A 57,671-nucleotide genomic window follows, 5' to 3' on the forward strand; every position below is an offset into this window, starting at 1 on the left:
CTTCGCTTCTTCCCAAAATGGTAGAACTATTTGAAAATCATAGATTTTCCAATTCCTTATTTTGGCAAACGCTTCGCTTCTTCCCAAAATGGTAGAACTATTTGAAAATCATAGATTTTCCAATTCCTTATTTTGGCAAACGCTTCGCTTCTTCCCAAAATACATCCATTTCAGTTAAAGTCATATCTGCTAATGATTTTCCTAATTCACCGGCTTTATTTTCTAAATATTGAAATCGCTTTATAAATTTTTTATTGGTTCGCTCCAATGCGTCTTCTGGATTTACTTTTAAAAAACGTGCATAATTAATCATAGAAAATAAAACATCGCCAAATTCTGCTTCAATTTTATCTTGATTACCCAATTGAATTTCATCTTGTAGCTCTTGTAATTCTTCCTGAACTTTATCCCAAACTTGATGTGGTTCTTCCCAATCAAAACCCACTCCTTTTACTTTATCTTGAATGCGACTTGCTTTTACCAATGCTGGCAAACTTTTCGGAACACCTTCTAAAACCGACTTTTTTCCTTCTTTTAATTTCAGTTTTTCCCAATTGCGTTTCACTTCTTCTTCATCTTCCACAACCACATCACCATATATATGAGGATGACGGTCTATTAATTTATCGCAAATACTATTGGCAACATCAGCAATATCAAAATCTTGGGTTTCACTACCAATCTTGGCATAAAAAACAATGTGCAAAAGTAAATCTCCCAACTCTTTTTTGATTTCTTGCAAATCATTATTTAAAATAGCATCACCTAATTCATACGTTTCTTCAATCGTTAAATGTCTTAAACTTGCTAATGTTTGTTTTTTATCCCACGGACATTTTTCTCGTAGTTCATCCATGATATCTAATAATCGATTAAAGGCTTGTAGTTGAGTTTCTCTCTTGTTCATTGTTTTTTTGTTTAGAATACTAAAAATGAATCTAGTAAAATTAGGGATATTTTTAGTAAATAAAGTTTAATATATTAAATAATACAAATTTTATTGTTATCACATAAATTTCAATAGCAATTTAATTTCTCTGAAAAATTTATTCATTACTCTTTTTTTAAAGTATATTTATAATACATTTTTAAAACAAAATTATGAATCACCAAGCCAAATCCATACGTCCTTTTATTGGATCCAAAAATTATGAGATTTCAAGACAGTTTTACTTAGATCTAGGTTTTAAAGAAGGTATTATAGAACCAAATATGAGTTACTTCTATTCTGGTGATTTTGGTTTTTATCTTCAAAATTACTATACAAAAGATTGGGTAGACAATACTATGGTTTTTATGGAAGTTGAAGATGTTTATATTTTTTGGAATGAATTACAAGAACTTCGATTACATGAAAAATATGAAGGGGTAAAAATTGTCCCTGTAAGAGAACTTCCTTGGGGAAGAGAATGTTTTGTGCATGATCCTTCAGGAATATTATGGCATTTTGGAAATTTTAATACATAAAAAAGTCCTCATCAGAGGACTTTTTTATGTATTTTTTATTCCGCATTTTCTTCTTTAACTTCTTTAGTCAAAGCTTCAACAGAAACAAAACCTTTTGGTTGTAATAAATTATACCAATTTAAAATCTTTTTGATATCAGAAGTATACACTCTCTCTTCATCAAATTCTGGTAATACTTCACGAAAATAAGCTTTCAAAGTAGCATCTTCTTCTTTATGAGATATTGCTAATCCATCATTTTCTTTTGTAGCAATCGCTTTAAAAACCTCAGACAAACGAATTTCTTCTGTATAGGTATAAACTGCTATTTCAGATAATAAACTTACATTACTTCTCATACCTACAGTAATTCGTTTTCCGTCTAATAAAGATTCTGCAACAAATCCTGTTCTTGTTTGTATTTTTAATTCGTATAAACCTGGTTTACCAGAAATAGCTAATATTTTTTGAATACTCATGTTGTTTTAAATTTTAAAGATGGCAAATATATAATTTTAGTTTAAAGTTTAAAAGTTAAAAAGTCGAAAGTTAAAACGATAATAAATACAAATTTAATAATCGTTATCTACCTTTAACTTTTGCAAATTTCATTTTATAATCTGGTCTAGCTTTACCTTCTAAAATATTGTTTAATTTTTTACCAATTAATTTCTTCTTTAACACAGATAAATGATCTGTAAACAAAATTCCTTCAATATGATCATATTCATGTTGAATAACACGTGCAATCAAACCAGAATAAACTTCTGTTTTTTTATTAAAATCTTCATCAAAATATTCAATAGTGATAGTATCATGTCTAAAAACATCTTCTCTAACATCTGGAATACTTAAACAACCTTCATTAAATCCCCAAATATCACCTTCTTCTTTAATAATTTTAGCATTAATAAAAGTTTTTTTAAAAACCTTTAACTGTTCAGCTTCTTCTTTTGAAACATCATCACTATCTGCAAAAGGATTAGTATCTACAATAAATAATCGTATCGGCAAACCTACTTGTGGTGCAGCCAAACCTACTCCTGATGCATGATACATAGTTTCATACATATTACTTATCGTTTCTTTTAAATTAGGATAATCTGGTGTAATTTCTTCACCTACTTTTCTTAAAACGGGTTCACCGTATCCATATATTGATAAAATCATTAGACATTAAATTTTAATAAAATGCAAAATTAAACAATTAAATTATATGTTTTGATAGTTTTTTAATTCTTTAAAAAGATAAAATATTTTTAAAAAGCAAAAAAAAAGATAAAAAATCTAATTAATAAAATATTAAATATTATTTATCTTTTTTTAACACTTAATATAAATAATAAATCTATATTTGCACCTTATTATTAATTTTAACTATGCAATTTACTATTGAACAAGCTTCTGAAAAACATTTACACTATGCAGAAGCGATTTGCAACGAAATGGAAGCCTCGGCAAAAGTTAGAGGCACTGGTATTGCTAAGCGTTCACCTGAGTATCTTCAAAAGAAAATGATGCAAGGAAATGCTATTATTGCTATAACAGAAACTGGCAATTGGGCTGGTTTCTGCTATATAGAAGTTTGGAGTCACGAAAAATTTGTTGCTAATTCAGGTTTAATTGTATCACCCGAGTTTAGAGAATTTGGTTTAGCCAAAAGAATAAAACAAGCCATTTTTAAATTATCAAGAAGTAAATATCCAAATTCTAAAATTTTTGGATTAACTACAGGTTTAGCTGTTATGAAAATCAATAGCGATTTAGGCTATGAGCCTGTAACTTATTCTGAACTAACGCAAGATGAAGACTTTTGGAAAGGTTGTACATCATGTATTAACTACGAAATTTTAATAAGCAAAGACCGAAAAAATTGCATGTGTACTGCTATGATTTGGGATCCTATTGAAAAAGAAAAAGATAAAAAATTAAAAATAGAACAAAAAGTACTCGCTAAAGAACGTCTAAGCAGGATGAAAAAAAAACATTCTTTACTTAGACTCTTATCAATGAAATTTAAAAAAAAAGGAAAACTTTTTTTTAATGTTATTTAATCAATTATTATAAATGAAAAAGAAAATAGTTTTAGCTTATAGTGGAGGTTTAGATACTTCCTTTTGTGCAGTCTATCTATCAAAAAAATTAAATTATGAAGTCCATGCAGTAACCGTTAATACAGGTGGATTTTCTGAGCAAGAAATAAATGATATTGAAAAGCGAGCTTATGAACTAGGAGTATATTCCTATACTTGTGTAGATGCTACAAAATCTTATTATGACACTTGTGTAAAATATTTGATATATGGAAATGTATTAAAGAATAATACCTATCCTTTATCCGTTAGTGCAGAAAGAACAATACAAGCAAAAACAATTGCAGAATACGCTCTTCAAATTCAAGCCGAAGCGGTAGCTCATGGAAGTACTGGTGCAGGTAATGATCAGGTTCGATTTGATGTTATCTTTAATATTCTTTGCCCTCATGTTACAATTATAACACCTATACGCGATTTAAAACTTTCACGCGAATCTGAAATACAATTTTTGCAAGAAAATGGTTTTGAAATCAATTTTGAAAAAGCTTTATATTCTATTAATAAAGGACTTTGGGGAACTTCTGTAGGTGGAAAAGAAACACTTACATCTTGTACTTATTTACCTGAAAAAGCTTTCCCTTCACAATTAAATCAGGCAGTAGCTTCTTCTTCTGAAATCATACTTCATTTTGAAAAAGGAGAAATAGTGGGTATTAATAACAAAGCATTTTCTAATCCTGTAGAGGCCATTCAATATCTTGAAAAAATTGCAACTCCTTATGCAATAGGTAGAGATATTCATGTGGGTGACACCATAGTAGGCATAAAAGGAAGAGTTGGTTTTGAAGCAGCTGCTGCCATTTTAATTTTGAAAGCACATCATCTTTTAGAAAAACATACCTTATCAAAATTCCAACTGAATTTGAAATCACAGTTAGCAGATTGGTATGGTAGCTGGTTACATGAAGGTTTGTTTTTAGATCCAGCCATGAGAGATATTGAAGCCTTTTTTGAAAGTACTCAAGATAAAGTCAACGGAAAAGTTTTTATTACACTATTGCCATATCGCTATATTCTAAATGGTATTGAATCAGAAAATGATTTAATGAATGCAAAATTTGGCAGTTATGGTGAAATGAATTTAGGTTGGTCTGGAGAAGATGTAAAAGGATATTCAAAAATTATAAGTAATTCACTTTCCATTTATCATAAGGTGAATGCCCCTCAAAAAGAAGTCGATGCAAACTAAAATACAAGTAGGAATTATAGGTGCTGCTGGTTATACAGGTGGCGAACTCATTCGATTATTACTCCATCATCCAAATGTACAAATCAACGCTGCTATCAGTAGAAGTAATACTGGTAAACCAGTTTATGCTGTACATACGGATTTATTTGGAGAAACTGAATTAGTATTTACGAATGAATATGTTAACTCAGACGTTTTATTTTTGTGCTTACCACACAAAGAAAGTAAAACTTGGTTAGAAGAACATATGGTTTCTGATACAACTAAAATCATTGATTTAGGAAACGATTTTAGATTAGATGGTAATTTCTCAAAAGGTGAATTTATCTACGGTTTATCAGAAACCAATTGGGAAAGCATAATAAAAACTAACTATGTAGCTAATCCTGGCTGTTTTGCAACTGCCATACAATTAGCATTATTACCATTGGCTCAAGAAAAATTATTAAATAAAGTGTACACAACAGGTATAACAGGTGCAACAGGTGCAGGACAACAATTACAACCTACCTCACATTTTAGTTGGAGAACCAATAATATTTCGGCTTATAAAACATTATCGCATCAGCATGTTCCTGAAATTTGTCAAACCTTAGAACATTTTAACAAACAAAAAGTACATTTAGAATTTGTACCCTGGAGAGGCGATTTTACGAGAGGTATTTTCACCAGTTCTACAGTAGAAACCTATTTGTCTTTGGAATCGGTTTATGCGATTTATGAAACCTACTATAAAAACAATCCATTTGTATTTGTTTCTCGTAATACCATCGATTTAAAACAGGTCGTCAATACAAACAAATGTTTGATTCACATTGAAAAACAAGGAGAACAAGTGGTTATCCACTCTATTATAGACAATTTAATTAAAGGAGCTTCTGGTCAAGCCATTCAAAACATGAACCTCATGATGGGTTGGGAACCCACTTTAGGCTTAAAACTAAAAGCATCCGCATTTTAAAAATATTCCCATTATGAAACTATTTGATGTATATCCGTTATTTGATTTAAATTTCATTGAAGCTGAAGGCAGTTATTTATGGAATGATAGAAATGAAAAACATTTGGACTTATATGGTGGTCATGCTGTAATATCCATTGGCCATAGTCATCCAACCTATGTGAAAATGTTAACCCGACAATTGCATAATATTGGTTTTTATTCTAATTCTGTACGCATACCTATTCAAGAAGAAGTAGCCAAACAATTAGGAAGATTAAGTGGGTATGAGGATTATGAATTTTTTATGTGCAATTCAGGAGCTGAAGCCAATGAAAATGCTTTAAAATTAGCTTCTTTCCATACCAATAAGAAAAAAGTAATTTGCTTTACAAAAGCGTTTCACGGAAGAACTGCAGCAGCTGTTGCCGCAACCGATAATAAAAAAATTATTGCACCCATAAATGAAACGGATAATTTTATCTTTTTACCTTTTAATGAAATTGAAGTATTAGAAGATGCTTTTAAAAATAATGAGATTGCTGCGGTAATTATTGAAGGAATTCAAGGTGTAGGCGGTGTTCAAATACCTACTACCCCATTTTTACAAAAGATACGATCATTATGTGATCGTTATCAAGCACTACTCATTTTAGACGAAATACAATCGGGTTATGGAAGAACGGGTAAATTCTTTGCACATCAGCATGCTAATATTAAAGCCGACATCGTTACGGTTGCAAAAGGAATGGGAAATGGTTTCCCTGTTGGTGGCGTGATTATTTCTCCTGAAATTGAAGCCAAACATGGTTTGTTAGGAACTACTTTTGGAGGCAATTATTTAGCCTGTGCAGCTTCAAAAGCCGTTTTAGAAGTGATGGAATCTGAAAAATTAATGACAAATGCCAAAGAAATGGGCGATTATCTGTACCAACAATTAAAAGAGGATGAAATTATCAAAGAAATTCGTTATCAAGGACTTATGTTTGGTATAGAATTAAAAATGCCTTGTACACCTTTTAGAAATCAATTGTTACAAGACTTTAGAATTTTAACAGGAAACGCCTCTTGTCCTAACACACTTCGGATTTTACCCGCTTTGAACATTTCCAAAAAGGAATTGGATGTTTTTATCAGTGCTTTTAAAACCGTTTCAAAATTAAACATTAAAAAAAATGAACAAATTCTTTTCTGTTAACGACATAACAGATTTAAATACATTAGTAAAAGAAGCTATTGCATTAAAAAAAGCGCCTTTACAAAACCAACATTTAGGAAAAGGAAAAACCATTGGTCTGGTTTTTTTAAATTCTAGTTTGCGTACGAGGTTAAGTACTCAAAAAGCAGCTCAAAATTTAGGGTTACATACCATTATATTAAACGCGAATCAAGAAGCATGGACTTGGGAATTTGAAGATGGTGCTATCATGAATGGAAATACGGTAGAACATGTTAAAGATGCAGCCAATGTATTAAGTCAGTATTGCGATATTATAGGTATTCGTTGTTTTGCTGGTTTGACGAATAAAGAAGAAGACGTTTCAGAAAAAGTGTATTCCCTTTTCGAAAAATATGCCAAAGTTCCTGTAGTTTCTTTAGAATCTGCTACTTTACATCCTTTTCAAAGTCTCGCGGATTGCATTACCATTGCGGAACATTTACCCGTAAATAAAAAACCAAAAGTAGTATTAAGTTGGGCTCCACATATTAAACCCATTCCTCATGCAGTAGCCAACTCTTTTGCGCAATGGATGCAAAAAACAGACTATGATTTTGTAATTACACATCCTGAAGGTTATGAATTAGATCCTCAATTTACGGATGGAGTAACCATTGAACACAATCAGGAAAAAGCACTTGAAAATGCCGATTTTGTATATGTGAAAAATTGGTCTTCTTTTAAAAACTATGGCAAACTAATTCCTGTTGAGGAAGATTGGTTACTAACTAATGAAAAACTAAAAGCAAGTAATAATGCAAAAATCATGCATTGCTTACCCGTAAGAAGAAATGTGGAGATTAGTGATGAAGTATTAGATAGTGAAAATGCATTGGTATACGAACAAGCCAATAACAGAACCTATGCAGCTCAGATTGTATTAAAAAAAATATTAGAAAATCATGAATAAAAAAAAGGTTTTAGTAATAAAAATTGGTGGTAATAGTATTGATAACCCTCATGAGTTAGTTCCTTTTTTGGAGACTATTGCCACCATTAAAACACCTTTTATTTTGGTTCATGGTGGTGGAAAACTGGCTACAGATTTAGCCGAAAAACTAAATATTCCACAGCAATTAATAGATGGTAGAAGAATTACAGATGTAGAAACCATCAAAATTGCAACTATGGTATATGCGGGCTACATTAATAAAAATATAGTAGCATTATTACAAAAAAACAATAAAAATAGTATTGGATTATCAGGTGCAGATGCCAATCTTATCCAAACGACAAAAAGAGTACATCCAACTATTGATTATGGCTTTGTAGGTGATTTACATACTACAAGTGTGAATATCGATTTTTTAGAAAATCTAATTCTTTCTGGCTTAACACCTGTAATAAATGCCATTACACATGATGGAAACGGTGTATTACTCAATACTAATGCTGATGCTATTGCCAATGCTTTAGCCGTAAGTTTAGCTTCCAAATATGAGGTTTCATTATTGTATTGTTTTGAGAAAAAAGGTGTCTTATATGAACCCAGTAATGATGATTCCGTTATACATGAATTGAATCATCAACAATTTGAAGAATTAAAAGAGCAAGGAATCATTTCGAAAGGCATGTTACCCAAATTAGACAATTGCTTCCATGCTTTACAAAATGGAGTACAAACAATAGCCATCTTAAAAGCAACTACTATCTTAGGCTTTTTAAATCAAACCACTCATGAATACACAAGCATTATTAAATAATTCGGTAACCAATTTATATCAAACAGGACTTTTATTATTAAAAAAATTAATAGCGACTCCTTCTTTTAGCAAAAGTGAAGATGTAACGGCAACAATAATTGAAGATTTTTTTAAATCAAATGGAGTACCAACACAAAGAAGCATGAACAATGTTTGGGCTTATAACAAGCATTATAACACTTCAAAGCCTACTATTTTATTAAATTCGCATCACGATACGGTAAAACCGAATTCGGGTTATACTTTAAATCCTTTTGAACCTATAGAAAAAGATGGTAAACTTTATGGTTTAGGCAGTAATGATGCAGGAGGACCTTTAATAAGTTTAATTTGTACTTTTTTATATTTCTATGAAAAAGAAGATTTAAAGTACAATTTAATTATTACTGCTACTGCAGAAGAGGAAATTTCCGGTGTAAATGGTGTTGAGTCTATTTACAAGAAATTAGGACCAATTGATTTTGCCATTGTGGGCGAACCTACAGAAATGAATTTGGCTATTGCTGAAAAAGGATTGTTAGTTTTAGATTGCGAAGCTTCTGGAACCTCTTCTCATGCTGCCCATCCAAATACCGATAATGCTATTTTAAATGCCATTCAAGATATTCATTGGTTTACCCAATATAAATTTGATAAAATCTCACCTATTCTAGGAGAAGTTAAAATGACACCTACTATCATTAATAGTGGTTCCCAACATAATGTGGTTCCTAATACGTGTCATTTTACAGTAGATATAAGAACCAATGAATGCTATTCGAATGAAGAAGTATATCAATTAATACAGGAAAAAGTAAAATCAAAAGTTACGGCTCGGTCATTACGATTGAACTCCTCTTCTATCCCATTGGAACATCCTTATGTTAAAGCAGGACTAAGCTTAGGAAGAACCTATTACGGTTCGCCAACATCTTCCGATCAGGCAGTTATTCCTTGTCCGTCTTTAAAAATAGGTCCAGGTTTATCGACTCGTTCTCACAGTAGTGACGAATTCATTTATTTGGATGAAATAAAAGAGGCCATTCAAATTCATATTTCTATTTTAACTCAAATACTATAAGATGGCTACAAAAATTTGGCAAAAAAAAGAAACATCAAATGAACAACATGCTGCAATAGTTGAAAAATTTACGGTGGGTAATGATGTAGTTTTTGATTATTTATTAGCGAAATATGATGTACAAGGATCTTTAGCACATTGTGAAATGCTACATAGTATTCACTTATTAACAGATACTGAATGGACTATTATTAAAAATGAATTAAATACTATTTTAGCTGAAATTAATAACAATCACTTTAAAATTGAATCTGGAATTGAAGATGTGCATTCGCAAGTAGAACATTTATTAATTCAACGCATTGGAGACATCGGTAAAAAAATTCACAGTGGTCGTTCCAGAAACGATCAAGTTTTAACCGATTTAAAGCTCTATTATAAAGCAGAAATACAAGAAATAACTAAATATACTGAAACACTTTTCAATACCTTAATTGAATTAAGTAACCAACATAAAGATATCTTATTACCAGGATATACCCATTTACAAATTGCAATGCCTTCTTCTTTCGGACTTTGGTTTGGTGCATATGCAGAAAGTTTAATTGACGATTTAGAATTGTTTTTAGCCGCCCATAACATCGTCAACAAAAACCCATTAGGCTCTGGAGCTGGATATGGTACTTCCTTTCCATTAAACAGAACCTTAACAACACAACTATTAGGCTTTAAAACCCTAAATGTTAATGCTGTATATGCGCAAATGACTAGAGGAAAATCGGAGAAGGTTTTTGCAATGGCTCTCGCTGGAATGGCAGGTACTATCAGTAAATTTGCTTATGATGCTTGTTTGTATTTGAATCAGAATTTTAATTTTATTTCTTTTCCAGATTCGTTAACCACAGGAAGTAGTATTATGCCACATAAAAAAAATCCGGATGTTTTTGAAATTATGAGAGCCAAATGCAATCGTATTCAAGCGGTACCCAACGAATTAATTTTGGTTACCAATAATTTACCATCTGGTTACCATAGAGATGTTCAGGTTACTAAAGAAATTTTATTTCCGGCTATCTCTTCCATGAAAGAATGTTTGGAAATGTTAGACTTTATGTTGGCTCATATTCAAATAAAACCAAATATTGTGGAAGATGGGAAATACAAATACATGTTTAGTGTGGAAAACGTGAACCAACAAGTGTTAGATGGTATTGCGTTTCGAGACGCCTATAAAAATATTGGTTTAGCTATTGAAAACCATACGTATGAACCCAGTTATAACGTGAAGCATTCACATGAAGGCAGTATTGGTAATCTTTGTAACGATTTAATTATAGAAAATTTTAGAGCAATATTGCATAAATTTCAATAAAACAAAAAGAATGTCCAAAAAATAATGATTTTTTTCAATATGAACTTGTTTTAGATTCTAAATTAAACTAATAATCAATATTTTAAGATTCTAAAATTCACAATGACACCTTTGCAGATTTTTTTGGACATCCTTGTTTTTACTATTCTTTAATTCCAAAAGGATAAGCTGTTTCCTTTTTGCATTCATTCATTACAATACTACTATGATATTGGCCGATATTAGGAATATTAGAAATAATATTCACTACAAAGTCATTATAGCTTCTAATATCATTGGCAACAATCTTTAACATATAATCGTAATTGCCTGACAAGCTGATAACATCTAAAACTTGAGGTATAGGAGTAATAATTCTTTCAAATTCATCTAAAGCTTCTTTAGATTGCTCTTTTAAGGTTACATTACAATACACGACTATTTCAACACCAATTTTAAATCGGTCCACTAAAGCTACATATTTTTTAATCACGCCATTACGTTCCAAATTTTTAATACGCTCGTAAGTAGGTGTAAAAGAAAGACCTATTTTTTCACCAATATCTTTTACCGAAATCGTAGAATCATTTTGTAAAATTTCTAAAATTAATTGGTCTTTAGCGTCTAATTGATCTCTCATTTTCAGTTATCTTTTATATTGTAAATAATCTTGCAACAGGATTGTAGCTGCAATTTCATCTATTAAGGCTTTATTTTTTCTTTGATTCTTTTTTAAACCACTGTCAATCATTGTTTGAAAAGCTATTTTTGAAGTAAATCTTTCATCTACTCTATCTAAAGGCATTTTCGGAAATTCTTTTTGAAACAAAAGAATAAACTTTTCAATAATTACAGTACTTTCAGAAGGCGTTCCATCCATTTGTTTGGGTTCTCCAATAATAACTTTTTCAACTTTTTCTTTGGAAAAATAATCCTTTAAAAAAGCAAGTACAGTTTCTGAAGGAATGGTTGTTAATCCAGAAGCTATCAATTGCATTTCGTCAGTAATAGCAATTCCTGTTCGTTTTAATCCGTAATCTACAGCTAGTATTCTGGCCATTGTTTTATTTTAGTATGCAAAGATAATGAAAGTAAAAATAGTTTTTTTTCTATCACTATTAAAAACTGAAAATTCGCAAATTAAAAAAACAATATCTTTAATTAATTTGCGAATTTGATTCTATTTTTTAATCCAAAATTTAATTGACTAAATGTAATGTTTTACTTGTCATGGCTCTAATCTGAGTGCAAAGTTCATCATTGTCATTTAACGATTCTCCAAAAGCGGGTATCATTTCTTTAAATTTAGTTTGCCATTCTTCAGAGTTATATTTTTTAGCAAAACATCTACTAATTACTTCAATCATAATGGAAACGGAAGTTGAAGCTCCAGGAGAAGCTCCTAATAAAACAGCTAAAGAACCATCATCATCGTTTACCACTTCAGTACCAAACTCTAAAACACCTTTTCCTTCTTTATCTTTTTTAATTACTTGCACTCTTTTACCAGCTGTTTCCAACACCCAATCTTCTTTTTTAGCATTTGGAAAATAATGTTTCAAAGCTTCCATTCGATCTTCTTGCGATTGCATCACTTGTTCAATAAGATATTTCGTTAGAGGAATATTATTAATTCCAGCTGAAAGCATGGGTCGAATATTATCTGTTTGAATAGACTTTATCAAATCGAAATAAGAACCATTTTTTAAAAACTTGGTAGTAAAACCGGCATAAGGTCCAAACAAAAGCTCTTGTTTTCCATCTATAATCCTCGTATCGATGTGTGGGACAGACATAGGTGGAGAACCAACTGAAGCTTTACCATACACTTTAGCTTTATGCTGTTTGATAATTTCCGGATTAGTACAACGTAACCATTGACCGCTAATCGGAAATCCGCCATATCCTTCTCCTTCTTCAATATTGGCTTTTTCTAATAATCTTAATGAACCACCTCCAGCACCTATAAAAACAAAAGGAGTGTTTATTTTTCTCGACTTTTTATTTTCAAGATTTCTCACTTTAATTTTCCAACTTCCGTTTTCTTGTTTCTTTAGTTTTTCAACTTCCGAATCAAAATATAGTTCTATTCCTTTTTGATGTTTTAAATACTCAAATAATAATCTAGTTAGTGAACCAAAGTTGACATCCGTTCCTATAGGCATATAAGTAGCTGCATGGACTTCATCTTTTGGTCTATCATGCATTACCAATGGCATCCATTCTTCTAAAACCGTTTCATCACTACTGAATAACATTCTTTTAAAAAGACTTTTTTGGACTAAAGCCTCATGTCTTCTTTTCAAAAAATCCACATTTTCTTTTCCCCATACAAAACTTATATGAGGAATTGAAGTAATGAAATCTTCTGGTTTATCTAAAATCTTTTTTTGAACCAAATAACTCCAAAATTGTCTTGAAACTTCATAAGCTTCAGAAATTTTTAAGGCTTTGCTTATATCAATAGTACCATCTTCCTTTTCAGGTGTATAGTTTAATTCACAAAATGCCGCATGTCCAGTTCCTGCATTGTTCCATGCATCACTACTTTCGGAAGCAGCTTCAGACAAACGCTCATGAATTTCTATTTTACAATTTGGATCTAATTCTTTTAATAGAATGCCAAGAGTAGCACTCATTATACCAGCTCCAATCAAGACTACATCTGGATTTTCCATTTTTATTTCTTCTTCTTTATACTTACTTATTTTTATACCATAAAAGCAATACAAAGATAAATAAACAGAAAAAAGAAAGACATAATTATATCGTAAAAATAGTGCCTAATTCTTAAGAAATACTTAATTTTTAACGTCCAAAAAAGCGACTAAAAAAACCTTTCTCTTCCTCAGCTTTTTCTGCTTTTACATTTTCTTTTTCATGATTGTAGATAAGTTCCATAATATATTGAACATAGGTCTTATTTCTTTCTTCTAAAAATCCATTTAAATACTTTTCACTATATTGAATGCCACTTGCTGCTTCAATTTGTAATAGTTTTTTATACAAGGGTTCAATATGATTAGTAATAACCTCTTGTGGAACTGATTTTCTTCTTGCAAAATAATTTTCAATTACACCTTCTTCATTTCTTGAAATTTCAAAATCAGTAATTACCCAATAATACCTTCCCGATTTAGCCAAATTCTTAACAATGGCATGGAAATTTTCTCCGCTTTGTAATTTTTCCCATAAGACTTTAAATATAACTTTAGGCATATCTGGATGTCTAATAATATTGTGAGGTTGTCCCATTAATTCATAATCTTCATAACCACATACATCGACAAAGACTTCATTTGCATATTCAATTATTCCACGAGCATCTGTTTTACTCATGATAACTTTAGTTTTATCCCATGCCACTTCTTTATCTACTAGAACAGGTTTGTTTGAGGGGTGTTGTTGTAAATCCATAAAATTCATTTTAAAAATTTATCACTAATTAAATTTGGTTTTTATTGGGCGCAAAACTAGATAAACATTGTCTTTTAAAAACTGATAAAAATCAGTTGGCAATACATATTTTAATTTATGTTCGAATTGCTTTTAACTTTTTAAAACTAACATATCGTTACATAAAAGATGAATATGTAACTAAAACAATTTATGATTTAAAAAAAAACAAATTATCTTTGCCCAAAATAGAAAGTTATCATGACACAATTACAAACCACAATAGAACAAGCTTGGGAAAATAGAGCTTTACTACAAGAAGAAAAAACTCAAAATGCAATTAGAGAAGTAATCGAATTAATTGATTCCGGTGCTCTAAGAGTTGCTCAACCTATTGATAATGAAACTACAATCACTTGGCAAGTAAATGAATGGGTAAAAAAAGCTGTAGTAATGTATTTTCCTATTCAAAAAATGGAAACTCTTGAAGCTGGAATTTTTGAATATCATGATAAAATGCCTTTGAAAAGAGGATATGCTGAAAAAGGTATTCGTGTTGTACCTAATGCTGTAGCTCGTCATGGTGCTTACATATCTAAAGGAGTAATTTTGATGCCAAGTTATGTTAATATAGGCGCTTATGTAGATGAAGGAACCATGGTTGACACATGGGCGACAGTAGGAAGTTGTGCTCAAATTGGCAAAAATGTCCATTTAAGCGGTGGTGTAGGTATTGGTGGTGTGTTAGAACCTTTACAAGCTGCACCTGTAATTATAGAAGACGGTGCTTTCATCGGTTCAAGATGTATTGTTGTAGAAGGTGTACGTGTAGGAAAAGAAGCCGTTTTAGGCGCTAATGTAGTTTTAACTGGTTCCACAAAAATTATCGATGTAACAGGTTCTGAACCAAAAGAATACAAAGGTATTGTACCACCAAGATCAGTGGTAATTCCAGGAAGTTATACTAAAAAATTTGCAGCTGGTGATTATCAAGTACCTTGTGCTCTAATCATAGGTCAAAGAAAACCTTCAACTGATCTTAAGACTTCTTTAAATGATGCTTTAAGAGAATATAATGTAGCCGTTTAATGAGAATACTTGTTATACAAAAGAAAAAAATTGGTGATGTTTTAACTAGTACGGTTATTTTAGAAGCTATTAAAAAGCAATATCCAGAATATAAAATAGATTATTTAATCTACGAAAATGCTCAACCTGTAGTCATTAATAATCCTTATATTGATGAACTTATTGTTTTAGATGAAAAAACGAGAAAAAACACATCATTATTCTTTAATTTCTTAAAAAGTATTAGACAAAAAAAATATGATGTCGTTATCGATGCATATGCTAAAACCAATAGTATTTTGATTGCTTGGTTTTCTGGTGCAAAAAAAACGATTTCATATGAAAAATGGTACACCAAACTTTTTTTAACCACAACTACTCATCGTAATGAAATTGAAGGGAGGACAACAGCTTTATCTGATCGTTTAAATTTAGTTGAACCTCTTGGTATTTTTAATCAAGATGTAACACCCAAAATTTTTATGACAGATGTGGAAATCGAAAAAGCTAAAAAAAAATTAATTGAAAATAATATCAATTTAACGCAACCCATAATTATGGTAAGTGCTATAGGAAGCGAACCAGAAAAAACGCTTCCTTTAAAATATATGGCAAAAACCCTAGATATTATTGCCCATTATAATTCTGAAATTCAAATTCTTCTCAACTATATTCCTTTTCAAAAATCTCAGGTTAAAGAAATGTATGAGTTATGTGAAGCTTCAACTAAAAAACAAATTTTCATTGACTTTTTTGAAAATGATTTACGCGATTTTTTAGCTGTTACCAAATTATGCAAAGCACTTATTGGTAATGAAGGAGGAGCTACAAATATGTCGAAAGCATTAGGAATACCAACATTTAGTATTTTTTCACCCGATATATTAAAGAAGAAATGGTTTATTTCAGAAGATGGTTTAAAAAATGTGTCAATTGAAATTTATGATTATCTACCCAATGTAGATCAAAACCTAACTGTTTTCGAAAAATACGAACAATTCATGCCTGAACTATACAAACCAACTCTTATTAATTTTTTAAATAATAATATCTAAACCATGAATATAGGTTTTGAAGCAAAAAGAGTATTTCATAATAAAACAGGATTAGGAAATTACAGCAGAGATTTAGTTCGCATGATTGCAACAAAATTTCCAGAAACTTCGCTTTTTCTGTATAATCCAAAAAAAGCTAAGAAATCTATATTTACTTATTATAACAAAAACATTGTTGAGAGAAACCCTAAAACCAAATTCAAAAATTATTGGAGACAAAAAGGTGTTGTAAAAGACTTGTTAAAGGATAAAATTGAAATTTTTCATGGGTTATCTGGAGAAATACCTTCAGGTTTGAAGAAGAACAACATCAAAAGTGTAGTAACTATTCATGATTTAATTTTCATGCGTTATCCTAACTTGTATTCCTTTTTTGATAGAAAAATTCACTTTTACAAATTTAAAAAAGCTGCCCAAAATGCAGATATGGTTATTGCTATAAGTGAGCAAACCAAAAAAGATATCATTCAATATTTAAAAATTGATGCAAATAAAATACAAGTGGTTTATCAAGGTTGCCAACCTGTTTTTAAAACAAAAATACCTGAAGACCAACTTGAAACTGTAAAAAAAAAATACCTTTTACCTGACCAATTTGTACTAAATGTAGGTACTATTGAAGCGAGAAAAAATGCCTTGACAATTGTTAAAGCCATCCAAAATATTGATACTACTCTTGTCTTAATTGGTAAAGAAACTGAATATGCAAAAGAAATTCATGAGCATATTACTTCACATAGTTTACAACATAAAGTACGTTTTCTTAAAGGAATCGATTCATTTGAATTAGCTACCATCTATCAATTAGCTACCGTTTTCATTTATCCATCTTTATTTGAAGGTTTTGGAATACCAATAATTGAAGCATTATATTCTAAAATTCCAGTAATAACAACAAATTCAGGTGTTTTCCCTGAAGCTGCTGGACCAAATTCAATATATATAAATCCAACCAACGCAAATGAATTGGCTACCAAAATCCAATTTTTATTAGAAAATCCTGAAAAAAGAAAAGAAATTGCTGAAAAAGGTTGGCATTTTGTACAACAATTTAATGACGATGTTATCGCAAATCGATTAATGGAAATCTACACCTCGTTATTAGCCTAAATACTGGTTCAAACCATTTTTTGTTTGTATCACATGGTGTTTTTGATTATAGGCTCTAATTTTTAGATTTTTATTCCACTCCTCTTGATTAAAATAACCTCTCTCATGTTCCAAATGCAAACAAATGGCTGAATAACGGACTTGTTTTGCTAAAACCCCATAATTAAAAAGTCTTTCCCCTACTTCCCTATCTAAACCACCATACTTCATATCTTCATTAAATCCATTTACAGCAATTAAATCGGACTTAAAACAAGAGGTATTATGACCATTGAAAGTTTTCTTTGTAGTAGTTATCCAATTCATGAAAATAGTAAATAGCTTAAAACGAACTAACTTAGACAGCTTAAAATTTTTCTTTACATTGTTTTTGGCCAACCAAAAAGGATTGAAGCATTTCTTTGAAATAATATCTAATTTTGAGATAATATGAGAAGTAACCAATGGCAATTTAAAATAACCACCAGATAGAAAATAACCTTTCTCTTTATATTTTAAGTGAGTAGAAACAAAATCTTCTCTAGGTATACAATCACCATCTGTAAATAACAAATATTCCGAATGCGTTCGTACAATTGCTTTATTTAATATTTTACATTTTTGAAAACCATTATCTTCTTGCCAAACATGAATTATCGGGTACAAGAAAGAATGTTCGAAGGTTGTTAACAATGCTTTTGTTTTGGGAGTAGAACCATCATCTGCAATTACTATTTCAAAATCCTTCTCTGTTTGGTTTGCATAACCAACAAGAACTTTTTCGAGCCATTCTTCCGAATTGTAAGTAGTAATAATTACAGATAATTTCATTCAGATATTACAAAATGCACATTAAATTGTTTTTATAAATGTTTTAAAAGTTCCAAATGTATATTTTTTTTCTTTCATCCAACTAATTAATTGATCAAATCGTTCAATCATTTGTTCTCCACTATTTTTAGAAACATATTTGGGGAAATTAAATTTCTCCGGTTGATTTAAATTGGTAAATTCCCATGGATGAAAATAAATATTCAAATACTTATCTTTCTTTAAGGTCCATTGCACTAAAAAAAGATATATTCGCAAGGGTAAATTATGAAAACTTAGCCAAAATAAAGGAAATCGAATTAACGGACTTACAGAAGCTGGTATTTGTAATACCTTTTGTTGATAAAAATAACGTCTAGGCTTATTAAAATTATTATAGCGCCCAGGCAAATAGGTTGGATTAATGGATGAATTATAGGTGTAGCCAGCATTATAAATTTCTTTTTCATCAACAGGAAACATTCTTGGCATTCTAAAGCCAATAACTTCTGTTCCAGTTAATGCTTCTAATTTTTCTTTAGATTCTTTTAAATGAGCTATTTCAAATTGACTATGATGATAATTATGAGACGCTATTTCGTGTCCTTCATTAATAATTCGATCAATTACATCCTTAGCGTGTATAGCAAAAATAGCGGTTGAAAAAAAGGTCGCTTTCACATTATGTTTAGCTAATAAATCTAAAATAGCCACTGTACCTGTAATAGATATTTGAATTTGATCTTCAAAAGATATTTCTTTTCCATACTCAAAAGGCATATCAAATTCTTCTATGTCAAAGCTCAATAAAACCATTAGTTAAAATTTGTTTTTTTAATTAAATAATTGGGTCTTTTTTTCGATTGTATAAATAGTTTACCAATATAAATTCCAATAATTCCTAAGATAGTTAAATTTAAACCTCCAAAAAATACAATAGTACTTATCACAGAAGCCCATCCGGAAATTACATGACCAAAATAGAGACTGTAAATGACATACCCCAAATAAAATACAAAAGCAAATAAAGACAAACCTACACCTAAAAAAATAGCCATATGTAAAGGTCTAGTACTAAAAGCTGTGATGCCTTGCAAAGCAAAACGTATCATTTTACTTAAAGTATATTTACTCTTTCCAGAAAAACGAGGATTTGATTTGTAGTGTAAGGCATATTGATCAAATCCTATCCAATTGATAATACCGCGTATAAAGAGTTCATTTTCCGAAAAATCGGAAAAAACAGCCACCACCTTTTTATCCATTAATCGAAAATCAGCTGTTCCTGGTTCAAATTTAACATCAGAAAGCTTATTCATTAAACTGTAAAAGGCTTTAGAAGTTTTCTTCTTAAAATAGGATAAGGTAACATCATCCTCTCGAATAGTATACACCACATCATGACCTTCCTCCCATTTTTCTAAAAGTTGAGGTAATAATTCAGGAGGATGTTGCAAATCTCCATCCATAGTAATTACAGCATCTGAAATATCTTTAACTGTGTCTACACCTGCTTTTAATGCATTTTGATGTCCAAAGTTACGAGACAGCGAAATAAAAAATAATTTCTCATCTTCTTTTGCAAGTTGCTCCAAACAATTCAAACTATTATCCGAACTACCATCATCTACAAAAACAATACGATAATAATAAGGCAATGGATTCATAACGCTATGAATCGTTTTGGCTATCATTTCAATATTAGATTCTTCATTAAAAGAAGGAATAACTATAGATACTGTTTTCTTCATTTTATTTACTTTCCGTTACTTTTATAGATTCTTCTTTTTTTAAAACCATCATCTCATATATAATTTTAAACCAAATTAGTACACATGGTAATGCTTTTAAAGCATATGGTTTAACCAATGACTTATATAGTATTTTAGGAAATAAATCTGTAGCAGACAAACTGGTTACAATTAACGCAAATATAAGTAAAAACCAACTGAATTTAGAGATTGGTTTATTTTGTATAATAAACCAAATGGCTATTCCTGTAAAGGCAATAATATAGGTTGGTGATTCGGATCCAGAACTAAAGATGACTGTAAAAAGCAATACAGAACACAATAATAACAACCTGAATTTTAAGTCTTTATACATTTTAATTCTAAGATACGGTAATCCAAAAACAAGTAGTCCAAAAAGTAAGAAAGGTAAATTAGACAACATCGGATTACCTACTACTCTTCTAATAATGCCCATAAACGAAATATCTTGCATTGAATCTAAAGAAGTATTTTCTCCATTTTTCACCACTAATCTTTCAAACCATTCGATATAACTACTGTTAATAAATTCTGGTGTTGCTAAAATCATTGGTAAAACATAAAAAACTAAGGACCAAGTTATTAAATACAATATAAATTTAAGTTTATGTTTTGAAAAGAAGAAAAAGGCCAAACCTACAATACCATATAATTTTATAAAAGTACCTAACATGATAAAAAAAGCAGCTCTTCCTTCCTTCTCTTCTTGAATTGATACAAACGACATAATAATAATAGCCGTCATAATAGGATTAATCTGAAAACTAAGTGTAGTAGTAATAAATTCGTTTAATATAATCCATAAAATAATACTATAATTTATTGATTTTATAGGCAACTTATGAATTGCCCAAATTAGAACAAAAGCATTAAAAACGCTCCATAAAACCATACCTATTGCATCGGGTAACAAGGCAAAAGGTGCTATTAGTAAACTAAAAACAGGTCCATAATGATTATGATCAAAATATTCATTAGGATATTCAGCATACAAAGAAGTTTGGTGAATCGTATGATAAAAAACATTTTTATAAATCAAATAGTTGTTACACTTTTGAATCAAGAATTGTTTTCCAGCAGATAAAGCGGCTATTATAAGTAATATCGCAGAAATATAGTTAGAATTCTGAAAAAAAGGTTTTTGAGAAATTTTTTTGAATTGTAAAATTAGATTCATTTATTGCAACTTAATACGTTTCTTTAATCTTTTCTTACGGTGAAATCTTTTTTGAAAATCGGCAGTTAATTGCCACATGGTTTCAAAAACAACAGTTTCATCCTCTCCAGATAGTTTCGCATATTCATTGCTCATAATGATTATCATTTCCTTTTTCGGTGTTAATCTGGAAAGGTTTTTCATTCTAGTTTTAAAGTCCATTTGAGTATGAAAATTCATTCTATTTAAATCTACCAAATAGAATTTATAGCTTCCATCATGATTGTTCTTTATGAGTGTATTACCTGGCGAATGATCTTTAAATTCAATACCATTTTGATGCAATTTATAGGTAAAATGGATAAACTGTCTTAAAATATTTTCTCCATCTGGATAATCGGTTTCTACTAATTCTTTATATGTTAAATCACATAAAATATGCTCACAAACATAATAACTATCCTGCAAACCTATAAAATTAGTATTCGTCTTGAAAGCAATGGGTTGAGGTGTACCAATTCCTTTTTCTAATAGTAGATTGGCATACTCAAAGGAACGCTGGGCTTTTGATTTACGAAAATAATTATAGATAATTTGATTCAATAAAATTGGCTTTTTAAATGACTTAATATTTAAAGTTAGCTTTTCGTCAACCTGAAACAATTTTATCGTATTTCTTTTTCCAGCAGCCAATAATTTTCCAGAAGTATGAAAATTATCTATACTAGACAAAATAATTTCTTTTAGGTTTTTATATGTAGGAAAAATACGAAACATCTTTTTTTTTCAAAAATAAGGATATCCAATTAATTATTTAGAAACATATCTTATTTTTACTAAAATTTATTTCATGAACGTTTTTTTAGAATCTCATAATATTAATAATAAAGCTGGTGGACTTGGAACCTTTAATTATCAATTAATTAATGCTTTTTCAAAATTAGATATTTCAGATTTAGATATCACTCTAAATGCAAAACATCCTGAAAAATTAAGAAAAGAATTTGGAAAAACTTTTCATTATGCAAAATATAGTAGCTTAGAACGCTATCCTTTGTTCCGAAAAAAAACAAAATATGATGTTTGGCATAGCTTAAATCAAAATACCAAAGTGGAGCCATTTTTTAAACCAAAAAAATACATTCTAACCATTCATGATGTTAATTTTGTAGAAGAAATAGCTTCCGACATGCATCATGAAGTAAATAAACGATTCATTGAAAAAATTAATCGAGCAGATGTTATTACTTACATTTCTGAATTTGCAAAGCAACAAACGCATCAGTATTTTTCTGTAAAAGGCAAGCCTGAACATATCATTTATAATGGTAATCCATCAGAAATACTAATTAAAGATATTGCCTTTACTCCTTCCAATCATCCTGTAAACAAACCTTTTTTCTTTTCTATTGGTGATTTTATTCCTAGAAAAAACTTTTTATCATTGGTACAAATGATGGAAAAGATTGAAGATTATAATTTAATTTTAGCGGGAAATAATGATAAAGAATATGGCTATGAAATCCTAAACTATATTAAAAAGGCAAATTTAGGAAACAAAATATTCTTAGTAGGAAAAATTAGTGATGCAGCCAAACAATATTATTTACAGCATTGTACTGCTTTTTTATTCCCATCCATCCGAGAAGGTTTTGGGCTACCACCTATTGAAGCAATGAAATTTAGCAAACCTGTTTTTTTATCAACATTAACTTCTCTTCCAGAAATAGGTGGAGATGCTGCATTTTATTGGGAAAATTTTGACTCAGAATACATGAGAGACTTTTTGTTTTCGAAACTAGAAATTTTTGAAAAAAATAAAGATTTTTTCATTGAGAAAATCAAAGCAAGAGCTGACTTTTTTACTTGGGAAAAAGCGGCAAAAGCCTATTTAAATTTATATAAGGAATAAAATTATTTAAATAGAAACTTAAACCATTGTCCAATATTTTTCTTCATAAGAAACCAATTACTTATTTTCATTGATGAGTCGTTCTTAAAATTATTTAAAACTTCATCTAATGAATTACCATTCATAAATTTTAACGTTTTCCAATCCATTGGATCTAAATAAAAGAATCCTTCAAAATCCTGATAATTGGTTTCATTAACGGCATCCCATTTTTGCATGAAACTCTCTTTGTCGATTTCTTCATTATGTCCCCAATTATCTAATTTCTTAATTAAATCCTCTCTTTCTCTCGACAAACAATCGTGCAATGCTATAGCATCTACATAAATAGAACGGCATTTACCATGACGACCTATCTTATAGTTTGGTATATTGGTAGCCACCATAAACTTGTCAAATAAATCTACATACAAAACACCTGAATTGACATTTTTATATAAATTAATTTTAAAACAACAAATTTGAACATGTTTTTTACTTGTAAGAAAATGATTGTAGGATTGTAATTGAGTAGTAAACTTTTTAAAATCAAAAAAATATTCATCAGCATCTAATTGTATAAGCCAATTTCCAATACCCATTTGATCCGCTAAAAGTTTCCTTTCTCTAATTTCACATTCCATAGTTGAAAGTCCTTCTACAAAGAAATTATCTTCATAAATTTGAATTTTATTTTTAATATCAAACTCTTTCACCCATTCAAAAAATGATGCATCAATATGAATATCCGAACCATTCCATGTTTTTCGGCTTTTATCTATGGCTAAAAAAATAGTATCTGATGCATCATATACAGGAGGAATAGCATTTTTAAGTAATTCATAATCGTATGAAACCAGAAATCCAACTTGTATTTTTTGCATTAATTTAAAGTATTTTGTTCGTTTGTTTTTGTATTTATATTTACTTGAATTGCTCTTATAAATCTTAAAATTTTCTTAATTTTTTTGCAAATATATAGTTTTAATCCTCTAAATTAAAACCTATATTTGCTGTAAATTAAAAAAAAATATTCTAAAATGAAGAGATTAACTGTAATTATGCCTGTTTACAATGGAGAATTATACATTGAAGAGGCTGTAAATAGCCTTTTAAATCAAACTTTTACAGATTTTAATCTATTAATTTTAAATGATAATTCTACAGATTCAACAGTTGAGATAATTGAAAGACTTCAAAAAAAAGACGATAGAATCCAACTTATTTCAAAAACAAAAAATGAAGGTCCTGCAAATTTAAGAAATGAGGGCATTGATAGAGCAGATACTGAATATATTGCATTATTAGATGCAGATGATATTGCTTTACCTACTCGTTTTGAAAAACAAATTACTATTTTGGATAACAATCCCAATTTAGGTCTTTGTGGTACTTGGTTTACTATTTTTGGAGACAAAAAAGAGAAAGTATTACGACATGAGGTGGAACATGATGCATTAAAAGTTCAATTTTTATACAGTTGTGGATTAGGAAATTCAACAGTAATGTTTCGAAAGACTGCATTAGGTAATTTACGATTTGAACATCAATATGTTCCTGCTGAAGATTATGGTTTATGGAGTGAATTTATTGCAAAATCAGAATTTTACAATATTCCTGAATCGTTAGTAAGATATCGTTGGCATCCTGGAAATATTAGTCAAACAAAAGAAGAAAATCTACGAATTGCAGAAGTTGCCATTAAAAAAAGACAATTAGAACGATTAGAAATTCCTTCAAATGATCCAAAAAGTATTTATTATGTAAACGCTGTGTGCTTAAAAAGAAAACAAACTCCTGAAGACATAAAGGAAACCATTTGCGCGGCTAAAATTATATTAGAAAAAAATAAAAATTTAGGTATATACAATCAAGATATGTTATCAAAACATATAGATAAAGTAATCATTAGAACCATTAGAAATACATCTATTTATAACTCCAATTTTTATAAATTTATAAAAAATGAATCGGGTTATTTTAGTAAAATTCCACTAATTGATAAAATAGTTTTTTTTATAAAATCGACTATTTGAATTTTTGAAAAAATCTTTTTAGTTTTCTTACTATTATATTAGCTTTAATAATTTTTCCATTGTATTTTCCTTTACCAATATTGATGGGTTCATATATTTGATAACGAATTCCGAAATTCTCATTCCAATAACCATATTTTAGAGGAGCTTCTGTATTTATTTTAGAAAATTCGAAATTAGGGTTTACAATAGCTTGTATTACTTCCTCATGATTTTTAGGTATATAAAAACAATTTAAATTTTCATATGCAGCTTTCCCTAAAAGAATAACATTTTTTCCAGCATAAGCTGCTTCTGCTCCTACTGTGGAACCAAAAACTATTATTATATCACTTTGATTGATTAAGGCATAAGTATCAACGCTATCTTCTGCACCAATTATTTCGATTGTTGATAATGTTTTTATTTCTTCTTCAATAAATTTATTCTGAGCATTTTTTAATCCTTTTAGATTAGGATGAATCCTTAAATACAATTTAATATCATCTCTATTAGAAAGAGATTCGGCTATTTGTTTAATTCCTATGTTATCATTTTCGTAAAAATAAGGTCCAAATCCCTCTAATCCTTCATATTCGTCTAATGAAGAATTGAAAATAGTAATTACTTTTTTACCATCATTGTTCTTAAAACTCTCTGGTAAACTTCCCTCTTTTTGTTCTTTTGTAAAAGAATACCATGCTTCCTCTACACGCTTTATTCTATTTTTATAGAATTGTTCACCAATTATATTTTTTTCGTCAGTAGCTTGTTCCCAAAGGTATTCCATTTCTTTACTAACGGTTTCAATCGAATGCGGAATAGAATTTTCTCTAAATAAAAACGTATTTAATTTTCCCCCTCTTTCATGGGTTACATAGTTCATATTATTTTGTTGACAAACCCTAAGTAAAGGCCTATTCTCAATAAATCGACCATTAAAAAAAATAACTAAATTGGGATTAATATCTTTTATGATTTTATCAAATGTTTCAAATAAATAAGCACCTGTTTGTATTCCTTTTTTTATAAAATCGGTGTAACTTTCTAATTTAGGTTCATGATCTCTCGTATAAGAAACTAAAGACGATGCTGTAGCCATTCCTAAATCATAACCTTGATAGGTATATTTTTTTAAATCTTGTATTGTAGCAAAATTGTATTGCAACGTTTGTTTAGCTATATAGTCCTCAAAATCAATATAATCTTTATATTCCTTTAGGATTAGCTTTTCTTTATTTTTTATATTTTTAAAAACTTCTTTAACTCCATTTTGAACTCTAGAAATACAAACATTACATATCCATTTATCGCTTGTTGGATTATTAAAACAAACTTTAAAATCTTTTTTACAAATCAACCAATAGATTGTATTATTATTTTCTAATAATCTTTCTATAATTTCCATTTCAGTTTCTAAATGGGGCGTTGGATGATATGAACTTTGAACCAATATGGTTTGATTATGTATGCTATCTAGTGGATTCATTTTTTTAAGAAATAAAGTCGAAAGACATAGGCGTTCCTTTTTCTAATTTTTGATTGGCTCTTTTACCAATAATTTCTGCATAATATTTTGGATGCAATCCAAATCCTGGACGAACAGATCTAAGATTTTCTTTGGTAAATAATTCGCCTTCAGATATATCTTCAGCTATATATAAAGAACGGCTAAAATCTTTACCCTTTGCTTGTTTTTCAGTTAGAGTATAATCAACTATTCCTATCGCTTTTTCAGCTTCGCGAACGGCTTTAACCATTGCAGTAAATTCTTCTTCATTCATTGAAAAAGAAGCATCTGGTCCTCCAATAGCTCGATCTAAAATAAAATGTTTTTCAATAATTTTCGCACCAAAAGTGGTAGCAACTATGGGAACAGTAGCTCCCATGGTATGATCAGATAAACCAGGTATTATTTGAAAACGTTCAGCAAAATCTTTAATCATAATCATATTGGCCTCCTCAATAGGTGCTGGATAGCTTGAAGTACATTTTAATAAAGCAATATCGTTATTTCCTACTCTTTTACAAGCTTCAATTGCTAATTCAATGTCTTTCAATTCTGCAATTCCAGTTGAAATTATAATTGGTTTTTTCTTAGAAGCTACATATTCAATTAATGGAATATCAGTAATTTCAAAAGAAGCAATTTTATATGCTGGTACATTTAATTTTTCTAGAAAATCAACTGCAGAAAAATCAAAAGGAGAAGAAAAACAGATTAGTCCTTCTTCCTGGGCTACTTCCATAATTCTTTGATGCCATTCCCAAGGAGTATAGGCTTCTTTATACAAATCGTGTAATTTTCTTCCATCCCAAATGGTACCTTGAATTACAAAATCAGGTTTGTTAGAATCTAACGTAATAGTATCTGCAGTATATGTTTGTAATTTAATACAATCTGCTCCTGCTCTTTTTGCTGCTCTAACTGTTTCCAAAGCAGTTTCCAAACTTCCATTATGATTAGCTGATAATTCAGCTATTATAAATACAGGGGAGGTATGATGTATGTCGAAATTTCCTATTTTCATTTTTTATAAATATAATGATAACTTCTATAATTTTGATAATCTAATTCATCAACAAGTTGATAACCTGCTTTACTAAAAGATTTTTCAGAGGCTTTATTGGCTATTTTTATATATGCATTTATGTGGTAATCTGGATTTTCTTCAATAAATTTTTCAGAAGCTAAAGTTAACATTTTAGTTGCATATCCTTTACCACGATGTTGATTATCATTAGAAATTCCTATAATCGCTTCATTATTTTCTTGTTTTTGAACTCTTACTTGACCAATAGGCTGATTGATATGATTTTCAAATAAATACATATTACAGTTAGGGTCTTTTATTTTATTTAGGAACCAATTGGTATGGTTTTCCAAAGAAATTAATTCCGATTGATATGAGTTTTCCCTAACAGCAAGATCATTAGCCCAATTGAAATATAAAATTAAATCTTCTTCTGAAGCTTTTCTAAAGGTAATATTTCTATTGATTTTAGAATGATAAACAACATCAATAAATTGGTTATCAAAAAAACAATGCTCTTTTAATCTGGCTTCATTTTTGAAACCACAATTTTCTAAAACTTCATACAAATGTGGCCGTAAATCGAAAGCATAAGTAAAAATTTTATGAAAACCTAAATCGTTAAAAGCGAGTTTTTCTATTAAATCTAAATAAGCGCTCCAATATTGAGAAAAATAATCTTTTTCTAAAGCGGTTTTCATTACAAAAGAAATTTCTGCATTTCCATCTGTCCAATTGATATGTACAAGACCTCCATAACCTATAAAGACATTTCTATAGAAAAAAGAAAATAATAATTGATTGGGTCTATCTTGTTCAAACAAATTAGCAACAATTGTAGCAAAATAAATTTCTTGCTTTGCTACTGTAAGAGGTTCACTTTGTCTTAAATGATATAATTGTTCATTACGAATGTTTAAAATTTCAAATTTATCTTCATCGCGTATAGGTTCGATGTGATATCCATTCGATTCAAAAACATTATTTTTTAAACACTTATAATTTCTCATTTTATAATAACTTTCTAAAAACTGCTTTTGCTGGTGAACCTACAAGAAATTTTTCATAACCAACTTCCAAAGCTTTTTTATAAACATCTAAACTTTCTTTAAAGGCTTTTGCAAAGTAATAAATATCATCTTCAGTATGTGAAAAACAAGGTACAAAAGCTCCTTGAAACAAGATTCCTCTATGAATCATCTCTTGCATAAATAAGGTTCTAAATCCTTGACAAGGCTCTTTTTCAATATTTTTAAATACAAAAACTGGCATCCAAACCGAAGGCATTAGAGTTACATAATCTTGTAATTCACTTTCATGAATTAATTGATTACATAACTCTATCATCTTTTTACCTAGTGCATGATTATGTTCAATTACATTATTATTTTTATAGACATCAATAGTTGCCAAAGCAGCTGTAAGACCATGAGTTTCTCCACCATGTGTTGTAGAAATTAAGAATACTTTTTCTTGACCTTCATTAAGAATACCTCCTAATTCCATAATTTCTTTTTTACCCGTTAAAGCGCAAAAAGAAAAACCATTGGCAATACCTTTTCCCCATGTAGCCATATCAGGTACAATATTATATTTTGTGATGGTTCCTGGAAAGTCAGTCTTAAAACCTGTTACCATTTCATCTGCTATAAATAAAGCTCCGTTTTTATGACATAATTCAATCGCTTGATTTAAAAACTCTTCTACAGATTTATGTTCACAAATTCCTGTTGCGCATTGATTTTTCTCAGGTTCGGTTATTACACAAGCTATTTGATTAGGATATTTTTCAAATAACTCTTTTAATGATTGAATACTGCATCCTTTAAAAGTAACAGAAAGTTCTGTTATTTCATTTGGAACACCTTTATTACAAGCCGTTTTTCCAATAAACCAATCATCATAACTATAAAAAGGATGATCTCCTGGAAAAGCAACTAGTTTTCTTCCAGTAAAAGCTCTAGCCAATTTAACAGCAGCTGTAGTAACAATTGAGCCATTTTTAGAAAACTTAATCATATCGTGTCCAGGAACCAATTCTAAAAATTTTTCTGCTGTTTCTTTTTCCAGATAAGAAGGTCTTTGAAAGTTTACGCCATTTTCAAGTTCTTCTTTAACAGCATCAATTACAGGTTGATATGCATGTCCTAAACTAACACTAGTTAATCCCATTGAACAATCTAAAAATTGATTTCCATCAATATCCCATATATAAGCTCCTTTACCTCTCTTAATGGCTGCTGGAGACAAAATAGGAAACTGGTCATCACCTTTTGAATAGGTATGACAACCACCAGGAATTAATTTATGAATAGTATTTCTATATTCGTCAGAAGCAACAAAATTTGTTATGTTGCGTAATTTAATTTCTTCAAATTTACTTTTCATATAACCTTGATTTCTAATTATAGAACTGTTTATTTCTTTTATTTTAATATTATTTAAGAGGTAATCTGCATAAACCTTCCAAGATTGATTCGCACCTAAATTATCGATTAAATGACTAATAACTTTAAAATCAGACATCTCATCTACTGTCATTCTAAGAGAAGCATATTTAGAATCAATGTAGTTATTAGAATATTTAGACAAATCAATACTTCTGCGAATATAAGGTGTTACATGCTCTCGATCTGCTTTTAATGTTGCATTTTCCCATGCCTTTTTTAATTGGTAAAATGAAAAGACTTCAATATCAAGTCCATCTGGATATTTATCTTCAAAAACATTTGAAAAATAGTCTAAATTTTCTTTTAAGCAAAAATCAACTGTTTCATCAATTAAAGCCGGATCAATTAATGGACAATCTGATGTTACTCTTACTACATAATCTGCATTTTTGTTTTTTACTGATTGATAAAAACGATCTAATACATCATACAAATCACCTTTATAATAAGCTAATCCTAAGTTTGAAGCAATTTCACAAATTGTATTAGAATGCTCCTCATTTGTAGTTGCAACTAACCATTCATTTACCAATTTAGATTGTTTTATGCGTTCTAAGTGATATTCTAATAAAGTTTTACCTTGAATGGGTAATAAAACTTTTCTTGGCAATCTTGATGAACCAATTCTAGCTTGCGTTATACCAATTATTTTTACCAATTTACCGGATTTAATAGTTCTTTATGCATTACTTGTATAGCATTAATTTCCTCAAAAATAAAATCATTTGATTTCCAATTTTGTATTGAAAGTATATTTTCTTCTAATTGAATTGCATTTTCGACACCAATTACTACTTTGTCAATATACGAATTAGTATAGGCAAAATTTAGAGCCAAATCGTTCATATTAATTTCATATTTTTTAGCAATTTGTCTTAATTGAAATAGTTCATTTTTTAAAGGTACTATTTTTTCTGGTAAGGCATTTAAATCTAAGAAATATAATCCTTGTAAAAATACAGATCGACAATGAATCTCTACTCCTTTGGATTTCAAATCCTTAAAATAAGGTCCAAATTTTTGATCCAAAAGACTAAAAGGAATCTGAATAATATCTGGAATTAATTTTAACGTCAATAAGTGTTCTAATTGCTCCGTTGTGTACAACGAATAGCCAATTTTTTGGATTTTATTTTCTTGTTTTAATTTTACTAATACTTCCCATAATTGTGGATTTTCGATTAAAAAATCGCCATTATGAGCCATAAATCCATATAAATTATCTCTTTTTAATCGAGAAATAGAATTTAAAATAATAGTTTCTAATTCCGATTTAGAATCTGTTTTTGGAAATTTTGAAATGATATCAGCATGAAATGGTAGAAAATTTGAAATTCTTTCTTCTGCATTTCCATAGGCAATAGCTGTATCGAAAGTACATATATTATTTGCTATTGATGTATGAAAAATAGCTTTCAAATCTGAATCTGTTGGAACTCCTTTATTATTAGAAATTCCATATTTTAATCCAAACTGTACGGTTCCTAAAGCAAGTTTCAATTAGCTATAAAATTTAAAAATAGTATCAATTACAAAATTTTGCTCCTCGTCTGACAATGTTGGATACATAGGTAAGCTTATACAATTTCTATAATAGTTTTCTGCTTCAGGGTGATCTCCTTCCTTATTACCTAATTGTCTATAATATGGCATTAAATGACATGGTATATAATGTATTTGAGCAAAAATCTTGTTTTCTCTTAAGTAATTGTATAATCCTAATCGATTTTCCACTTCTAATACATATAAATGATAAGCATGGCCTTCTACATCTCCAGATTGTCCTTTTAAAAATGAAGCATTTTTAAACGATTCAAAATATTTTTTTGCTATAGCTCTTCTACGACCAATGCCATCATTTGCTTTATCTAACTGACTAATTCCTAATGCAGCTTGAAAATCAGTAAAACGATAATTATATCCTAGTGTTTGCATCTCCATGTACCATCCTGGATAATTTTGATTATGCGCATTTGTACCGTTTGCAAATTCAAGTGAATTTTGAAAAGCATCTACATCACGAGTAATTCCGTGAGTTCTTAGCATTAACAATTTCTTATAAAGGTTTTCATCATTTGTTGTTATCATTCCTCCTTCTCCAGTTGCAATGTGTTTCACTGGATGAAAAGAAAATATGGCTAAATCTGCAAAGTTTCCATTACCACAATTTTGTATTTTTCCTTCACTATCTACAAAATAACCTCCAGGTGCATGACAAGCATCTTCTATTATCCAGAGATTATATTCCTCTGCTATTATTTTAAGTTCTTCAAGATTTACAGCTCTTCCTGCAAAATCTACTGGAATTATTCCTTTGAAAGTTCCTTTAGGATATTGCTCTAAAAGTTTTTTTATCTTAGGAATATCAATTAAATAAGTATTTGAATCAATATCAGAAAAGACAACTTCTCCACCACAATATTGTATACAATTAGCCGAAGCTGCAAAAGTAATGGGTGTAGTTATAACTTTCGAGTTATTATCTACATCTAGAGCTAAAGCGCATAAATGCAAAGCAGCCGTGCCATTAGCAACAGCTACACTATATTTACATCCTATATAAGAAGAGAATTTTTTTTCAAATTCTAAAATAGTCGGACCTTGTGTAAGAAAATCACCTTTTAAAGCTTGAGTAACAGCTAAAATATCTTCTTCAGTTATATTTTGTTTTCCGTATGGTATCATAGTTTAAGCTTCAAAATCTGGATATAAATGCTCTTTTATTAGGCTTCTTAAAGTTTGTACTGTTTCCCATTCTTCATTTTCGCCTGAATTATAGCTAAAGCCTACAGGAACTTTTTCTGCTTTAAATTCTTTTACATAATCTTCTAAATTCCAATTGGTTACTTGAGGTAAAATAACATAATATTTTCCTAAATCATAAGTAGTAAATGAATCTGAAGCAGTAATCATTTCTTCATGAATCTTTTCTCCAGGTCTAATCCCTACAATTTCTTGCTTACAATTAGGACCAATAGCTTCAGCAACATCAGTAATTTTGTATGATGGAATTTTGGGTACATATAATTCACCACCCCATGCTTCGTCTAAAGCATGCAATACCATTTCTACACCTCCTTTTAAAGAAATATTAAAACGAGTCATATTGGGATCAGTAATAGGTAAAACTCCTTCAGATTTTTTATTCATAAAGAAAGGAATAACAGAGCCATTCGACCCCATAACATTTCCATATCTAACCACAGAAAATTTAATATCCTGCTTACCTCTTATATTATTTGCAGCTATAAATAACTTGTCCGAAGTAAGTTTAGTTGCTCCATATAGGTTAATGGGTGCACACGCTTTATCTGTAGAAAGAGCAACAACTCTTGAAACATTAGAACTTAAGCATGCTTTAATAACATTTTCTGCACCACCAATATTCGTTTTTACACATTCGTCTGGGTTATATTCTGCTATATGAACGTGTTTCATTGCTGCAGCATGAATAACATAATCAATATCTGTAAAGGCTCTTTTTAATCTTTCTAAATCTCTCACATCTCCAATAAAATATCGAATAGCTGGATATTTATGCTCTGGAAACTCTTGAGCCATTTGAAATTGTTTTTGTTCATCTCTAGAATAAATTACCAGTCTTCTTACATTAGGCCAATTTTCTAAAATAGTTTTTGTTAATTCTTTTCCTAAAGAACCAGTTCCACCAGTAATTAAAATTGATTTATTATTTAACATGTTATTTTTTTTCTAACTGCAAATATATGAACTCTAATTTATTTTCTTTTTATTATTATAATATCTTTGCGCTATAATTTAATGCAATGGACGTTAATACAGAAATACACAATGCCTTCGAAGTAATAAAAAATGGAGGAATTATACTTTATCCCACTGATACAGTATGGGGAATTGGTTGTGATGCCACTAATGAAGAAGCCATAAAAAAAATATATGCTTTAAAAAAGAGAGAAGAAAGTAAAAGTATGATTGTCTTAGTCAATGGAGAACGCATGATGCATCAGGTTTTTAATGAAATTCCTGAAGTAGCTTGGCAGATTCTAGATTTCTCTGATAAACCAACTACTTTAATACTCGATAGACCTAAAAATGTAGCAAAAAATATAATTGCAGAGGATAATTCCTTAGCCGTAAGAATGGTAACTGAACCTTTTTGTTATAAATTAATGGAGCGTATGAAAAAACCATTAGTATCCACTTCTGCCAATATTTCTGGTATGCCTACACCACAATCCTTCAAAGAAATTGCTTCTGAAATTTTAAAAGGTGTGGACTATGTTGTAAATTTACATCGTGAAAAAAATAATAGTAAACCTTCTACAATAATTAAGCTAGGATTAGACAGTCAGGTTAAAATTATTAGAAAATAAATTAATATGCCAATCTACAATTAGTCAATTTGTCACTGTAAATTGACTAATTTAAATATTGACTAATTTAAAAAAATGAATTACAAACAACATCTCGATAATAAAATATTTGAAATTGTCTCAAAAGCCGCTTCCCAACTAAATTTAGAATGTTATGTTATTGGAGGTTTTGTAAGAGACATTTTATTAGAACGAAATCACAAAAAAGATATTGATATTGTTGCAGTAGGTAGTGGTATAGCACTAGCTCTAAAAGTATCTGAACTTATCCCAAGCAATCCTAAAGTACAAGTTTTTAAAAACTATGGTACAGCCATGTTGCGTTTTCAGGACATGGACATTGAATTTGTGGGAGCTCGAAAAGAATCATATAATAGAGATAGTCGTAAACCAATTGTAGAAAATGGCACATTAAAAGATGACCAAGAAAGACGTGATTTTACAATAAATGCTTTAGCTTTTTCATTAAACAAAGTGAATTTTGGTGAATTATTGGATCCTTTTAATGGTGTTGAAGACTTAAAAAATAAAATTATTCGTACTCCTTTAGATCCTGACATTACCTATTCTGATGATCCTTTACGAATGTTAAGAGCGATTCGTTTTGCTAGTCAATTGCATTTTGAAATTGAAACAGAATCTTTAGATGCTATTTCTCGAAACAAGGAAAGAATTAATATCATATCTGGGGAAAGAATTGTAGAAGAATTCAATAAAATTTTATCCTCTCAAAAACCTTCTATTGGTTTTCTTTTATTACATCAAACAGGTTTATTAGATATTATTTTACCTGAATTGACAGCTCTTAATAATGTTGAAGAAGTTGAAGGTCATACACATAAAAACAACTTTTATCATAGTTTAGAAGTGGTAGATAATATTTGTCCAAATACTGATGATGTTTGGTTGAGATGGGCTGCTTTATTACATGATATTGGTAAAGCACCTACGAAAAGATTCAATAAAAAACAAGGTTGGACTTTTCACGGACATGAATTTTTAGGAGGCAAAATGGTAAAGCGCATTTTTGAACGCTTGCATATGCCTTTGAATCAAAAATTAAAATTTGTACAGAAAATGGTCACTATGAGTTCGAGACCCATTGTACTGGCTCAAGATATCGTTACTGATTCAGCAGTGCGTAGATTGGTCTTTGATGCAGGTGAAGATGTTGAAAGTTTAATGACCTTGTGTGAAGCCGATATTACTACCAAAAACCCAAAAAAGTTTAGCAAATATCATAACAATTTCAAAATTGTACGTCAGAAAATTGTAGAAGTTGAAGAAAGAGATCATGTTCGTAATTTTCAACCACCCATTACTGGTGAAGAGATTATGGAATTATTTGGTTTAAAACCAGGTAGAGAAATTGGCGTTTTAAAAGAAGCAGTTAAAGAAGCTATTTTAGAAGGAGAAATTCCAAATGAATATGAAAAAGCTCTGGCTTTTGTTGTTCAAAAAGCAGAAAAAATGGGTTTAAAGAAAGTTAATTAAGTTGTTAACTTATATTTTTAATTGTATTGAATATAATTATTTATGAAAAAATATTTTTTACCAATAACTAAAATAGCCTTAATACTAGTTTATTTAGTAATTGTAGCAGGTGCTTTAGTTCGCATGACAGGTTCTGGAATGGGTTGCCCAGACTGGCCAAAATGTTTTGGTTATTATATTCCACCAACAGAAGAAAGTGAATTGCTTTTTACCCCAAATAAGTCTTACAAAAAAGGAATGGTTATTATTAAAAACCAAAGTTTATTAGTTGCTAGAGAAGATTTTACAACAACAAATACCTTTTCGGAAGCTAATTGGGAAAAATATACAAAACATGATTATGCCATTTTCAATCCTTCGCATACTTGGGTTGAATATATCAATCGCTTGTTTGGTGCTTTAGCAGGAATTGCTTGTTTTGCAAGTTTTATTGTTTCTTTTTCTTTTTGGAAAACCAATAAAAAATTAGTGTTTTATACTTTTATAATTTGCTTTTTAATGGGATTTCAGGCTTGGCTTGGAAAAACTGTTGTAGATTCAGTTTTAAACCCTGTAAAAATTACAACACATATGCTCGCTGCTTTTCTTATTGTGGGGCTTCAATTGTATTTAATTTTTTATTTTCAGAAAAATCAATCGAAAGTATTTACATACCATTCCAATTTCAAAACAGCTTTAGTAATTACTTTGGTTTTAACCTTAGTTCAAGTAGTGTTAGGAACTGCAGTTAGAGAACATGTAGATACGATTTCTGAAACGGGTTTACCAAAGGAAACTTGGTTGCAAAATCCTACTCTATCTTTCTATATTCACAGAAGTTTTTCTATTTTGGTTACCCTTGCAATTGGTTATTTAGTGTATTTAAATTCTAGATTAAAATTAGGTTATACCAAAATAAAATTTGCAGCAGCTCTTGTTGTATTTGAAATTCTTTCTGGAATAGCTATGTATTATTTTTATTTCCCTTTTGGATCACAAACCATACATATTGTATTATCTTCACTCCTGTTTGGATTTTTATTCTATTTGGTTTTAGAGAGTTTTCAAAGTAAAAAACAATTATTAAACTAAAATTTTATTCTAACCAACTTTTAAAATCATTTACGCGTTCTCGAGCCACAATTACCTCATCTTCTTTATAGGAAGGAAGAATAATTTTTAGTCGTGAATTTGTATGCATTTGAATTTCCTTAATTCCTTTTAAAGGTATAATGAATTTTCGATTGATTCTAAAAAAATCTTTAGGATTTAAGTCGCTTTCTAGTTGCTCCATTGTAGTATCTAAAAGATAATCTCTATTGTCGAAAGTATGTAAATAAGTTCCTTTATTTTCACTAAAAAAGCATTCTACTTCTTGAATAGGAATTACTTTTATTTGCTGGCCTATTTTTACAGAAAAACGAGATTTATATTCTCTTTCAACAGGATTTATTAGCATTCTTTTAATTGCTTCAAAATCTAAACTCACTGTGTTATTTGTATTTGTTCTTGCTTTAAATTTAGAAATTGCCGTCTCTAAATCGTCTTCATCTATAGGCTTTAATAAATAATCGATACTATTCAATTTGAAAGCTCTTAAAGCATATTCATCGTATGCAGTAGTAAAAATAATAGCACTTTTTATATCTATTTGCTCAAAAATTTCAAAAGACAAACCATCAGATAACTGAATATCTAAAAAAATTAAATCGGGATGTGCATTGTTTTGGAACCAATTTAAAGCTTCTTCTACAGAATGCAACATTTGATTTACTTCTAGACCTAATTTTTCTACTTTGCGTTGCAACAATCTTGCCGCAGGTTTTTCATCTTCAATTATAATAATGTTCATTTGACTATCGATTTTTTATGAGTATAAGAAATTAATTAAAAAAATAATGGTGACAACTTATTGCATTTATTCCCATTTTTCATTGCGCTCTTTTTCCATTAACTCCTTAATCTTCTTTTCCTCCCAATTTTCACCTAAAATAAATGTAGGTAAAAATACAGATAAACCATGTGCTATTAAACCTATTCCCCAAAAAATAGCTGTAAAAAAATTATGCCATTGGAAATAACTTTCACCTTCTTTTAAATTTTGAATATTAACTATAATTATCATTATATTAATTACTAAATATACTAAAGCATGTGTATAGAATCCTTTTATTCTTTTCACTCTCTTTACAGCTTCTTGATATTTAATTTCTTCTGAAGTAGAAGGATAAAAACCAATTCCTTCTCTATTTTCTAATCTTCTATTTATTCTATCTTGTATACTCATTTTATTCGTATTTATTGTTCTTATATTTTTCTTCTTGAATGAATTGCTCCATTTTCCTTTCTTCCCAATCATTACCAAAAAATGGAAATGTATAATAGACAAAAATTCCATGAATTATTAATCCTACTCCCCAAATTATTAGGTGCCAATAAAACCAATAGTCGAACCAAAAATTATTTGGTCTTGTAAAGAAATCGAAAAAGTATAAGACTATATTGATAAGGAAAAATGCTGATAAATGTCCGTAAAACTTTTTTATTTTTTCAACCTTTTTCTTTGCTTTATAATAATTATTAATGTCTTCTTTCATGATTGAGTTTATTTATACTTATTCACTTCATTTCTTTCTTCTTCCATAAATTGTTTTATTTTTTTCTCTTCCCAATCTTTATTAAAAAACGGTAAAAAATTAAAAACTTTCATTGCTTGTAGAAAAACACCTAATCCCCAACCAAGCATTGGATATATAAACCATAAATGTTTTGGTGAATACCTTAAATTAATAAAAGCTAAAAATGAAATTACGATAAGATAGGTAATTAAATTACTGTAAAAGCTTTTAATTTCTTTTACCTTTTTTTGAGCTCTTTGATAGCGTTCATATTCATTATTCTGTTCCATAACTATTCCCAGTTTTGTTTTTTAATTTTTTCTTTTTCCATTATCTCATGGATTTTTTGATTTTCCCATCTTTTACCTAACAAGCTTTGCTTTACAATCAAACGAATAGCTTGCACTACTATTATAAAAGCCCAACACCACATAAAAAAAGCATTAATAAATCGAATGGGCCAAAAATTAAAAGGGAAACCAAAATAAGTTTTTAAAATATAGACCAGTAATGCAATACTAAACACTACCAAATGCACATAAAACTTTTTTATTTTTTGAACTCTCTCTCTAACTATTTCTTCTAGAATTTCATTAGAATTCCTTTCGTTTCTCATACTTATTTCCATTTTGCTTGTTCAGATTCCTCTTTTTCTAATATCTCTCTTATCTTTTTCTCTTCCCAATTTTTTCCATAACCAAAAGTTTCTAATGCATGAAAAGTTAATCCTAATCCCCAACCTAACATAGGAAACCAAAACCATTGAAAATTACTAGTTTTATAATTAATGAAAATTAAAACAGGGATAACACAACAATAAGAAATTAAATTACCGTAAAAACCTTTAAGTTTTTCTACTCTTTCTTTGGCCCTAGCATAAGCCATATTTTCTGTATAAATATTTTTTGATTCCATAATGGTTACTTTTTTAGTTAAAATAGGTAAGAAAACTGTAAAATGAGTTTCGTTTTCTTCCACTAATACATTTCGTTTCGTAAGAATGGCATATCTATTTACAATATTTTGTAATCCAACGCCTTTTCTATCTTGTAATACTTCTTTCTTTTGTAAATTATTACTTATCAACAATTGATTATTTCTTATCGATATAGTAATATGCAAAGGTCTTGATTCACTAACCACATTATGCTTGATACAATTTTCTAATAAAAGCTGTAAGGATAAGGGTACTACTTTTGCGTCATCATTATTTAGTTTTTCTGGTAATTCGAAAGTAATACTATTTTCAAATCGCATTTTTAAGAGATTCATATAAGTCTTAGCAAATTGTAACTCCTCATCTACCGAAACCAGTTCCTTATCGCGTTGTTCAAGAACATATCTGTAAATTTTAGATAATGATGTTGTAAATCGTTGTGCATTTTCAGGATTTTCTTCTATCAAAGAACTCAACACATTCAAACTATTAAATAAGAAATGTGGATCTAATTGATTTTTTAAACTTTCAAATTTAGCCGAAGCAGTTCCTGCAATAATCTTTTGTTCTTTTAACTTGTTTTCTTGATAAGCTTTGTAAAAATAAACTAGATGAACTGTTAAAGTTATAAAAACAGTAATTAGCATAGCTACCAAATAGTTGGAAGGTTTTTCTGTTCTAAAAAACTCTTCTAATGTTTTATTTTCAAAACCTACATCTTCTAATATTCTAAGCAAGAAAATGATAAATCCCGAAATAGTAAAAGAAGCTAAAAATCCAATTACCAATCTTTTTAAATGAAATCTATTCTTTTCAAAATATTTATCTAATTGAATAAAAATAACCGAATTTGCCGAATACAAAGTCACCGAATAAAGCATGGTGTACATAAAGTTCCATTTTAAATTCTCTAACTCTGGTAATTTTTGACTGATTACAAAATTGATAATTTGTAAGCTTAAAAAAATTCCTACTCCAATTACTAACGATTTTTTTATTTCTTTTAGATAATTCATTTCTTTTTATTTCTTACATTTAGCTAATTCTTGTTGTGCTCTATCTAATCCCCAAGTTGGATGAAAAGGTGTTTCCGGTTTAAAGTTAGCAAAAAGTTCTATTGATTTCTCTAACTGTGCGCACATTGGTTTTGTATCTTGTCCAAAATAACTCGCCATTCCTATTTCAAAAGAAGCTTTTTGAAAAACTACTCTCGGGTTTTCTGGAGCCATTTCATAAGCTTTATTATAAATATACATTACGTCACCAGATAATTTTTGTCCGTTTACCATGGGATCATATACTATCCAAGCTGTATGAATTAATGCTTGCAAAACTAAAACTTCTGGATTATCTAATGCAATATTGTTGATTTTATCTTGTGCTTTTTGAGCAGCTTCTAACAATGTTTTCACTTTAGTTTTATCATTCATATATCGAAAAGATTGGGTTGTATTAATAAATGCAATGTAATAATTAGGCAACCAATTTTCCTGTTCCACAGATGCTATTCTCTCAAAAACAGCTATAGCCTCTGTTGGTTTGTCATTTTTCCAAAGCTCTAATGCTTGTTGCATTCCTTTTTCATATTGTGCATGTGCAGTTAATATTGAAATAAGGAAGAAAGTGATAAAAGTGATAATTCGTGTCATGATGTTTAATTTTAAATTGTTATTATTTTGTATTTATCTTAATTTGATAGAACAAATTTCGGATAGATAAATGCTTTTTAAAATTGATTATTACTGAACTGTTGTTTTTTGATGATGAAGTGTATTTTTTTAGGAATTAGGGATTAGGAATTAGGTATCATTGAACTTAGAAACTTAATTTGCTTTTTATGATTAGCTTTAAGCTTCTAAATACTACTACTTCCTTTTAGTATCAACTCATTTACTTTTAGTAAAAATCTATTTAGTTTTAGTATATATTTATTTGCTTTAAGAATAAAAATAGTTACTTTAAATTAAAAAATTATTTAACTTTAGTAAACTACATATTGCCTTACGCTTCTTCTAATCGATTGCAATGTTTATTTTTAAATCATCTCTTAAATTAAACTTTGCATCTGTATATTTTGGAGGACCAAAAGTTCCTTTAGCATTATTAGAGGATGCGTAATCTTCTTTAGGAATTCCCATAAAATTTTTGTCCATTTCATCATTATTATTTTCATCATGATAAATGGAAACGGCATATTCTCCTTTTTCTAAATTTTTAAACACGACAATGGCTTCATTATTTTTTATAGACGAATCCAAACTCAAAAAAGTTGCCTTTAAAAAAGTCTTTTCTGAGTTATATAAACCCACTTTAACTTTTCCCTTATTATTCTTAAAACCTGACATATTAACCTCCAGAGAATAGGTTTGAGCATTTAAATAACCACATAGCAATAGACATGCTGCAATAATTGTTTTTTTCATATTATTTATTTTTAAGTTTATTTATTTTTAAGTTTGTTTATTTTTAAGTTTGTTTATAATAGCTTTATACTAATTCCCAATTCCCAATTCCTAATTCCTAATTCCTAATTCCTAACTACTAACTACTAATCACTTATTTACAAATTATTCAGATTGTTTGTTTTCTTATTATCACTAATAGTCCAAAAGAATCCTACAAAAAAGAATTGATTTGCAGGTTGAGTAATAGCCTGTCTTTGAAATTCCCCCGATGTATTTGGAGTATTTGCATATTGGTAACCAAAAACATTATCTGCATTTAAAACATTTGTAACAGAAAAGAATAAAATCTTTTGTTGCGATAGTAAATAAGCCCAACTTAAACTTAAATTATTAAATGATTTTGTTTTTTCATTCATAAAATCACTACTATTTGGGTTGTTATAAGGTCTACCAGAATTAAAGGTGTAAGTTGTACTAATTTGTGATTTTAGTTTATCAACCCAATATTTAGTAACAATTGAAAAATTGTGATCTGCAATAAAACTTGGCGTTACTTCAGAGCTATAATTCTTATAATCTCTTTTTGAATCAATTACAGAATAAGAAATCCAATAATCTAAATTTTTAATTGTTTTATTATCTCTCCAAAACAAATCGATTCCTTTAGCATACCCAAAACCATTATTTGAAAAATTACTATCATATGCTGGCACATTTCCATTGTATTTTATTAAATCAGCATACTTTTTATAATACGCTTCGGCACGCAACATTTTACCTTCTTTATTATACATGTAATTAAAAATATAATGTTGTGTTTTCTCATAATCTAAATGAGAGTTAAACTTCAAGTAATCCTGATTTGCCGTTTGATTAAAATTTCCATAAGCAAGAGAAAACTGGCTATTTTCAGCTATTTTATAGGCAAAAGAAAGCCTAGGTTCTATAGTATAATCAGCAATTAAATTAGTCTTAGAAGAACGTAATCCAACATTCATAGCCATTTTTTTAGAAAAGAAAATTTCAGCTTCAGTATATAATGCTCCCATATTATTCTGATAACCATAATCAAAACGATTTGCTTCGTAAACAGTATAGTTTTCATCAAAATTTGTATGAAAATAATCACCTCCAAAGTTTAATTTTATTCTATTGGTAATCGTTTGACGAAATTTTAATTTATAATGTAATGCTCTTTCATTATTTTGAAGTAAGTCATTTACAATACCAATCTCATTTTGTCCATAACCTAAACCAAGACCTGTTTGTAATTGGAGATTATCATTCAAATAGCCTTTATAACTCGCATTAAAATAAAAGTTGTTGTTTCGAATAGCTAAATTCCTTTTATCTACAAAATTTATATCTTTTTGATTGATGTCGAATGTAGTGTAATCAAAAGCCCCATAAACCTTTAATAAACCGTTTTTAAATTTTCTACGATATACACTTTCTCCTGAATAGGCTTGAACGGGTTTATTCCAATCTATTTTTTGAGGAACTATTAATTGGTAAGGAGCAAAATTAAAATAACCCGTGTTAAAAGTTAACGAACTTTTTTCCCATTTTTGAGTATTTCCTAAGCCTACACCCAAAGACATAATCGAAATGTCGGTCTGACTTTGAACGGGTTCATTGATTGTATTTAGCAACAAAACACTTGATAACGCATTTCCATATTCTGCACTATAACCACCAGTAGAAAAAGTAACCCCATCAAATAAAAATGGAGAAAAACGACTTCTTGTAGGCAAATTATTAGCCGTTGCCCCATAAGGCTGTGCCACACGAATGCCATCTACAAAAGTTTGGGTTTCATCACTTTCGCCACCACGTACAAATAATCTTCCACTCTCTCCTACGGTTTGCGTACCAGGTAATGTTTCTAGTGCACCTATTATATTACCAACTGAACCAGCAGTTGTTACAATATCTAACGGTTTCAAAGCAGTTGTTTTACTATTATCACCTGCTTTAAATGTTCCTGCCGAAACTACTACAGCATCTAAGGTATTTACGTTTTCTTTAAGAACAAAAGTTCTAGCATTATATGTTTCAATATTTATTTTTGAAGTAATGGTTTCATACGACATGAAACTTATTTGTAATATTTGATCACCTGTCGCACTTGTCTCAAATTTAAAATTTCCTTTTTCATCTGAAATAGATCCATCATAAGTGCCTTTTATAAAAATATTAGCTCCATTAACGGGTTGGCCAAATTCGTCTTGAATGGTACCTGTTATAATTTTTTGCGAAAAGCCAAGTAAAGAAGTGAAGCATAATAAAAATTGTAAAACCGTTTTCATTTTTAATTGTTGTTTAATTAATTTGATGAAGCAAAATTGGTTCATCTGAAACGGCTTTTCAATTTAATTCTACCCAACTGTAATTTTTAGTTACCGAATTGTAAGCAGAAACATTTTATTACATTTACCAAAAAAAGAAAATGAAATACCAACAAATTATCAGCTCAATTTACAATGAAGTGCTTCTTTTAGAAAATAAGGGTGCTGTTGCAGATTACATTCCAGAACTTGAAAAAGTAAATTCTAATAAATTTGGTATTGCCTTAATAGATAACCATCAAAATACCTATTCCATTGGTGATGCTAAAGAAAATTTTTCCATACAAAGTATTTCTAAAGTGCTGACAACCGCTATTATTTTCTCTAAAATAGGAAACGATTTGTGGGAACGCGTAGGTTTTGAACCTTCTGGAAATGCTTTTAATTCTTTAGTACAATTAGAATATGAAAATGGCATTCCTAGAAATCCTTTTATAAATGCTGGTGCATTAGTTATTGCAGATCTTATGCTATCTCATTTTAACGATCCAAAAACGTATTTTATAAATTTTATCAGAGAACTAGCCGAAAACACAGCAATCGATTATAATGAAACCGTAGCACAATCTGAAAAAGAACATGGCTTTCGCAATGCGGCATTGGTAAACTATATCAAATCTTTTCATAATATTACTAATGCTCCTGAAGATGTTCTTGATTTCTATTTTTCTCAGTGCTCGATTGAAATGACTTGTGAAGATTTAGCCAAAGTATTTCAATTATTTTCACATAATGGCATGATACCCAAAAGTAAAACTAAATTCTTAACAACCAGTCAGTGTAAAAGAATGAATGCGTTAATGCAAATGTGCGGTTTTTATGATCAAGCAGGAGAATTTACTTTTAAAGTGGGATTACCCGGTAAAAGTGGTGTTGGTGGAGGCGTTGTAGCCATTTATCCGAATCATTATACCGTAGCGGTTTGGAGTCCCAAATTGAATAAAAAAGGAAATTCCTACTACGGATTAGAAACTTTAGAACGATTAACGACAATTACCGAAGCCTCAATATTTTAAATACAAACTAATTATGAAAAAAAGTACACTACTAGTATTATTATTTCCAATTATTCTTTTTTCACAAGAATATCAATCTAAATTTTATGCCTTATTTAAAAGTAAGGATTCAGACAAAAAAGAAATGGAAGACCTATTAAGCCAATGGAAAACCAACTCTAAAAACGATATTGATTATTATATTGCTGCATTTAATTATTATTACACACAATCTAAACAAGAAACCCTTTCATTAAGTTCAGATGCACCTGCTGAAGAAAAAGAGTCATTACAAATAAAAGATTCTTTAAATAATGTGGTAGGATATTTATCATCAAGAGAAACAATAAATGATTCTCTCTATAAATTATCGCAAAAAACAATTGATGAAGCTATAGTATTGTTTCCGAAACGTTTAGATCTTAGATTTGGAAAAATTCATACATTAGGAGATTTGGGGGATTATGAAACATTTAGTAAAAATATCATAGAAACAATAGACTATTCAATAAAAATAAATCACTCATGGTTATGGGCAGAAAACAAAGTATTAGAAGATTCTGAAAACTTTTTTATTGATGCAATTCAAAGATATTCAAACACACTTTATCAAAATAAATCTGATGAAAACTTAAAAAAAGTAGCTGGTAAAATGTATAATACTTTTCCTAATGATATATATGTTATTTCAACTTATGGAATTACATTTTTATTAGAAAATAAAAACAAGGAAGCATTAGAACTATATCTAAAGGCCGAAAAAATCAATCCAGAAGATCCTATAGTACTAAATAATATAGCTCTAATTTATGAACGCCTAGAAAATAAAAAAAATGCTATCCTATATTATAATAAATTATATGACGTAGGAGATGAAAAAACTAAAGCCTTTGCTGCCAATAAAATAAAATCTTTAACAGAATAAAACTAATTTACAAAAATTTTATGTCGCAAATAATCCTTACTTTTGCCATTCCTAAAATTTCAAAATTATGATTTATAAATTCCGAGCAATACTCGATGCAGAAGAAGATATTTTTAGAGATATTGCTATAGAAAAAGAAGCTACGTTAGAAGATTTACACAATGCATTAGTAAATGCTTTTGGCTTTGATGGTACAGAAATGGCTTCATTCTATACTTGTGATGAAAACTGGAATCAGGAAGATGAAATCCCTTTGTTTGATACAGGAGATGTTCCAGGAGAAACTCGAATTATGAATAATTTTATATTAGAAGATAATTTAGACCAACATCAAACTAAAATTATTTATGTATACGATTTCTTTAATATGTGGACATTTTTAGTAGAATTAGCTGCAATTGAAGAAAAAGTGGATGGTGAAACCTATCCTTCTTTACTATACTCTCATGGTCAATTACCTTTAGATGCACCAGATAAATCATTTGAATCTGATGATTTTGGTTCTGATTTTGAAGACGATTACGATGAAGACGATTTAGATATGTTTGATGGAGATGATAGTTTTGAAGATTTCGGTTTTGAAGAAAACTGGAATTAAAAATTAGTCAATATGTAAATGTGATAATGTGCTATTGGTACGGGTTTCGCAAACATAAAATGACACATTGACAAATTAATAATTGACACATTTAAAAATGATAAACTTATTTAACACACATATTGAAAACCTATCTGTTCACAGAGTAGGTAACAAAAGTAGAAATGAAAGTACTTTTTTATCTGAAAACCCATACGGTTTGAATGATGAAATCATGCCTTTATTAAAAGAATATTTCTTTAAACCTTTTCGTGAAAAAGAAGAGAATTATTATCAATTTGCACATGAAGTAGATTTAGAATATAATGAAATGTTCCAATTGGCTTCTCAAGTTTTTAACAATCCATCGGATATTCATGAGGTTTCTAAAAAGATAACCCAACATCTTTTTGAACAATCCAATCACCCACATATCAAGAACGGTGAAGTATATGTTACCTATTTTACGAATGTTTCCATCGATAATAATACAGTAGATGCAATAGGTGTTTTCAAAAGTGAAATTCAAACCGATTTCTTGCAATTTGAAGAAAAAGGAAGCAATTTAGAAATGATTCTACAACAAGGAATCAACTTGAATAAACTCGACAAAGGATGTATTATTTTTAATTATAAAAAAGAAGAAGGTTATAAAATTTTAACGGTTGACAGTAACCGATATGATGCGCGTTATTGGTTAGAGCATTTCTTATCTGTTGATGTTTTTCAGGATGAAAATTTCATTACCAAAAAATACTTAAAATTTTGTCAAGACTTTGCCAAAGATGTAGTTTTACCCGCAGAAGACAAACAACAAGAAGTTTTATTCATGAATAGAGCGGTAAATCACTTTGCTAAAAATGATGAGTTTGAAGAAACTGCTTTTTTAAATGAAGTGATGCAAAATCCAGAATTCATTCCAGAATTTAAAAATTACAAAGTAGATAAAGGAGCCAAATACAGTATTGAAGATGTTTCTAATTTTCCAATAGCCAATGCAGCTGTAACGGATGCTAGAAAGAAAATGAAAAATACTATACAATTGGACACCAATATTCAAATTAAATTAGATTTTATTAATCCTGAAAGTGCCGAGAAATTTGTTGAAAAAGGTTGGGATGAAGAAAAGCAAATGTATTATTATTTGGTTTATTTCAATAAAGAACAAAAAAGTTAAATATTTAAAAATAAAAGCCCTTTAAAAAAGGGCTTTTTTGTATTTTATATGTGTCTTTAGAAGACAAACATGGCTCTTTCTCCCATTAATTCATTTACTTCTTCTGCAACTTGTTCTAGAACAGCTTCATCTGTAAAATTTGTAATTACTTTATCAATCAAAGCCACAATAGTTTCCATATCTTCTTCTACTAAACCTCTAGTGGTTATTGCTGGTGTACCCACACGAATACCTGAAGTTACAAAAGGTGATTTATCATCAAAAGGAACCATATTTTTATTTACGGTAATTTCTGCTCTTACTAATGCATTTTCAGCTTCTTTACCTGTAATATTTTTATTTCTTAAATCGATTAACATCATATGATTATCAGTTCCACCTGATATCAAATTATAGCCTCTTTTTACAAATGCAGCAGCCATTGCTTGTGCATTTTTTTGTACTTGCATGGTATATCTAAAGAACTCATCTGTTAATGCCTCTCCAAACGCAACCGCTTTAGCAGCAATAATATGCATTAATGGTCCGCCCTGGTTTCCTGGGAAAACAGCCATATCCAATACATGCGACATCATTCTAATTTCACCTTTAGGTGTTTTTAAACCCCATGGGTTTTCAAAATCTTTACCCATCATTATCATACCACCTCGTGGTCCTCTTAATGTTTTATGAGTGGTTGTAGTTACGATATGACAATGTGGAATAGGATCATTTAATAGCCCTTTTGCAATTAAACCTGCAGGATGTGATATGTCAGCTAAAAGTATCGCTCCTACACTATCTGCAATTTTTCTAAAACGCTCAAAATCCATATCTCTAGAATAAGCAGAAGCACCAGCAATAATCATTTTTGGTTTTTCTGCAGAAGCTATTTCTTGAATTTTATCGTAATTTAATCTACCTGTTTCTTGCTCTACCCCATAAAATACGGGATTGTATAATTTTCCTGAAAAATTCACTGGAGAACCATGCGTTAAATGACCTCCATGAGACAAATCAAATCCTAATATTTTATCCCCAGGTTGTAAACAAGCAGCAAAAACAGCAGTATTAGCTTGTGAACCAGAATGGGGTTGCACATTTACATATTCCGCACCAAAAAGAGCTTTAGCTCTATCAATTGCTATTTGCTCAACAATATCTACTACTTCACACCCACCATAATAGCGTTTTCCTGGATATCCTTCAGCATATTTATTTGTTAATACCGAACCAGCTGCTTCCATCACTTGATCACTTACAAAGTTCTCAGAAGCAATAAGTTCAATTCCATGAATTTGTCTGTCTTGTTCATCTAGAATAAGATCAAAAATTTGTTCGTCGCGTTGCATTTCTTAGTAATTCGTTAAAATTTATTCAAAATTACAAAAAAGGTTTGTTAAATTAGCTGTAAAGTTTATATTTGATAAATGATTTTTCAACAAAAAACTAACAATTTATTATGCCAAATATAGCAAACGATCCTACTAGAAAATCATGGATAGAAGTACCTCAAAATAGCGACTTTCCTATTCAAAACATTCCTTTTGGTGTTTTTATAACAAAGGAAGATGTGATTACTATAGGAACAAGAATAGGTGATTCAGCCATAGACATGGGTGCGTTACAACAATTAGGGTATTTTGAAGGAATTGAACTAACAGATGATATGTTTATGCAGGACACTCTGAATGATTTTATTTCAGATGGTAAAAAAACTTGGAGATTAGTACGAAACAGATTAGCTGAGATATTTGATTCTGAAAATCCAAAACTAAGAGATAATCAAAAGCACAAAGATGTAGTCATTTTTGATGTAAAAGACATTGAAATGTTATTACCTGTTCAAATAGGCGATTATACTGATTTTTATAGTTCAAAAGAACATGCTACCAATGTGGGTAAAATGTTTCGAGATCCTGAAAATGCGCTACTACCTAACTGGTTACATATTCCTGTAGGTTATCATGGAAGAAGTTCTACCATTGTTCCAAGTGGTGTAGCTGTTAGAAGACCCAATGGACAAACTTTACCTGCTGATGCAACACAACCCATTTTTGGCCCTTCAAAATTAGTAGATTTTGAATTAGAAACTGCTTTTATTACTACTGATGCTAATTTAATGGGTGAACCAATTCCTGTAGACGAAGCTGAAGAATATATTTTTGGAATGGTTTTATTTAATGATTGGAGTGCTAGAGATATACAAAAATGGGAATACGTACCATTAGGTCCATTTTTGGCTAAGAATTTTGCCTCATCTATATCTCCATGGATTGTAACTATGGATGCCTTAGAAGCTTTTAGAGTGAAAGGTCCGGAACAATCTCCTACTCCATTACCTTATTTGCAACAAAAAGGTAAGAAAGCTTTTGACATTAATCTAGAAGTAGCTATTCAACCTGAAAATGCAGAAGAGACAATAGTATCAAAATCCAATTTTAAATACATGTACTGGTCTATGGCTCAACAACTAGCACACCATACAGTAAATGGTTGTAGAGTTAATTCTGGTGATATGATGGGAAGTGGTACTATTTCTGGACCTACACCTGATTCTTTTGGTTCGATGCTAGAATTAACTTGGGGTGGAAAAAATCCTATCAAAATGAATGATGGCACTGAAAGAAAATTCATTAATGATAACGATACGGTTATTATTAGAGGATATTGTCAAAATAAAGAAATACGTATTGGTTTCGGTGAATGTTCATCTAAATTATTACCTGCAATTGAGATAAAATAAACTCGAATTAATATTGTTCTATATTCTAAAATATAAAACTACAAAATTAATTTTTTGTAGTTTTTTTTTAGCCCTGATGGAAGTGGCATCCTTTTTGTTTTGCATTAAAAAACAAAAAGATATAACGGACAGCAGGTTTCTGCTCCTAAAAAAATTTTATCTTTGCCTAAATGATTTATTTATGAGAAAAATTACTTTTATTATTTTATCACTTTTAATTGTTAGTTGTGGAGTAAAGCAAACGCAATCCATGCTAAGTAATGGAAATTATGATGGAGCCATTGAAAATGCAATTAATTCTTTGAGAACTAACAAAAATGCTAAAGGAAAGCAAGATTATGTGTATTTATTAGAAGAATCGTTTGCTAAAGCTAAAGCTAGGGATGAATCTAATTTAAATTTATTAATTAAAGAAAATAATCCTGCAAATTATGAACGAATTTATAATTTATACACTCAATTAAGTAACCGTCAGGAAAGAATTAAACCTTTACTTCCTTTGCAGTTAATAAAAGAAGGTAGGAATGCTATTTTCCCTATGGAAGACTATTCAGACGAGATAATTAGCAGTAAAAACAATTTATCGGGTTATTTATATGCAAATGCAAAAAAATTAATGACCTCTAAAAATAAAATGGATTTTCGTCAAGCTTTTGATGATTTAAGTTATTTAGATCAATTGAATCCAAACTATCAGGATGTAAGAACATTAATGGATCAAGCACAATTAAAAGGAACTGATTTTGTACATGTATATACCAAAAACGAAACCAACCAAGTTATTCCAGCACGATTACAAGACGACTTATTAGATTTTAGCACGTATGGTATCAATGATAAATGGACAGTATATCATAATAATCGTCAAAAAAATATCAATTACGACTATGGAATGATTGTTAACTTTAGAAATATTGCTATATCACCTGAGCAAGTGAGAGAAAAACAATTTATTAAAGAGAAACAAATAAAAGATGGTACTAAAACTTTACTAGATAATAATGGCAATGTGGTTAAAGATAGTTTAGGTAATGCTATAAAAGTGGATAATTTTAAAACCATTTCGGTTAGTATCTATGAATTCACTCAATTCAAATCGTGTCAAGTAACTGCGAAAGTGGATTATATTGATTTTAGAACAAATCAATTAATTGATGCTTTCCCTGTTACTAGCGAATTTGTTTTTGATTACATCTATGCTAATTATAATGGTGATAAGAGAGCCTGTGAAGAAAATTATTATCAATATTTTGATCGTAGAGCTGTTCCTTTTCCTAGTAATGAACAAATGGTTTATGATACTGGAGAAGATTTAAAAGCAAAATTAAAAGCTATTATAACAAATAATAAATTTAGAAAGTAAAAACAATCTTAATAAGATGAATAAAAAACACGTTTTAAACAAAAAACGTGTTTTTTTATTTACTTTTTTAACTTTTTACCAACAAAATACTATTTTTATGTTTACATAACAAACAAATAGTATTAATATGAAAAAAAGAATTTTTTACTTCTTGCTTTCGGCAAGTTGTATATCCTTCGGCTATGGCCAAAATTTTAAAAATCTAGAAAGGGTTAATGTCAATGGATATTTTACAAATCCAATAGTCTCCTCAAATGGAAAATTTGCCTTATTAACCAATCAACATTTCAGTGGTGTTTATCTATTAGACATCTATAACCAACAAATAAAACAGATTTCTGATAAAGAAGGCAGCGGTTATGGTTACACTTGGAATGACAAAGGCGACACTTTCTATTTTAGACAAAAAAATAAAGACGAGTTTTTTATTAATTCAAAGACATTTAGTTATTCTTTACTGGATAACAAAATTCAGGAACTTCCTGAAATTAATCCTAATTACCTGCCTTCTTTTAAAGGTTTTGATTCTCAAGATGAGAGTAATATAGTAATTTATACAAACTTGAATACTTTACAAATTCATGCAAAAGATCTAATTACTGAAAAGGATTGGATAATAACACAAGATGAAGGACAGTTTTATAATGCATTATTATCTCATGATAGAAAAAAAGTAGTAGTTCACAAAGGTGCGAATATATATGTTTATGATATTAATGGGCAAAAAAATGGCATTAAAATTGGTACCGGATTAGCTACTTCATGGTCCCCTAATGATGACTTTATTATTGGTTTTTTAGATCAAAGTATTGATGGACATACTATTGAAAATTCTGAGATTTTCATTTTTAATCCTAAAGAATGTAGTCCAAAAAAAATAACTAACACTGAAGTCATCTCTGAAATGTTTCCCTCCTTTATAGATGAAAATACCATTTTATTCTCAGATGATAAAACAGGACGAATTTATACATTCAACATTAAATAAAAAAATCATGAAAAAAATATATACGCTACTTTACTTTTTTATATTCACATGCTTTTTGAATGCGCAAATAATTGTAATCGATCCAGGTCATGGATACGGAACAAGTACTAGCGATAATCCAGATGGAAGAACAGCAACTGAAATTGAAACTGCTTTGGCTGTAGGCCTAAAAACTAGAACGCTTATTCAAAATAATTGCTCAGCACTTACTGTATACATGACACGTACAACTAATGTTAATGGTTGGACATCTGTAACTCAAAGAGCACAAATGGCTAACAATTGGAATGCAGACCGTCTTTTAAGTGTGCATTGCAATGCTGGAGGTGGAACAGGTACAGAAACTTTTTATTGCACTTATGATGATACAAATACTACTCCAGATATAAACTTTTCTAAAAAGATACAAGCAGACATGGTTACCAATGGTTCCTTTAACAATAGACGATGTGTAGAAGATAATTCCTTCTTGTCTTATCATTTAGGCGTTTTGAGATACTCATCGGCAACTGGTTGTCTAAACGAAATTGGCTTTGTTGATAATACTACTGATGCTACAAAATTAAATAGTAATACTTGGCGAGATAAATTTGCTTTATCTTACTTTAATTCCTTAAAATCAGATTTAAATATTTCTTGTACGACTACTCCTTCGCCAGGTAACTTTACATTAACAGCTACTCCTGAATGTGTAAACAATTCTAGTCGAATTAATTTAACTTGGACTACTTCTGCTTATGCTAGTTCTTATGATATTTATAGAAACGGTTCTTTATACGCTAGTGATATTACAGGCACATCCTTTTTGAATACTTATGTAACAAATGGAACCACATATACCTATTATATTAAAGCTAAAAATAGTACTGGCTCTACAAATAATTCTAATGGAACTTTAACTCGTACAGCTTCCTGCGCTCCAAGTTCTTTTACCTTAACTACTGCTGCAACATGTAGTGGTGGTGCTAGTGCTATCAATTTAACTTGGACTACTTCTTCCAATGCAACTTCTTATGATATTTACAGAAACGGAAACTTATACGCAAGCGATGTTACAGGTAATTCTTTCTTAAATACCTATTTAATTAATGCTGGCTCAACATATACCTATTATATGAAAGCTAAAAATAGTTCAGGAACATTAAATAATTCAAATGGCACTAAATCTGTGACAGCAATAAGTTGTAGTAGAACAAATAATGAGTTAAATGATTTAGTAAAAACAAATGAGATTAGTATTTACCCTAATCCTGCAATCGATGAGATTATTCTTGAAATCAATAATTTATTTAACAAAGAAGTCTATGTTAAAATATTTGATATTACTGGAAAGCAATTAAAATATTATGAAATTACTTCTAAAGAAGAAATGTTCAAACATGCATTCAACATTACTGAACTAAATAGCGGTGTTTATTTTATGAATATAAGCATTAATAATGAAGAGGTTACAAAAAAATTCATTAAAAACTAAAATGTAAGAAAATAAGTTCTTACAGCTTATAGAAATAAACAGGTTTGTTAATTACAACTCTTTCAGAAGTTTGTGTTAATAAGCCTGTTTTTTTATCTCTTTTATAAAGAATAATACTATTTGATTCTTGATTAGCTACCAATACAAAATTCTCTTCATTTGTAAGTATAAAATTTCTAGGTTTTAAATCTGTAGCAATCGATTGAATTTTCTCTAATTTATTACCATAATTTGTTTTAAATACAACCAATTGATTGTCTTCTCCCCTAACAGAAACGTATAAAAATTGACTATTTTTACTTATTCTTAATTCTGCTGCCGAACCCAATTTTGTCTTTTTACCAGTTAATGAGACTACTTCTTTTAATTGCAAACTATTGCTTTTAAAATCAAAAACACCTACTTCATTAGTTAATTCAAAAACTACATATACTTTATCTCCTTTTTCATTAAAAACCATGTGTCTAGGTCCAGAACCAAGAGGCATTTTAATAGATACTGTTTTTTCAGGAAGTAACACAAATTCATTATCTTTTTCAATAAATGGAATAATATCAATGGTATCATTACCTAAATCAGCTACAAATAGTTTATTTTCTGTAGGATGAAAAACAACACAATGTACATGTGCTTTTTCTTGCCTCTGTTTTGTTATACTATTTCCCTCATGCTGAATTACTTGAGGATAATTTTTAATTTCTCCAGTTGGTGCAATAGGAAAAACCGTTAAATTACCACCAGAGTAATTCCCTACAATTAAAGCATTTTCGTTAGGACTAAAAGCTAGTGTACAAGGGTCATTCCCTAAGGTTGAAACAGTAGTCAACTCTTTAAAAATTCTTTTTTCTTTATCATAGGAAAAAGTTTGTAACAGCCCTCCTTCTTCACCCTGAATTTCACCTACAGCCGCAATTATGGTTTTGGATTTATTCGTTGCAACAAATGACGGATTGGGTATACTATCCAAAACGACTTGTGTTTTTAATTCTTGAGTAACCGGATTAAAAGAAAGCAGATTAATCCCTTGTGATAAAGAATCTGTATAGGTACCAATCAAATAATTCTCAGAAACAATAGTTATATCCTTACTACTACTTTTTTCATCTCGTTTCTTCTCTTTTTGACAAGATATGCCAAGGTATAAAACAAAAAACAAAAAACTTACAACTCTTTTTGTCATCCTATAAATTGTTTTAATTCAGTTACATCAATTGCATCATGTGAAGCATTATAAATAGCTTTTCCATTTCGTATAATCAAAATCTGAGGAGATTGATGCATAACAGCGTAACGACTCGCTAATTCGTTAGATATCTCCCTGTAATTTAACAAATCTAAAAGATACCAATGCATTTCACTATCCGAAAAATTATAGGCTTCATCAAATCGTTTTAAAACAAACCTACTAATACTACATCTCGTGCTGTGTTTAAATATAACTATTGGTTTTTCAAAAGAAATAGTGTTAATTTCTTCTAATTGATCTTCATTTGTTAAAGAATTATACTTAGGCTCAATATTCGATTCTTTATCTTCTTGGTCAGATGAACCAAAAATTTTATTCAAAAAGCTCATTTTATTATTTTTTACAAAGTTACATAAAGTATTCTTTTCATTATGAATTAAAAATAACAAACAAAAAACTTATTTATCTAAAACTATTTGTTGTTGTTTTAAAATAGTAGCATCGATTTCTAAATGATGTTTTTTAAGAAACTTTATCAAACGATTCATTCTTTCATTATTATTAAATTTTAAATTCCATGAAAGTTTAGTTAAACATACAGAACATAAAGCATTTGGTCGAGAATCACCTTCAACTAAATTATTAACCCCATTCATTAAACATAAAGCATGAGTACAATGTGCCATGGAAAACATATGACTAATTTCATGGGTTGATGTTTTTATAATCCTTCTCAAACAGACTGTATAATTTGACTCATCTAAATCTTCATTTGAATACCTAAAAATTGATGACACTCCTGTTCTTTTAGCATAACTTGCTAAACCAAAAACATAATTCCATTTGGGATCAGGATATAAATCTTGAGCGGTTAATCCCATAATAACAACGGCATCTTTAGGCATTCTTGAAGGTAGAAGCGTATGAATAATATAACTCGCATCTAATTGATGATTTCCATAATGCAACCTTTGTCTATCTTTTGGTATTATTACCTCATCTATTGGTTTGAGTTGAACCGTTTCCAGTCCAAAAAATAATTGAATGTATTCCGTATTCCAATCCATAATTTTCTTTTCCCAAGGAGAAAATTCACCTATGGGTTGAATATAAATCTTATTCTTTTCATTCGAAGGTTTAATAATCATTCTCTGAGCACAATATTGTTTGAATGTCTGCCCTTTCTCTTTATGTGTATATAACCAATCGCCTGGTTTTGGTTTAGGCAATTTATAATCTAAAGAGTTTAATTCTTTATTATCAATTAATTGTATTATACTTTTATCTAAACTTGTTGAATAACTATATGTTATCTCTTTATTTTTATCATTACACGATAACAAACAAATAAAAAATAAAATTAGAATGTATCTACACATAATTAAAATAGTATAAAAAAGACATTTTATCTTGTAATTTGTCATTTTGACTTGTTTTGTACATTTAAAAAGCAAAAACAATGTCATTTTGACACAAAAATAATATTGGAACACAAATTGACTAAAGCTATATAACAAGTTGAATTATAGAAAAACAAATAAATATGAATTTTAATAATTATACCATTAAATCTCAAGAAGCCATACAACAGGCGCAAGAAATTGCACAGCGTTTAAGCAATCAACAAATTGAGAACGAACACATTTTCAAAGGAATTCTTGAAGTTGATGAAAATGTAACTCCTTTTATTCTTAAGAAACTAAATATTAACGTTGAATTATTTAAAAAAGTATTAGACAATACCATTCAAAGTTTTGCTAAAGTTACTGGTGGGGATATAATGCTTTCTCGTGATGCAGGGAATACGTTGAGTGAAGCATCTATTATTGCCAAGAAAATGAATGACGAATTTGTGTCTATTGAACATTTAATTTTAGCCATTTTTAAATCTAAAAGCAAAGTTGCGCAAATTTTAAAAGATCAAGGCGTATCAGAAAAAGAGTTAGAA

At 29.5% G+C, this 57,671-nt stretch carries 59 protein-coding genes (1 of these 59 cut by a window edge); 26 read left to right on the plus strand and 33 right to left on the minus strand.

The window, feature by feature from the left end; translation table 11 throughout:
• Positions 1-127: 127 nt before the first annotated feature.
• On the minus strand, positions 128-907 hold the full coding sequence (mazG, locus tag HALO113_RS03230; protein ID WP_159777647.1) for a nucleoside triphosphate pyrophosphohydrolase: 780 nt from the start codon (positions 905-907) through the stop codon (positions 128-130).
• A gap of 194 nt (positions 908-1,101) precedes the next feature.
• On the opposite strand from mazG, the gene HALO113_RS03235 reads away from it, so the two are divergent.
• Complete coding sequence (locus HALO113_RS03235; protein WP_159777648.1) at positions 1,102-1,467, plus strand: glyoxalase; 366 nt, start codon at positions 1,102-1,104, stop codon at positions 1,465-1,467.
• Between the two features lie 35 nt (positions 1,468-1,502).
• Here the strand turns inward: HALO113_RS03235 and HALO113_RS03240 are convergent, their stop codons facing one another.
• The gene (locus HALO113_RS03240) at positions 1,503-1,925 is read right to left on the minus strand and encodes a DUF5606 domain-containing protein (protein ID WP_159777649.1); all 423 of its coding nucleotides are present in this window, start codon (positions 1,923-1,925) and stop codon (positions 1,503-1,505) included.
• Positions 1,926-2,028: 103 nt separating this feature from the next.
• Positions 2,029-2,616: a peptide deformylase gene (def, locus tag HALO113_RS03245; protein ID WP_159777650.1), complete on the minus strand. Its 588-nt coding sequence runs from the start codon at positions 2,614-2,616 to the stop codon at positions 2,029-2,031.
• A gap of 209 nt (positions 2,617-2,825) precedes the next feature.
• Here def and HALO113_RS03250 point away from each other — a divergent pair, with 209 nt between their 5' ends.
• The 8 genes from HALO113_RS03250 to argH are packed head-to-tail and all read left to right on the plus strand — an operon-like array spanning position 2,826 to position 10,965.
• A complete protein-coding gene (locus tag HALO113_RS03250; RefSeq protein WP_236554584.1) occupies positions 2,826-3,500 on the plus strand; it encodes a GNAT family N-acetyltransferase in 675 nt (224 codons plus the stop codon).
• A gap of 13 nt (positions 3,501-3,513) precedes the next feature.
• Positions 3,514-4,731 carry an argininosuccinate synthase gene (locus tag HALO113_RS03255; protein ID WP_159777651.1) on the plus strand — a complete coding sequence of 406 codons (1,218 nt, stop codon included), beginning with the start codon at positions 3,514-3,516 and terminating at the stop codon, positions 4,729-4,731.
• Entirely contained in the window at positions 4,721-5,692 is a 972-nt protein-coding gene (gene argC / locus HALO113_RS03260; RefSeq protein WP_159777652.1) for an N-acetyl-gamma-glutamyl-phosphate reductase, read from the plus strand. The genes HALO113_RS03255 and argC overlap by 11 nt, the downstream gene beginning before the upstream one ends.
• Before the next feature lie 13 nt (positions 5,693-5,705).
• Positions 5,706-6,869, plus strand: coding sequence for an aspartate aminotransferase family protein (locus HALO113_RS03265; RefSeq protein ID WP_159777653.1), 1,164 nt, complete (start codon positions 5,706-5,708; stop codon positions 6,867-6,869).
• Positions 6,847-7,800, plus strand: a complete 954-nt coding sequence (locus HALO113_RS03270) for an N-acetylornithine carbamoyltransferase (protein WP_159777654.1) — start codon at positions 6,847-6,849, stop codon at positions 7,798-7,800. Before HALO113_RS03265 ends, HALO113_RS03270 begins: the two co-directional genes overlap by 23 nt.
• Positions 7,793-8,593 (plus strand): acetylglutamate kinase, encoded by an 801-nt coding sequence (gene argB / locus HALO113_RS03275; RefSeq protein WP_159777655.1) that lies wholly within the window; start codon positions 7,793-7,795, stop codon positions 8,591-8,593. Before HALO113_RS03270 ends, argB begins: the two co-directional genes overlap by 8 nt.
• On the plus strand, positions 8,568-9,653 hold the full coding sequence (locus HALO113_RS03280; protein ID WP_159777656.1) for a M20 family metallo-hydrolase: 1,086 nt from the start codon (positions 8,568-8,570) through the stop codon (positions 9,651-9,653). Before argB ends, HALO113_RS03280 begins: the two co-directional genes overlap by 26 nt.
• Before the next feature lies 1 nt (position 9,654).
• Positions 9,655-10,965: an argininosuccinate lyase gene (gene argH / locus HALO113_RS03285; protein WP_159777657.1), complete on the plus strand. Its 1,311-nt coding sequence runs from the start codon at positions 9,655-9,657 to the stop codon at positions 10,963-10,965.
• Between the two features lie 142 nt (positions 10,966-11,107).
• On the opposite strand, the gene HALO113_RS03290 is transcribed toward argH, so the two are convergent.
• The 4 genes from HALO113_RS03290 to HALO113_RS03305 form a co-directional block, all read right to left on the minus strand.
• Entirely contained in the window at positions 11,108-11,584 is a 477-nt protein-coding gene (locus HALO113_RS03290; protein WP_159777658.1) for an Lrp/AsnC family transcriptional regulator, read from the minus strand.
• 6 nt (positions 11,585-11,590) lie between these two features.
• The gene (ruvX, locus tag HALO113_RS03295) at positions 11,591-12,004 is read right to left on the minus strand and encodes a Holliday junction resolvase RuvX (RefSeq protein ID WP_159777659.1); all 414 of its coding nucleotides are present in this window, start codon (positions 12,002-12,004) and stop codon (positions 11,591-11,593) included.
• Between the two features lie 139 nt (positions 12,005-12,143).
• A complete protein-coding gene (locus HALO113_RS03300; RefSeq protein ID WP_370519373.1) occupies positions 12,144-13,652 on the minus strand; it encodes a malate:quinone oxidoreductase in 1,509 nt (502 codons plus the stop codon).
• Positions 13,653-13,752: 100 nt separating this feature from the next.
• Positions 13,753-14,361 carry a PAS domain-containing protein gene (locus HALO113_RS03305; RefSeq protein WP_159777661.1) on the minus strand — a complete coding sequence of 203 codons (609 nt, stop codon included), beginning with the start codon at positions 14,359-14,361 and terminating at the stop codon, positions 13,753-13,755.
• A 240-nt stretch (positions 14,362-14,601) separates the two neighbouring features.
• On the opposite strand from HALO113_RS03305, the gene HALO113_RS03310 reads away from it, so the two are divergent.
• The 3 genes from HALO113_RS03310 to HALO113_RS03320 are packed head-to-tail and all read left to right on the plus strand — an operon-like array spanning position 14,602 to position 17,573.
• Complete coding sequence (locus HALO113_RS03310) at positions 14,602-15,429, plus strand: 2,3,4,5-tetrahydropyridine-2,6-dicarboxylate N-succinyltransferase (protein WP_159777662.1); 828 nt, start codon at positions 14,602-14,604, stop codon at positions 15,427-15,429.
• Complete coding sequence (locus HALO113_RS03315; protein ID WP_159777663.1) at positions 15,429-16,463, plus strand: glycosyltransferase family 9 protein; 1,035 nt, start codon at positions 15,429-15,431, stop codon at positions 16,461-16,463. The genes HALO113_RS03310 and HALO113_RS03315 overlap by 1 nt, the downstream gene beginning before the upstream one ends.
• A gap of 3 nt (positions 16,464-16,466) precedes the next feature.
• Complete coding sequence (locus HALO113_RS03320; protein WP_159777664.1) at positions 16,467-17,573, plus strand: glycosyltransferase family 1 protein; 1,107 nt, start codon at positions 16,467-16,469, stop codon at positions 17,571-17,573.
• Here the strand turns inward: HALO113_RS03320 and HALO113_RS03325 are convergent.
• The 5 genes from HALO113_RS03325 to HALO113_RS03345 are packed head-to-tail and all read right to left on the minus strand — an operon-like array spanning position 17,565 to position 22,067.
• Positions 17,565-18,383 carry a glycosyltransferase family 2 protein gene (locus tag HALO113_RS03325; protein ID WP_159777665.1) on the minus strand — a complete coding sequence of 273 codons (819 nt, stop codon included), beginning with the start codon at positions 18,381-18,383 and terminating at the stop codon, positions 17,565-17,567. The two genes, HALO113_RS03320 and HALO113_RS03325, sit on opposite strands and share 9 nt — an antisense overlap.
• 21 nt (positions 18,384-18,404) lie before the next feature.
• Positions 18,405-19,178, minus strand: a complete 774-nt coding sequence (locus HALO113_RS03330; RefSeq protein WP_159777666.1) for a polysaccharide deacetylase family protein — start codon at positions 19,176-19,178, stop codon at positions 18,405-18,407.
• Positions 19,178-20,113: a glycosyltransferase family 2 protein gene (locus tag HALO113_RS03335; protein ID WP_159777667.1), complete on the minus strand. Its 936-nt coding sequence runs from the start codon at positions 20,111-20,113 to the stop codon at positions 19,178-19,180. Before HALO113_RS03335 ends, HALO113_RS03330 begins: the two co-directional genes overlap by 1 nt.
• Position 20,114: 1 nt before the next feature.
• Positions 20,115-21,311 carry a glycosyltransferase family 87 protein gene (locus HALO113_RS03340; protein WP_159777668.1) on the minus strand — a complete coding sequence of 399 codons (1,197 nt, stop codon included), beginning with the start codon at positions 21,309-21,311 and terminating at the stop codon, positions 20,115-20,117.
• Positions 21,312-22,067 (minus strand): lipopolysaccharide kinase InaA family protein, encoded by a 756-nt coding sequence (locus tag HALO113_RS03345; protein ID WP_159777669.1) that lies wholly within the window; start codon positions 22,065-22,067, stop codon positions 21,312-21,314. It abuts the gene before it with no gap.
• 73 nt (positions 22,068-22,140) lie between these two features.
• Here HALO113_RS03345 and HALO113_RS03350 point away from each other — a divergent pair, with 73 nt between their 5' ends.
• Positions 22,141-23,202, plus strand: a complete 1,062-nt coding sequence (locus tag HALO113_RS03350; RefSeq protein ID WP_159777670.1) for a glycosyltransferase family 1 protein — start codon at positions 22,141-22,143, stop codon at positions 23,200-23,202.
• Between the two features lie 2 nt (positions 23,203-23,204).
• Here the strand turns inward: HALO113_RS03350 and HALO113_RS03355 are convergent, their stop codons facing one another.
• Positions 23,205-24,065: a hypothetical protein gene (locus HALO113_RS03355; protein WP_159777671.1), complete on the minus strand. Its 861-nt coding sequence runs from the start codon at positions 24,063-24,065 to the stop codon at positions 23,205-23,207.
• A gap of 156 nt (positions 24,066-24,221) precedes the next feature.
• Between HALO113_RS03355 and HALO113_RS03360 the strand changes: the two genes are divergently transcribed.
• Positions 24,222-25,217, plus strand: a complete 996-nt coding sequence (locus HALO113_RS03360) for a glycosyltransferase family 2 protein (protein WP_159777672.1) — start codon at positions 24,222-24,224, stop codon at positions 25,215-25,217.
• Here the strand turns inward: HALO113_RS03360 and HALO113_RS03365 are convergent.
• From HALO113_RS03365 to pseB, 7 genes are read right to left on the minus strand one after another with little or no spacing between them, the layout of a single operon-like run.
• On the minus strand, positions 25,210-26,685 hold the full coding sequence (locus tag HALO113_RS03365; RefSeq protein WP_159777673.1) for a hypothetical protein: 1,476 nt from the start codon (positions 26,683-26,685) through the stop codon (positions 25,210-25,212). The genes HALO113_RS03360 and HALO113_RS03365 overlap by 8 nt on opposite strands.
• A 4-nt stretch (positions 26,686-26,689) precedes the next feature.
• Positions 26,690-27,727 carry a pseudaminic acid synthase gene (gene pseI / locus HALO113_RS03370; RefSeq protein ID WP_159777674.1) on the minus strand — a complete coding sequence of 346 codons (1,038 nt, stop codon included), beginning with the start codon at positions 27,725-27,727 and terminating at the stop codon, positions 26,690-26,692.
• Positions 27,724-28,740, minus strand: a complete 1,017-nt coding sequence (locus HALO113_RS03375; protein ID WP_159777675.1) for a GNAT family N-acetyltransferase — start codon at positions 28,738-28,740, stop codon at positions 27,724-27,726. The genes pseI and HALO113_RS03375 overlap by 4 nt, the downstream gene beginning before the upstream one ends.
• Position 28,741: 1 nt before the next feature.
• Positions 28,742-30,838, minus strand: a complete 2,097-nt coding sequence (locus tag HALO113_RS03380) for a glutamate-1-semialdehyde 2,1-aminomutase (protein WP_159777676.1) — start codon at positions 30,836-30,838, stop codon at positions 28,742-28,744.
• Positions 30,832-31,680: an aldo/keto reductase gene (locus HALO113_RS03385; protein WP_159777677.1), complete on the minus strand. Its 849-nt coding sequence runs from the start codon at positions 31,678-31,680 to the stop codon at positions 30,832-30,834. Before HALO113_RS03385 ends, HALO113_RS03380 begins: the two co-directional genes overlap by 7 nt.
• A complete protein-coding gene (pseC, locus tag HALO113_RS03390; protein ID WP_159777678.1) occupies positions 31,681-32,865 on the minus strand; it encodes a UDP-4-amino-4,6-dideoxy-N-acetyl-beta-L-altrosamine transaminase in 1,185 nt (394 codons plus the stop codon).
• Between the two features lie 3 nt (positions 32,866-32,868).
• On the minus strand, positions 32,869-33,879 hold the full coding sequence (gene pseB, locus HALO113_RS03395) for a UDP-N-acetylglucosamine 4,6-dehydratase (inverting) (protein WP_159777679.1): 1,011 nt from the start codon (positions 33,877-33,879) through the stop codon (positions 32,869-32,871).
• A gap of 86 nt (positions 33,880-33,965) precedes the next feature.
• On the opposite strand from pseB, the gene HALO113_RS03400 reads away from it, so the two are divergent.
• The 3 genes from HALO113_RS03400 (at position 33,966) to HALO113_RS03410 (ending at position 37,097) form a co-directional block, all read left to right on the plus strand.
• Entirely contained in the window at positions 33,966-34,532 is a 567-nt protein-coding gene (locus tag HALO113_RS03400) for an L-threonylcarbamoyladenylate synthase (protein ID WP_159777680.1), read from the plus strand.
• Positions 34,533-34,607: 75 nt separating this feature from the next.
• On the plus strand, positions 34,608-36,026 hold the full coding sequence (locus HALO113_RS03405; RefSeq protein WP_159777681.1) for a CCA tRNA nucleotidyltransferase: 1,419 nt from the start codon (positions 34,608-34,610) through the stop codon (positions 36,024-36,026).
• Between the two features lie 42 nt (positions 36,027-36,068).
• The gene (locus tag HALO113_RS03410; protein ID WP_159777682.1) at positions 36,069-37,097 is read left to right on the plus strand and encodes a heme A synthase; all 1,029 of its coding nucleotides are present in this window, start codon (positions 36,069-36,071) and stop codon (positions 37,095-37,097) included.
• Between the two features lie 4 nt (positions 37,098-37,101).
• Here the strand turns inward: HALO113_RS03410 and HALO113_RS03415 are convergent, their stop codons facing one another.
• The 9 genes from HALO113_RS03415 to HALO113_RS03455 form a co-directional block, all read right to left on the minus strand.
• The gene (locus tag HALO113_RS03415) at positions 37,102-37,857 is read right to left on the minus strand and encodes a LytTR family DNA-binding domain-containing protein (protein ID WP_159777683.1); all 756 of its coding nucleotides are present in this window, start codon (positions 37,855-37,857) and stop codon (positions 37,102-37,104) included.
• Positions 37,858-37,923: 66 nt separating this feature from the next.
• Positions 37,924-38,292: a 2TM domain-containing protein gene (locus HALO113_RS03420; protein WP_159777684.1), complete on the minus strand. Its 369-nt coding sequence runs from the start codon at positions 38,290-38,292 to the stop codon at positions 37,924-37,926.
• A 1-nt stretch (position 38,293) separates the two neighbouring features.
• Entirely contained in the window at positions 38,294-38,602 is a 309-nt protein-coding gene (locus tag HALO113_RS03425) for a 2TM domain-containing protein (protein ID WP_159777685.1), read from the minus strand.
• 8 nt (positions 38,603-38,610) lie between these two features.
• A complete protein-coding gene (locus HALO113_RS03430) occupies positions 38,611-38,913 on the minus strand; it encodes a 2TM domain-containing protein (protein WP_159777686.1) in 303 nt (100 codons plus the stop codon).
• 2 nt (positions 38,914-38,915) lie between these two features.
• A complete protein-coding gene (locus tag HALO113_RS03435; protein ID WP_159777687.1) occupies positions 38,916-39,239 on the minus strand; it encodes a 2TM domain-containing protein in 324 nt (107 codons plus the stop codon).
• 2 nt (positions 39,240-39,241) lie between these two features.
• Entirely contained in the window at positions 39,242-40,576 is a 1,335-nt protein-coding gene (locus HALO113_RS03440) for a 2TM domain-containing protein (RefSeq protein ID WP_159777688.1), read from the minus strand.
• Between the two features lie 6 nt (positions 40,577-40,582).
• On the minus strand, positions 40,583-41,209 hold the full coding sequence (locus HALO113_RS03445) for a hypothetical protein (protein WP_159777689.1): 627 nt from the start codon (positions 41,207-41,209) through the stop codon (positions 40,583-40,585).
• A 363-nt stretch (positions 41,210-41,572) separates the two neighbouring features.
• Positions 41,573-41,983 carry a DUF2141 domain-containing protein gene (locus tag HALO113_RS03450; protein ID WP_159777690.1) on the minus strand — a complete coding sequence of 137 codons (411 nt, stop codon included), beginning with the start codon at positions 41,981-41,983 and terminating at the stop codon, positions 41,573-41,575.
• A gap of 137 nt (positions 41,984-42,120) precedes the next feature.
• Positions 42,121-44,274, minus strand: coding sequence for a TonB-dependent receptor (locus tag HALO113_RS03455; RefSeq protein ID WP_159777691.1), 2,154 nt, complete (start codon positions 44,272-44,274; stop codon positions 42,121-42,123).
• Positions 44,275-44,414: 140 nt separating this feature from the next.
• Between HALO113_RS03455 and HALO113_RS03460 the strand changes: the two genes are divergently transcribed.
• From HALO113_RS03460 to HALO113_RS03475, 4 genes are all read left to right on the plus strand, one after another.
• A complete protein-coding gene (locus HALO113_RS03460; protein ID WP_159777692.1) occupies positions 44,415-45,329 on the plus strand; it encodes a glutaminase in 915 nt (304 codons plus the stop codon).
• A 13-nt stretch (positions 45,330-45,342) separates the two neighbouring features.
• Positions 45,343-46,233, plus strand: coding sequence for a M48 family metallopeptidase (locus HALO113_RS03465; RefSeq protein WP_159777693.1), 891 nt, complete (start codon positions 45,343-45,345; stop codon positions 46,231-46,233).
• 67 nt (positions 46,234-46,300) lie between these two features.
• Positions 46,301-46,831, plus strand: coding sequence for a hypothetical protein (locus HALO113_RS03470; RefSeq protein WP_159777694.1), 531 nt, complete (start codon positions 46,301-46,303; stop codon positions 46,829-46,831).
• Between the two features lie 97 nt (positions 46,832-46,928).
• The gene (locus HALO113_RS03475; protein WP_159777695.1) at positions 46,929-47,987 is read left to right on the plus strand and encodes a nucleoid-associated protein; all 1,059 of its coding nucleotides are present in this window, start codon (positions 46,929-46,931) and stop codon (positions 47,985-47,987) included.
• A gap of 56 nt (positions 47,988-48,043) precedes the next feature.
• On the opposite strand, the gene glyA is transcribed toward HALO113_RS03475, so the two are convergent.
• Positions 48,044-49,318: a serine hydroxymethyltransferase gene (glyA, locus tag HALO113_RS03480; RefSeq protein ID WP_159777696.1), complete on the minus strand. Its 1,275-nt coding sequence runs from the start codon at positions 49,316-49,318 to the stop codon at positions 48,044-48,046.
• A 110-nt stretch (positions 49,319-49,428) separates the two neighbouring features.
• Between glyA and fahA the strand changes: the two genes are divergently transcribed.
• From fahA to HALO113_RS03500, 4 genes are all read left to right on the plus strand, one after another.
• Complete coding sequence (gene fahA / locus HALO113_RS03485) at positions 49,429-50,712, plus strand: fumarylacetoacetase (protein WP_159777697.1); 1,284 nt, start codon at positions 49,429-49,431, stop codon at positions 50,710-50,712.
• Between the two features lie 181 nt (positions 50,713-50,893).
• Entirely contained in the window at positions 50,894-52,075 is a 1,182-nt protein-coding gene (locus HALO113_RS03490; protein ID WP_159777698.1) for a hypothetical protein, read from the plus strand.
• Positions 52,076-52,202: 127 nt separating this feature from the next.
• Entirely contained in the window at positions 52,203-53,063 is an 861-nt protein-coding gene (locus HALO113_RS03495; protein WP_159777699.1) for a hypothetical protein, read from the plus strand.
• A gap of 7 nt (positions 53,064-53,070) precedes the next feature.
• Entirely contained in the window at positions 53,071-54,537 is a 1,467-nt protein-coding gene (locus HALO113_RS03500; protein WP_159777700.1) for an N-acetylmuramoyl-L-alanine amidase, read from the plus strand.
• 19 nt (positions 54,538-54,556) lie between these two features.
• On the opposite strand, the gene HALO113_RS03505 is transcribed toward HALO113_RS03500, so the two are convergent.
• The 3 genes from HALO113_RS03505 to HALO113_RS03515 all read right to left on the minus strand — a co-directional run bounded on the left by HALO113_RS03505 (position 54,557) and on the right by HALO113_RS03515 (position 57,147).
• Positions 54,557-55,717, minus strand: a complete 1,161-nt coding sequence (locus tag HALO113_RS03505; protein ID WP_159777701.1) for a lactonase family protein — start codon at positions 55,715-55,717, stop codon at positions 54,557-54,559.
• Positions 55,714-56,112 carry a bacillithiol system redox-active protein YtxJ gene (gene ytxJ / locus HALO113_RS03510; RefSeq protein ID WP_159777702.1) on the minus strand — a complete coding sequence of 133 codons (399 nt, stop codon included), beginning with the start codon at positions 56,110-56,112 and terminating at the stop codon, positions 55,714-55,716. The genes HALO113_RS03505 and ytxJ overlap by 4 nt, the downstream gene beginning before the upstream one ends.
• Before the next feature lie 69 nt (positions 56,113-56,181).
• Positions 56,182-57,147: an archaemetzincin gene (locus HALO113_RS03515; RefSeq protein WP_159777703.1), complete on the minus strand. Its 966-nt coding sequence runs from the start codon at positions 57,145-57,147 to the stop codon at positions 56,182-56,184.
• 119 nt (positions 57,148-57,266) lie between these two features.
• Here HALO113_RS03515 and clpB point away from each other — a divergent pair, with 119 nt between their 5' ends.
• Positions 57,267-57,671: the 5' end (the start) of an ATP-dependent chaperone ClpB gene (gene clpB / locus HALO113_RS03520; protein WP_159777704.1), read on the plus strand. Its footprint extends 2,235 nt past the window's final position; the window shows 405 of its 2,640 coding nt (coding positions 1-405); it begins with the start codon at positions 57,267-57,269; its stop codon lies beyond the right edge, outside the window.

The organism is Flavobacterium sp. 9AF, assembly GCF_902506265.1.
In the GTDB taxonomy this organism is placed as follows: Bacteria; Bacteroidota; Bacteroidia; order Flavobacteriales; family Flavobacteriaceae; genus Flavobacterium.

Bases quoted from the DNA above. Each gene is read 5' to 3' on its own strand.
- mazG (WP_159777647.1), bottom strand. From the start codon at position 907: ATGAACAAGAGAGAAACTCAACTACAAGCCTTTAATCGATTATTAGAT.
- HALO113_RS03235 (WP_159777648.1), top strand. From the start codon at position 1,102: ATGAATCACCAAGCCAAATCCATACGTCCTTTTATTGGATCCAAAAAT.
- HALO113_RS03240 (WP_159777649.1), bottom strand. From the start codon at position 1,925: ATGAGTATTCAAAAAATATTAGCTATTTCTGGTAAACCAGGTTTATAC.
- def (WP_159777650.1), bottom strand. From the start codon at position 2,616: ATGATTTTATCAATATATGGATACGGTGAACCCGTTTTAAGAAAAGTA.
- HALO113_RS03250 (WP_236554584.1), top strand. From the start codon at position 2,826: ATGCAATTTACTATTGAACAAGCTTCTGAAAAACATTTACACTATGCA.
- HALO113_RS03255 (WP_159777651.1), top strand. From the start codon at position 3,514: ATGAAAAAGAAAATAGTTTTAGCTTATAGTGGAGGTTTAGATACTTCC.
- argC (WP_159777652.1), top strand. From the start codon at position 4,721: ATGCAAACTAAAATACAAGTAGGAATTATAGGTGCTGCTGGTTATACA.
- HALO113_RS03265 (WP_159777653.1), top strand. From the start codon at position 5,706: ATGAAACTATTTGATGTATATCCGTTATTTGATTTAAATTTCATTGAA.
- HALO113_RS03270 (WP_159777654.1), top strand. From the start codon at position 6,847: ATGAACAAATTCTTTTCTGTTAACGACATAACAGATTTAAATACATTA.
- argB (WP_159777655.1), top strand. From the start codon at position 7,793: ATGAATAAAAAAAAGGTTTTAGTAATAAAAATTGGTGGTAATAGTATT.
- HALO113_RS03280 (WP_159777656.1), top strand. From the start codon at position 8,568: ATGAATACACAAGCATTATTAAATAATTCGGTAACCAATTTATATCAA.
- argH (WP_159777657.1), top strand. From the start codon at position 9,655: ATGGCTACAAAAATTTGGCAAAAAAAAGAAACATCAAATGAACAACAT.
- HALO113_RS03290 (WP_159777658.1), bottom strand. From the start codon at position 11,584: ATGAGAGATCAATTAGACGCTAAAGACCAATTAATTTTAGAAATTTTA.
- ruvX (WP_159777659.1), bottom strand. From the start codon at position 12,004: ATGGCCAGAATACTAGCTGTAGATTACGGATTAAAACGAACAGGAATT.
- HALO113_RS03305 (WP_159777661.1), bottom strand. From the start codon at position 14,361: ATGGATTTACAACAACACCCCTCAAACAAACCTGTTCTAGTAGATAAA.
- HALO113_RS03310 (WP_159777662.1), top strand. From the start codon at position 14,602: ATGACACAATTACAAACCACAATAGAACAAGCTTGGGAAAATAGAGCT.
- HALO113_RS03315 (WP_159777663.1), top strand. From the start codon at position 15,429: ATGAGAATACTTGTTATACAAAAGAAAAAAATTGGTGATGTTTTAACT.
- HALO113_RS03320 (WP_159777664.1), top strand. From the start codon at position 16,467: ATGAATATAGGTTTTGAAGCAAAAAGAGTATTTCATAATAAAACAGGA.
- HALO113_RS03325 (WP_159777665.1), bottom strand. From the start codon at position 18,383: ATGAAATTATCTGTAATTATTACTACTTACAATTCGGAAGAATGGCTC.
- HALO113_RS03330 (WP_159777666.1), bottom strand. From the start codon at position 19,178: ATGGTTTTATTGAGCTTTGACATAGAAGAATTTGATATGCCTTTTGAG.
- HALO113_RS03335 (WP_159777667.1), bottom strand. From the start codon at position 20,113: ATGAAGAAAACAGTATCTATAGTTATTCCTTCTTTTAATGAAGAATCT.
- HALO113_RS03340 (WP_159777668.1), bottom strand. From the start codon at position 21,311: ATGAATCTAATTTTACAATTCAAAAAAATTTCTCAAAAACCTTTTTTT.
- HALO113_RS03345 (WP_159777669.1), bottom strand. From the start codon at position 22,067: ATGTTTCGTATTTTTCCTACATATAAAAACCTAAAAGAAATTATTTTG.
- HALO113_RS03350 (WP_159777670.1), top strand. From the start codon at position 22,141: ATGAACGTTTTTTTAGAATCTCATAATATTAATAATAAAGCTGGTGGA.
- HALO113_RS03355 (WP_159777671.1), bottom strand. From the start codon at position 24,065: ATGCAAAAAATACAAGTTGGATTTCTGGTTTCATACGATTATGAATTA.
- HALO113_RS03360 (WP_159777672.1), top strand. From the start codon at position 24,222: ATGAAGAGATTAACTGTAATTATGCCTGTTTACAATGGAGAATTATAC.
- HALO113_RS03365 (WP_159777673.1), bottom strand. From the start codon at position 26,685: ATGAATCCACTAGATAGCATACATAATCAAACCATATTGGTTCAAAGT.
- pseI (WP_159777674.1), bottom strand. From the start codon at position 27,727: ATGAAAATAGGAAATTTCGACATACATCATACCTCCCCTGTATTTATA.
- HALO113_RS03375 (WP_159777675.1), bottom strand. From the start codon at position 28,740: ATGAGAAATTATAAGTGTTTAAAAAATAATGTTTTTGAATCGAATGGA.
- pseC (WP_159777678.1), bottom strand. From the start codon at position 32,865: ATGATACCATACGGAAAACAAAATATAACTGAAGAAGATATTTTAGCT.
- pseB (WP_159777679.1), bottom strand. From the start codon at position 33,879: ATGTTAAATAATAAATCAATTTTAATTACTGGTGGAACTGGTTCTTTA.
- HALO113_RS03400 (WP_159777680.1), top strand. From the start codon at position 33,966: ATGGACGTTAATACAGAAATACACAATGCCTTCGAAGTAATAAAAAAT.
- HALO113_RS03405 (WP_159777681.1), top strand. From the start codon at position 34,608: ATGAATTACAAACAACATCTCGATAATAAAATATTTGAAATTGTCTCA.
- HALO113_RS03410 (WP_159777682.1), top strand. From the start codon at position 36,069: ATGAAAAAATATTTTTTACCAATAACTAAAATAGCCTTAATACTAGTT.
- HALO113_RS03415 (WP_159777683.1), bottom strand. From the start codon at position 37,857: ATGAACATTATTATAATTGAAGATGAAAAACCTGCGGCAAGATTGTTG.
- HALO113_RS03420 (WP_159777684.1), bottom strand. From the start codon at position 38,292: ATGAGTATACAAGATAGAATAAATAGAAGATTAGAAAATAGAGAAGGA.
- HALO113_RS03425 (WP_159777685.1), bottom strand. From the start codon at position 38,602: ATGAAAGAAGACATTAATAATTATTATAAAGCAAAGAAAAAGGTTGAA.
- HALO113_RS03430 (WP_159777686.1), bottom strand. From the start codon at position 38,913: ATGGAACAGAATAATGAATATGAACGCTATCAAAGAGCTCAAAAAAAG.
- HALO113_RS03435 (WP_159777687.1), bottom strand. From the start codon at position 39,239: ATGAGAAACGAAAGGAATTCTAATGAAATTCTAGAAGAAATAGTTAGA.
- HALO113_RS03440 (WP_159777688.1), bottom strand. From the start codon at position 40,576: ATGAATTATCTAAAAGAAATAAAAAAATCGTTAGTAATTGGAGTAGGA.
- HALO113_RS03445 (WP_159777689.1), bottom strand. From the start codon at position 41,209: ATGACACGAATTATCACTTTTATCACTTTCTTCCTTATTTCAATATTA.
- HALO113_RS03450 (WP_159777690.1), bottom strand. From the start codon at position 41,983: ATGAAAAAAACAATTATTGCAGCATGTCTATTGCTATGTGGTTATTTA.
- HALO113_RS03455 (WP_159777691.1), bottom strand. From the start codon at position 44,274: ATGAAAACGGTTTTACAATTTTTATTATGCTTCACTTCTTTACTTGGC.
- HALO113_RS03460 (WP_159777692.1), top strand. From the start codon at position 44,415: ATGAAATACCAACAAATTATCAGCTCAATTTACAATGAAGTGCTTCTT.
- HALO113_RS03465 (WP_159777693.1), top strand. From the start codon at position 45,343: ATGAAAAAAAGTACACTACTAGTATTATTATTTCCAATTATTCTTTTT.
- HALO113_RS03470 (WP_159777694.1), top strand. From the start codon at position 46,301: ATGATTTATAAATTCCGAGCAATACTCGATGCAGAAGAAGATATTTTT.
- HALO113_RS03475 (WP_159777695.1), top strand. From the start codon at position 46,929: ATGATAAACTTATTTAACACACATATTGAAAACCTATCTGTTCACAGA.
- glyA (WP_159777696.1), bottom strand. From the start codon at position 49,318: ATGCAACGCGACGAACAAATTTTTGATCTTATTCTAGATGAACAAGAC.
- fahA (WP_159777697.1), top strand. From the start codon at position 49,429: ATGCCAAATATAGCAAACGATCCTACTAGAAAATCATGGATAGAAGTA.
- HALO113_RS03490 (WP_159777698.1), top strand. From the start codon at position 50,894: ATGAGAAAAATTACTTTTATTATTTTATCACTTTTAATTGTTAGTTGT.
- HALO113_RS03495 (WP_159777699.1), top strand. From the start codon at position 52,203: ATGAAAAAAAGAATTTTTTACTTCTTGCTTTCGGCAAGTTGTATATCC.
- HALO113_RS03500 (WP_159777700.1), top strand. From the start codon at position 53,071: ATGAAAAAAATATATACGCTACTTTACTTTTTTATATTCACATGCTTT.
- HALO113_RS03505 (WP_159777701.1), bottom strand. From the start codon at position 55,717: ATGACAAAAAGAGTTGTAAGTTTTTTGTTTTTTGTTTTATACCTTGGC.
- ytxJ (WP_159777702.1), bottom strand. From the start codon at position 56,112: ATGAGCTTTTTGAATAAAATTTTTGGTTCATCTGACCAAGAAGATAAA.
- HALO113_RS03515 (WP_159777703.1), bottom strand. From the start codon at position 57,147: ATGACAAATTACAAGATAAAATGTCTTTTTTATACTATTTTAATTATG.